42 protein-coding genes and 2 pseudogenes are annotated in these 54,014 nt (G+C 73.1%); 30 read left to right on the top strand and 14 right to left on the bottom strand.

The features are described from left to right. The 3 genes from FF041_RS09840 to FF041_RS09850 form a co-directional block, all read right to left on the bottom strand. Positions 1–2,358 (bottom strand): amino acid adenylation domain-containing protein (locus tag FF041_RS09840; protein WP_153522106.1); only part of this gene is annotated, 2,358 nt, incomplete at its 3' end. 17 nt (positions 2,359–2,375) lie between these two features. Continuing rightward, positions 2,376–5,489: a type I polyketide synthase gene (locus FF041_RS09845; protein WP_153522108.1), complete on the bottom strand. Its 3,114-nt coding sequence runs from the start codon at positions 5,487–5,489 to the stop codon at positions 2,376–2,378. Position 5,490: 1 nt separating this feature from the next. Further along, on the bottom strand, positions 5,491–6,777 hold the full coding sequence (locus FF041_RS09850) for an MFS transporter (protein ID WP_228388118.1): 1,287 nt from the start codon (positions 6,775–6,777) through the stop codon (positions 5,491–5,493). A gap of 386 nt (positions 6,778–7,163) precedes the next feature. Here FF041_RS09850 and FF041_RS09855 point away from each other — a divergent pair, with 386 nt between their 5' ends. Continuing rightward, a complete protein-coding gene (locus FF041_RS09855) occupies positions 7,164–10,319 on the top strand; it encodes an AMP-binding protein (protein WP_153522110.1) in 3,156 nt (1,051 codons plus the stop codon). Beyond that, positions 10,316–11,509 (top strand): cytochrome P450, encoded by a 1,194-nt coding sequence (locus FF041_RS09860; RefSeq protein ID WP_153522112.1) that lies wholly within the window; start codon positions 10,316–10,318, stop codon positions 11,507–11,509. The genes FF041_RS09855 and FF041_RS09860 overlap by 4 nt, the downstream gene beginning before the upstream one ends. A 199-nt stretch (positions 11,510–11,708) precedes the next feature. On the opposite strand, the gene FF041_RS09865 is transcribed toward FF041_RS09860, so the two are convergent. Both FF041_RS09865 and FF041_RS09870 read right to left on the bottom strand, forming a co-directional pair. Next, complete coding sequence (locus tag FF041_RS09865; RefSeq protein ID WP_153522114.1) at positions 11,709–13,145, bottom strand: polysaccharide pyruvyl transferase family protein; 1,437 nt, start codon at positions 13,143–13,145, stop codon at positions 11,709–11,711. A gap of 256 nt (positions 13,146–13,401) precedes the next feature. Next, complete coding sequence (locus tag FF041_RS09870; protein ID WP_323391545.1) at positions 13,402–14,058, bottom strand: NADPH-dependent FMN reductase; 657 nt, start codon at positions 14,056–14,058, stop codon at positions 13,402–13,404. 266 nt (positions 14,059–14,324) lie between these two features. Here FF041_RS09870 and FF041_RS09875 point away from each other — a divergent pair, with 266 nt between their 5' ends. Both FF041_RS09875 and FF041_RS09880 read left to right on the top strand, forming a co-directional pair. Then, positions 14,325–15,455, top strand: coding sequence for a DUF4037 domain-containing protein (locus FF041_RS09875; protein WP_153522117.1), 1,131 nt, complete (start codon positions 14,325–14,327; stop codon positions 15,453–15,455). 219 nt (positions 15,456–15,674) lie between these two features. Then, on the top strand, positions 15,675–16,739 hold the full coding sequence (locus FF041_RS09880; RefSeq protein WP_153522119.1) for a cobalamin-independent methionine synthase II family protein: 1,065 nt from the start codon (positions 15,675–15,677) through the stop codon (positions 16,737–16,739). 73 nt (positions 16,740–16,812) lie between these two features. On the opposite strand, the gene FF041_RS09885 is transcribed toward FF041_RS09880, so the two are convergent. From FF041_RS09885 to FF041_RS09905, 5 genes and pseudogenes are all read right to left on the bottom strand, one after another. Further along, positions 16,813–17,709: a transketolase family protein gene (locus tag FF041_RS09885; RefSeq protein WP_153522121.1), complete on the bottom strand. Its 897-nt coding sequence runs from the start codon at positions 17,707–17,709 to the stop codon at positions 16,813–16,815. 35 nt (positions 17,710–17,744) lie between these two features. Continuing rightward, positions 17,745–18,500, bottom strand: a complete 756-nt coding sequence (locus FF041_RS09890) for a thiamine pyrophosphate-dependent enzyme (RefSeq protein WP_153522123.1) — start codon at positions 18,498–18,500, stop codon at positions 17,745–17,747. Between the two features lie 157 nt (positions 18,501–18,657). Then, positions 18,658–19,753, bottom strand: a pseudogene (locus FF041_RS09895) (response regulator). Continuing rightward, entirely contained in the window at positions 19,746–19,973 is a 228-nt protein-coding gene (locus FF041_RS09900; RefSeq protein WP_153522167.1) for a hypothetical protein, read from the bottom strand. Before FF041_RS09900 ends, FF041_RS09895 begins: the two are co-directional and overlap by 8 nt. A gap of 240 nt (positions 19,974–20,213) precedes the next feature. Next, positions 20,214–20,768: a DUF3841 domain-containing protein gene (locus FF041_RS09905; RefSeq protein ID WP_194291982.1), complete on the bottom strand. Its 555-nt coding sequence runs from the start codon at positions 20,766–20,768 to the stop codon at positions 20,214–20,216. 290 nt (positions 20,769–21,058) lie between these two features. On the opposite strand from FF041_RS09905, the gene FF041_RS09910 reads away from it, so the two are divergent. After that, entirely contained in the window at positions 21,059–21,511 is a 453-nt protein-coding gene (locus FF041_RS09910) for a VOC family protein (protein ID WP_153522171.1), read from the top strand. 119 nt (positions 21,512–21,630) lie between these two features. After that, positions 21,631–22,173 (top strand): hypothetical protein, encoded by a 543-nt coding sequence (locus FF041_RS09915; protein WP_153522173.1) that lies wholly within the window; start codon positions 21,631–21,633, stop codon positions 22,171–22,173. Positions 22,174–22,200: 27 nt separating this feature from the next. Here the strand turns inward: FF041_RS09915 and FF041_RS09920 are convergent, their stop codons facing one another. Then, a complete protein-coding gene (locus FF041_RS09920) occupies positions 22,201–24,096 on the bottom strand; it encodes an ABC transporter ATP-binding protein (protein ID WP_194291985.1) in 1,896 nt (631 codons plus the stop codon). Between the two features lie 184 nt (positions 24,097–24,280). Next, positions 24,281–27,115, bottom strand: coding sequence for an ABC transporter substrate-binding protein (locus FF041_RS09925; protein WP_153522216.1), 2,835 nt, complete (start codon positions 27,113–27,115; stop codon positions 24,281–24,283). A 401-nt stretch (positions 27,116–27,516) separates the two neighbouring features. On the opposite strand from FF041_RS09925, the gene FF041_RS09930 reads away from it, so the two are divergent. The 4 genes from FF041_RS09930 (at position 27,517) to FF041_RS09945 (ending at position 31,843) form a co-directional block, all read left to right on the top strand. Next, positions 27,517–28,812 (top strand): glycosyl hydrolase family 28-related protein, encoded by a 1,296-nt coding sequence (locus tag FF041_RS09930; protein ID WP_194291983.1) that lies wholly within the window; start codon positions 27,517–27,519, stop codon positions 28,810–28,812. Between the two features lie 204 nt (positions 28,813–29,016). Next, on the top strand, positions 29,017–29,226 hold the full coding sequence (locus tag FF041_RS09935) for a ferredoxin (protein ID WP_153522179.1): 210 nt from the start codon (positions 29,017–29,019) through the stop codon (positions 29,224–29,226). Further along, positions 29,216–30,589, top strand: coding sequence for an NAD(P)/FAD-dependent oxidoreductase (locus tag FF041_RS09940; protein ID WP_153522181.1), 1,374 nt, complete (start codon positions 29,216–29,218; stop codon positions 30,587–30,589). Before FF041_RS09935 ends, FF041_RS09940 begins: the two co-directional genes overlap by 11 nt. A 33-nt stretch (positions 30,590–30,622) precedes the next feature. Next, positions 30,623–31,843 (top strand): cytochrome P450, encoded by a 1,221-nt coding sequence (locus tag FF041_RS09945; protein ID WP_153522183.1) that lies wholly within the window; start codon positions 30,623–30,625, stop codon positions 31,841–31,843. Positions 31,844–31,948: 105 nt separating this feature from the next. Here the strand turns inward: FF041_RS09945 and FF041_RS09950 are convergent, their stop codons facing one another. Then, a complete protein-coding gene (locus FF041_RS09950) occupies positions 31,949–32,866 on the bottom strand; it encodes an AfsR/SARP family transcriptional regulator (RefSeq protein WP_323391548.1) in 918 nt (305 codons plus the stop codon). Further along, positions 32,863–33,060 carry a hypothetical protein gene (locus FF041_RS09955; RefSeq protein WP_153522185.1) on the bottom strand — a complete coding sequence of 66 codons (198 nt, stop codon included), beginning with the start codon at positions 33,058–33,060 and terminating at the stop codon, positions 32,863–32,865. The genes FF041_RS09950 and FF041_RS09955 overlap by 4 nt, the downstream gene beginning before the upstream one ends. Before the next feature lie 182 nt (positions 33,061–33,242). On the opposite strand from FF041_RS09955, the gene FF041_RS09960 reads away from it, so the two are divergent. The 20 genes and pseudogenes from FF041_RS09960 to FF041_RS10055 form a co-directional block, all read left to right on the top strand. After that, entirely contained in the window at positions 33,243–33,821 is a 579-nt protein-coding gene (locus FF041_RS09960) for a DUF4255 domain-containing protein (RefSeq protein WP_153484078.1), read from the top strand. Beyond that, positions 33,818–34,552 (top strand): carboxypeptidase-like regulatory domain-containing protein, encoded by a 735-nt coding sequence (locus tag FF041_RS09965; RefSeq protein ID WP_153522187.1) that lies wholly within the window; start codon positions 33,818–33,820, stop codon positions 34,550–34,552. Before FF041_RS09960 ends, FF041_RS09965 begins: the two co-directional genes overlap by 4 nt. Positions 34,553–34,562: 10 nt before the next feature. Further along, positions 34,563–36,827 (top strand): phage tail sheath C-terminal domain-containing protein, encoded by a 2,265-nt coding sequence (locus tag FF041_RS09970; protein WP_153522189.1) that lies wholly within the window; start codon positions 34,563–34,565, stop codon positions 36,825–36,827. A 20-nt stretch (positions 36,828–36,847) separates the two neighbouring features. Then, positions 36,848–37,303, top strand: a complete 456-nt coding sequence (locus tag FF041_RS09975) for a phage tail protein (RefSeq protein WP_153484082.1) — start codon at positions 36,848–36,850, stop codon at positions 37,301–37,303. Between the two features lies 1 nt (position 37,304). After that, positions 37,305–38,798, top strand: coding sequence for a phage tail sheath family protein (locus tag FF041_RS09980; protein ID WP_153522191.1), 1,494 nt, complete (start codon positions 37,305–37,307; stop codon positions 38,796–38,798). Next, positions 38,795–39,313, top strand: a complete 519-nt coding sequence (locus tag FF041_RS09985) for a phage tail protein (protein WP_153484084.1) — start codon at positions 38,795–38,797, stop codon at positions 39,311–39,313. Before FF041_RS09980 ends, FF041_RS09985 begins: the two co-directional genes overlap by 4 nt. Positions 39,314–39,318: 5 nt before the next feature. Further along, positions 39,319–39,504, top strand: coding sequence for a putative phage tail protein (locus FF041_RS09990; RefSeq protein WP_228388119.1), 186 nt, complete (start codon positions 39,319–39,321; stop codon positions 39,502–39,504). After that, a complete protein-coding gene (locus FF041_RS09995) occupies positions 39,501–40,172 on the top strand; it encodes a CIS tube protein (protein WP_323391550.1) in 672 nt (223 codons plus the stop codon). Before FF041_RS09990 ends, FF041_RS09995 begins: the two co-directional genes overlap by 4 nt. Before the next feature lie 10 nt (positions 40,173–40,182). Next, entirely contained in the window at positions 40,183–41,364 is a 1,182-nt protein-coding gene (locus tag FF041_RS10000; RefSeq protein ID WP_153522193.1) for a phage late control D family protein, read from the top strand. After that, positions 41,361–42,062, top strand: a complete 702-nt coding sequence (locus FF041_RS10005) for a phage baseplate assembly protein V (protein ID WP_323391552.1) — start codon at positions 41,361–41,363, stop codon at positions 42,060–42,062. The genes FF041_RS10000 and FF041_RS10005 overlap by 4 nt, the downstream gene beginning before the upstream one ends. Next, on the top strand, positions 42,059–42,463 hold the full coding sequence (locus FF041_RS10010) for a GPW/gp25 family protein (RefSeq protein ID WP_153522195.1): 405 nt from the start codon (positions 42,059–42,061) through the stop codon (positions 42,461–42,463). The genes FF041_RS10005 and FF041_RS10010 overlap by 4 nt, the downstream gene beginning before the upstream one ends. Then, entirely contained in the window at positions 42,460–44,457 is a 1,998-nt protein-coding gene (locus tag FF041_RS10015) for a baseplate J/gp47 family protein (RefSeq protein ID WP_153522197.1), read from the top strand. Before FF041_RS10010 ends, FF041_RS10015 begins: the two co-directional genes overlap by 4 nt. Continuing rightward, entirely contained in the window at positions 44,454–46,499 is a 2,046-nt protein-coding gene (locus tag FF041_RS10020; RefSeq protein WP_153522199.1) for a putative baseplate assembly protein, read from the top strand. Before FF041_RS10015 ends, FF041_RS10020 begins: the two co-directional genes overlap by 4 nt. Further along, complete coding sequence (locus FF041_RS10025; protein ID WP_153522201.1) at positions 46,496–48,457, top strand: phage tail protein; 1,962 nt, start codon at positions 46,496–46,498, stop codon at positions 48,455–48,457. The genes FF041_RS10020 and FF041_RS10025 overlap by 4 nt, the downstream gene beginning before the upstream one ends. A 12-nt stretch (positions 48,458–48,469) precedes the next feature. Then, positions 48,470–49,717, top strand: a complete 1,248-nt coding sequence (locus tag FF041_RS10030) for a hypothetical protein (protein ID WP_153522203.1) — start codon at positions 48,470–48,472, stop codon at positions 49,715–49,717. A 2-nt stretch (positions 49,718–49,719) separates the two neighbouring features. After that, on the top strand, positions 49,720–51,687 hold the full coding sequence (locus FF041_RS10035) for a hypothetical protein (RefSeq protein ID WP_153522205.1): 1,968 nt from the start codon (positions 49,720–49,722) through the stop codon (positions 51,685–51,687). Further along, entirely contained in the window at positions 51,684–52,823 is a 1,140-nt protein-coding gene (locus FF041_RS10040; RefSeq protein WP_153522207.1) for a hypothetical protein, read from the top strand. Before FF041_RS10035 ends, FF041_RS10040 begins: the two co-directional genes overlap by 4 nt. 2 nt (positions 52,824–52,825) lie before the next feature. Continuing rightward, positions 52,826–53,356, top strand: a complete 531-nt coding sequence (locus FF041_RS10045) for a hypothetical protein (RefSeq protein ID WP_194291984.1) — start codon at positions 52,826–52,828, stop codon at positions 53,354–53,356. Further along, positions 53,353–53,562, top strand: a complete 210-nt coding sequence (locus tag FF041_RS10050; RefSeq protein ID WP_153522210.1) for a hypothetical protein — start codon at positions 53,353–53,355, stop codon at positions 53,560–53,562. The genes FF041_RS10045 and FF041_RS10050 overlap by 4 nt, the downstream gene beginning before the upstream one ends. Beyond that, positions 53,559–54,014 (top strand): annotated as a pseudogene (locus FF041_RS10055) (hypothetical protein); the annotation flags it as partial. The gene FF041_RS10050 and the pseudogene FF041_RS10055, both read left to right, overlap by 4 nt.

Below are 54,014 nucleotides of genomic sequence, written 5' to 3' on the forward strand. Positions count from 1 at the left end.
GTTGACCGCCGTGGGCACCTCGGAGATCTCCAGCACCTCCGCCCACGCGGCGGCGACCTGCGAGAGCGGATCGCCCGGCGCTCCGCCGCGCGCCCCGTCCGGCTCCGGGCGGGCCCGCTCCGCCGCCCCGGTGAGCTCGGCGAGCGCCGCCCGGTCCGCCTTGCCGTTGCTGGTGACGGGGAAGGCGTCCATGACCCGCAGCCGCGCGGGAACCGCAGCCTCGGGCAGCTTGGCGGCGAGCAGCCCCCGGATCAGCACGGGATCGATGTCGCGCTCCGCCCCGTACTCGGCGAGGACGAACCCGAACAGCCGGGTCCGGCCGGCGTCCGGGACCACCACGGCCTCGCGGACCCCCGGGCAGGCGCGCAGCGCCGTCTCGACCGCGCCGAGCTCGATCCGGTGGCCGCGGATCTTGACCTGGTTGTCGCGCCGCCCCAGGAACTCCAGGGCGCCGCCCTCGGTCCAGCGCACCAGATCCCCGGTGCGGTACATCCTGCCGCCGTCGCCGGTGAACGGATCAGGGGAGAACACCCGCCGGGTGGCGTCCGGACGGCGGAAGTAGCCACGGGACACCCCCGCGCCGGCGATGTACAGCTCACCGGTGGCGCCCCTCGGCATCAGCCGCCGCGCCTCGTCGAGGACGTAGAGCCGCGCGCCGGGCACGGGGCGGCCGATGTCCGCCGTGCCGGACGCGTCGCAGTGCTGGTAACTCGCCCACACCGTGGTCTCGGTGGGCCCGTACTCATTGACGAGAACGGCGTCGCAGAGCGCCCGCGTATGCCGGCGCAGCAGGGCCTCGGGCAGCACCTCACCGGCGACGATCACGGTGGTCAGCGACCGCAGCCCGGCCATGCCGTCGCGCTCGGCGGCGGTGAGCACCGTGTCGTAGAGGGAGGGGACGCAGAGCATATGGGTCACCGCGTGCCGCTCGATCAGCCCGACCAGCCGCTCGGGGTCCCGGTACTCGTCCGGGCCGGCCACGATCAGCCGGCCGCCCGCGGTGAGCGTGCCCCACAGCCCGGCCGCCGAGGAGTCGAACGCCAGCGGGGACAGCAGCAGAAAGACCGGCGGGCCCGGATACACCAGCCGGCGGGCCAGGGTGGAGGCGGCGAGCTGGCCGTGCTCGACCAGCACCCCCTTGGGGGCGCCGGTGCTCCCGGAGGTGTAGATCAGATACGCGGCGTCGCCGGGGTCCACGGGCTCCGGCCGGTCCGACCCGTCCCCGCTCTCCTCGCCGTCCCGTATCCCCGGCTCGTCGGCGGTGACGACGGTCAGCCCCCGGCCGGTGAGCCGCTCGCCCAGCGCGCCGGTGACCACCGCCGCGACAGGGCGCGCGTCGGCGAGCACCGAGTCCAGCCGCTCAGCGGGACCGGCCGGGTCGACCGGGACGTAGACGGCGCCGGCCCGCACCGTCGCGAGGACGGCGGCGACCGCGGCGGCGGAGCGCTCGGCGAGGATGGCGACGCGGTCGCCGCGCCCCACGCCCGCCGCGCGGAGACGGGATGCGATCCGGACCGCCCAGCCGTCCAGTTCGCCGCGGCTGAGCCGGGTTTCGCCGCACACCACGGCGAGCCGCCCGGGATCGTCCGCGGCGCCCCGTGCGACCAGGCTGTGGACCGGCTCCGGGCTGCCGACCAGCAGTTCCTCGCCATGGCCGAGCGCCAGCAGCCGACGGGTCTCCTCCTTGCCGACGAGGCAGGCTCCGCCGAGCGGAGCCCCGGGCGCGTCCGTCAGCACGGCCAGCGCGGTCCGCAGATGGCCGGTGAACCGGTGTAACTGCTCCTCGGTGTAGCGGTCGGCGGGGAAGGCCGCGATCAGCTCGGCGGCGTCGTCCTCCACCCGGTCCCGGTACACCAGACGCACATCGTTGTGGGCGGACGGCACCGGCTCCGCGCCCGGGCCCGCGCCGCTGTCATAGCCGAACTCCAGCAGCACCGGCGGAGCGCCGGCCGCCGGGAGGGGATGCTCCAGCGCCTCGTGGACGGCGGTCAGCAGCGCCGCGCCCGACTGCTCCTCCCGTACGCCGAGCAGCAGCGGCCTGGTCTCCCGGCCGCTTGCCGCCAAGCCGACGACCGCGCGCTCGGCACGGGTGTAGCGCGCCAGGGTGAGGGCGAGGGCGGCGAGGGCGACCGCCGGGACGCCGACCTCATGCACCAGGGCCGTGCGGGCGACCGCCGCGCGCAGCGCGTCCGGCAGCGCCAGCCGTACGGTCGCGGCCGGTCCGCCGGTCACCGGGCGATCCGCGCCGAGGCCCAGCGGCCGTTCGGAGCAGGCGGCGCGTTCTTCGTCGCTCCACTGCCGGGGGCCGGCCGGGCCGTCGGCGCGTACGGAGGGTTCGAGGGTGGCGGTGGATTGCATCGGAACTCCTGGTTCGTCTATCGGGGAACGGGGGCGAGGGATCGGGGGGAGCGTCCTTTCGGCGGGGTCCAGGAGCCGCGGGCGGTCAGCAGACCCGCGACCACACCGGTGTGACCGCCGAGCGTCCGGGCCACGAGCATGTCGCGCACCGGGACCTTGACCCCGAGCTCCTGGGAGACCTGGGCGGTGACGCGGGTGATCAGCAGGGAGTCGCCGCCGAGCTCGAAGAAGTCCGCGTCGTCGCTGAGCTCGACCCGGCCCAGGACCTGCCGCCAGGCCCTGGTCACGGCGGTGCGCGCGTCGGCGGGCGCGGTCGCGGGCGCGGCGCTGGTCCCGGTCGCGGTCCCGGACTCGGCCCCGGTGTCCTCCGTCACGGCCGCTGTGACCGGGTCCGCGACCGGCGCTGATGTCGGTGCCGGTGCCGGTGTCCGGGGCCGTGCCGCCCCGGCCCTCGCCTCGGGCGCGATCAGACGGGGCCCGGCGAACGGATAGCCGGGCAGACGGGTGCGCCGCCCGTCCGCGCAGAGCGCGTCCAGATCCACCGGCTGTCCCGCCGTCCACAGCGCCCCCAGCGCCGCCAGCGGCCCCGGAGCGGGCCGCTCCGTGCCCGCCGGGGCCAGCGCGATCGTGGTCAGCCCGGCGGCCTCGGTGAGCGAGGACAGCGCCCTGCCGGGGCCGATCTCGACGACGACGGCGTCCGGGAGGCGCTCGGCGAGGGCCGTGAGCCCGTCGGCGAACCGGACCGTACGGCGTACCTGTTCGGCGAGGAGCCCGGCGTCCACGCTCGTCCCCGGTTCGATGAACCGCCCGGTGACATTGGCGAGATACGGCACGGACGGCCGGTGCGTCCGGATGCCCGACAGCTCCGCGAGCAGCTTCGGCACGGCGGGCGCCATGGCCGCCGAGTGAAACGCGTGGCCCGTCCGCAGCAGCCGTGCCGGGACCCTGTCCCCGAGCCGGGCGGCGAAGGCGCCGACGGCTTCCCGGGGGCCCGCGATCACGCTGCTGTCCGGGCCGTTGGCCGCGGCTGCCGCCACCGGAAGCCCCCACTCGGCGGCCAGCTCCAGCGCCCGGTCCATCCCGCAGCCCACCGCGAGCATCGCCCCGGGCGGGCAGTCCCGCATGGCCCGGCCGCGCGTGACGACGAAGCGGGCGGCGTCGGTGAGTTCCAGCACTCCGGCGAGGCAGGCGGCGGCGACCTCGCCGAGGCTGTGCCCGACCAGCGCGGCGGGCGCGACGCCCAGCCCGCCGAGAGCGGTGGCCGCCGCGTGCTGAAGGGCGAAGAGCGCGGGCTGGGCGAGCTCCGTCGCCGCCAGCTCGGCGGCGGGGAAGGCGGGGTCCAGCAGAGCGCCGCGCAGCGTGGCCGCGAGCTCCGCCGGGAACGCGGCCAGGCAGCAGTCGAGCGCGGCGGGGAAGCCGGGCAGCTCCGCCGCGTACGGCAGTGCCATGCCGGGCCGCTGGACGCCCTGGCCCGGCAGCAGCAGGACGACGGGAGCCGGGCTCCCGGCCGGCCGGGTCCCGCGTTCCACGCCGGGGCCCCCGGCGAGCCGCTGGGCGACCTCGGCGGCCGTGCGGCCGGTCACCGCCAGCCGCCGGGGCAGCTGCGTACGCCCATGGGCCAGGGTGTACGCGGCGTCGGCGAGGCCGCCGTCCGCCGCGGAGAGGTGGGCGCGCAGCCGCGCGGCGGCCCGGTCGAGCCCTTCGTCGTTCATGGCGGAGAGCAGGATCAGCCGTTCCCGGGGCTCCGTCTCCCGGTGTTCCGCTCCGGGGTGTTCCGCCTCCGGGTGCCCTGTCTCCCCGCGCTCCGTCTCCCGTCTCCCGGGGGCGGGCTCCGGCGGCTGCTCCACGATCGCGTGGGCGTTGGTGCCGCCGATGCCGAAAGAGCTGACGCCCGCCCGCCGGGGCCCGGCGCCGGTCCAGGCGCGGGCCTCGGCGGGCACCGACAGCGGTGAACCCTCCGTCTCCAGCAGGGGGTTGAGCGCCGAGAACCCGGCCACCGGCGGTATGACGCCCTCCTTGACCACCAGCAGCGCCTTGACGAGCGAGGCGAGACCCGCCGCCGCGTCCAGATGTCCGATGGCGGCCTTGAGAGCGCCGACGGAGATCTGGCCGGGCCGTGCTCCCGCCCCGGCGAGCGCGGCGCCGGCCGCGGACCACTCGATGGGGTCGCCGACCCGGGTCCCGGTGGCGTGCGCCTCCAGATAGCCGATGGTCGAGGCGTCCACGTCCGCCGCGTGGAGCGCCGCCCGGATGACGGCCTCCTGGCCGATGGCGGACGGGGCGTGGTAACCGGCCTTCGCCGCGCCGTCGTTGTTGACCGCCGTGCCGAGGATCACCCCGTGCGGCGCGGGGCCCTCCGCGAGGGCGTCCGCCAGCGGGCGCAGCACCACACAGATCACCCCGGAGCCCGCGACGGCGCCGTCCGCCCGCTCGTCGAAGGGCCGGCAGACGCCGGAGGCGGACAGGATCCCGCCCGGCACATGGAGATGGCCGGCCTGGGGGAAGCCGACCGCCCCGGCGACCACGACCGCCTGGTCGCAGTCGCCGTTGAGCAGCGCCTGGACCGCCGTGTGCAGGGCGACGAGCGAGGAGGAGCACGCGGTCTGCACGGTCAGCGCGGGGCCCGAGAGCCCGAGCCGGTAGGCGATACGGGTGGCCAGATAGTCCGGTTCCGTACCGCGCAGCGCCTGTTCGAGCGCGGTGGGGGAGAGCGCGCCGCCCGTCAGCATGGCGCGCAGATAGGCGCTGCCGCTCGCGGAGGCGTAGACGCCGGTGACCTCCGGGCCCGAGCCGCCCCGTGGAGCGACTCCGGCGTCCTCCAGCGCGGCCCAGGCGGTCTCCAGCATCAGCCGGGCCTGCGGGTCCATCAGCTCGGCCTCGCGCGGGCTGATGTGGAACAGCTCGTGGTCGAACCGGTCCGCGTCGGGCAGCAGGCCGTGGACGGGCACATAGCCGGGGTCGTCGACCAGCTCCGGGGCCACTCCAGCGCCGAGCGACTCCGAGCGCTCGAAGCGGGTGGTGAGCACCTGCCCGGAGCGGACGGCCGTCCACCACCGGTCGATGTCCCCGCCGCCGGGTAACCGGGCGGCCATGCCGGTGACGGCTATGTCGAGAGAACGGTCGCGCGTCATGTCACCATCTCCTGGCCGGCTCGGCGCCGGGCGTTCGCGGTTGGATTCGAAGAAGCCGCCCCGATCGTCCGGGCTGCCCCGGATGCCCCGGATGCCCCGGATGCCCCGGACGCCTCGGACGCCTCGGCCGGCCCGCGGTGAGCGCCGCCGCGGCCGGCAGGAGGAACCCGCCGCCGACCAGTACGGTCCCGGTCCAGCCATGGGCGCTGTACGCGGCGGCCGAGGCCGTCGACCCGATGGCGCCCCCGCTGAAGGACGACAGCATGAACACGGTGTTGAGCCGTGCCACTCGCGCCTCGCCGAGGACGAAGATCCGCGCCTGATTGGCGATCTGGCCGCTGCTGGTGCCGAGGACCAGCAGATTGCTCCCGACGACGAGCGCGGCCATGGAGCCGCCGAACAGCCCGAAGAGGGCGAAGGCCACGATGACGCAGCCCAGCGCCCAGGCGTTGAGCGCGGTCGGGCCGTACCGGTCGCTCAGCCGTCCGGCGTACGCGGAGAGCAGCGCGGCGGGCAGGCTGTAGAGGCTGAACAGCCCGGCGGCGGCCGGTCCCTGTTCGAAGGGCGGCTCCGCCAGATGGAAGGAGAGCATCGCCCAGAAGGCGCTGAAGGCGGCGAACACGGTGGCCCCCAGCACCGCGGACAGCCGCAGCTCGCGGTGGTCGCGGAGCAGCCCGGGGAGTGTGGCCAGGAGCTTCGGATAGCTCAGCCGCGCCCCGGAGCCGCCGGAACCCGCCGGCAGACAGCGCGGCACCACCAGGAGCAGCGCGCCGGTCATCGCGGCGGCGACGACGTACGCCGACCGCCAGTCGCCGGTCAGATCCGACACCGAACCCGAGAGCGTACGGGAGAGGGTCGAGCCGAGGGTCAGGCCGAGCCCGATCAGGCCGACGACCTGGCCGCGCCGGGGGCCCGCGAGCGAGGCGGCGACGGGCATGATGATCTGCGGCAGCACGGTGGTCGTGGACACCGCGAGCGTCGCGACGGCCAGGGTGGCCAGATTGGGCGCGACCGCGGCGACGAGCAGCCCTCCGCAGGTCAGCGTCAGCAGTACGGAGCTCAGCCGGCGTACGTCGACGGCGTCGGCGAGGGGCACGATGAGCAGGATGCCGACGGCGTAGCCGATCTGCGCGGCCGAGGCGATCAGCCCGGCGGTGTCCTCGGACACCTCCAGGGAGTGGGCGATGGCCTCCAGCAGGGGCTGGGGAAAGTAGATGTTGGCGACGGTGACGGCACCGGCTATCGCCAGGGCCAGCACATTCACTCGCTGAACGGGTGGCCGGGTCAAGGGTGTCCCCTCTCGTCACGGGGGAGACGGTCGGTCCGCGACCGCCCGGGCCACGGTACGGATGAAGCTAATACAACCTTGCCAGGACTGGCAATATACGGTGTTCATTATGCGGTCACTTTGACCTTCACATTTATCGCAACGTGCGGTTTTTTGCCGTCAAAACTAGCTGCGAGCTGCACAGTTATCGATTTTCAGACGGCTTTCGCCGTGAGGCATGTCATTGCCAAACAAGGCAAGTCCATGGCAATCTCGGCTCCCATGCTGTGGCGTCGGCACCGGTGCGCACCGTGCGCATCCGTGCACATCCGTGAGTTTCCGTGAGTGTCCGTTGGTACGCACCGGTGTATGTCGCCACCCGATCCCGCGAGCTCAGGTTGGACGCCATGAGGACCACAAGAGCACGATCCGAGGGCACGGAGACCCTGCACGGGACGGTGCGCCGGCATGCCGTGACCAGGCCCGACGCCGTGGCCCTGATACACGGCGAACGCACCGTCGGCTACGGCGAGCTGGACCGCACGGCCGACGCCTGGGCGCACTCCCTGGCCCGCCACGGCGTCCGGCCGGGCGCACTCGTGCCGGTTCTGCTGCCGCGCGGCGCCGAACTGGTCACCGCGATCCTGGCGATCCTCAAACTGGGCGCGGCCTACGCCCTGCTCGACCCGGTCTGGCCCGACCGCCGGATCCAGGAGGTCACCGGGGAACTCGCCGCCCGGATACTCGTCGGCGACCCGGACGCCCACGGGCGCACCGCGCTGCCCCTCTGGTCCGTCGCCGCCGCGCCGACCGGTCCGACCGCGCCGACCGGTCCGGTCCCCGGCTTCCGCCCCGCCGACGTCGCCGGCACGGACGCCGCGTGCGTCTTCTTCACCTCGGGAACCACCGGACGCCCCAAGGGAGTCCTGACCCCTCACGCCGCGACGGCCCGGCTGACGCGCCCCGGCACCTTCGCCCGGTTCGCCGCGGACACGGTGATTCCGCTGGCCGCCGCGCTGCCCTGGGACGCCTTCTCCCTGGAACTGTGGAGCGCCCTGCTCAGCGGCGGCACCTCGGTCGTCGTCGACGAGCCCTATCTCTCCGCACAGGCGCTCCGGGACTCGGTCGCCGCCCACGCGGTCGACACCGTCTGGCTCACCAGCAGCCTCTTCAACATGATCGTCGATGAGGACCCGGACGCCTTCCGGGGCCTGCGCCAGGTCATGACCGGAGGGGAGCGGCTCTCCGTCCCCCATGTCCGCGGCTTTCTGCGACGGCACCCGGACATCGCGCTCATCAACGGCTACGGCCCGGTGGAGAGCACCGTCTTCGCCACCGCCCACCGCGTCACCGAGGCCGACTGCGACCGGCCCGGCGGCATCCCCATCGGCCGGCCCGTCCCCGGAACGGCCGTCCACCTCATCGACGGCGAGATCTGCGTCGCGGGCGAGGGGCTGGCGCTGCGCTATCTCAACGACCCCGCGCAGACCGCCGAGCGCTTCCCCGAGCGGGAGATCGACGGCGTGACCGTACGCGTCTACCGCACCGGCGACCTCGGACACGCCGACGACGACGGGCTGCTCCACTACCGGGGCCGCGCCGACCGCCAGGTGAAGATCCGCGGGCACCGCGTGGAACCGGCCGAGGTCGAGGCACAGATCGAGCGGCTGCTGCCGGCGGTCCGGCGCTGCCGGGTGGTGGCCCGCCGCACCCCGGCGGGGGCCGTGGACGGTCTGCTGGCCTTCTGCGTACCGGTCGCTCCGGGCGACCCGCTGGCGGACGCCGCGACGTTGCTGCGGACCGAACTCGTGCACTACCAGCGCCCGGACGCCGTGGTCGCCGTCCCCGCGTTCCCGGTGACGGCGAACGGGAAGCTCGACGAGAACGCGCTGCTCGCACTGACCCCCCGAGCCCAGGCCCCGACCCCGGCGTCGATCGGTTCGCCTGCCGCTGGTTCGACACCGGCCGGTTCGGCACCAGCCGCGACACCGGCCGACGAGACAGCCCATCTCGCCCTCGTACGACGGGTCTTCGCCGCCGTGCTCGGCAGGGACGGCGTCCCCCCGGACCTGTCCTTCGTCGACCTCGGCGGCGCCTCGCTCGCCGCGGGCCGGGTCTGCGCCCGGCTCGCCTCCGAACTCGGCAGGCCGGTACCCCTGTCCCGGCTGTACGAACACCCCACCGCCCGCACGCTCGCCGCATGGCTGAGCCGGTCACAGCCGACCCCAGCGGCCGAGAGCGGCGCCCCCTCGCCCGCCGCCCCCTCGGCCGGCGTACCGCTCACCCCCATGCAGCGCGTCTACCTCACCCGCCACCTCCTCTTCCCGGACGACCGGTCCGCCCACTGCGCCGTGCTCTGGTCCATCGACGGCGATCTGGACCTCGACGCACTCGACTCCGCGATCGCCGACGTCCACCAGCGGCACCAGGTGCTGCGCGCCTCCTATGTGCCCGCCCCGGGACCGACGGCTCTCGGCGACGCGTCCCCCGCCCCCGTACTGGAAGTGCTCCCGGCGGCCCGGGACGCCGAGGCGGCGGCCGACGTGCTGCGCGACATCCTCATGGAGCCGCTCGACATCACCGAAGGGGACGTGTGGCGCACCGTACTCGTACCGCTGGAATCCGGCCGCTCCGCCGTACTCGGCTGCGTGGTCCACCACATCGCCTTCGACGGATGGTCCGAATCCGTCCTCGCCGCGGACCTCGCCACGGCCTACAACGAACGCCGCCGCACCGGCCGCGCCCCCGACCGGCCCGCCGCCCCCACGGCCGCCGAGACCCACCGGTCCCGCACCGCCCGTCTCGCGCTGGCCGACCTCGACCGCCAGCGCGCCTGGCTCGCCGATGAGCTGACGGGCGTGCCCGAGCTCGACTGGCCCGGTGCCCCGGCGCGTATGGACCCCGGACCGCCCGGCCGCCGCGAGACGCTCCTCGACTCCGGCGTCACCGCACGTCTCGACGCCGCAGCCGCACACGCCGGAACCACCCGGTTCACCCTGCTGCTCGCCCGCTACGGCCGGCTGCTCGCCGATCTGACCGGCTGCCGCGACTTCGCCGTGGGCACCCCGGTGGCGCAGCGCCATGACAGCGCTCTGGAGACCGCCGTCGGCTGCCATATCGACATGGCCTGCGTCCGGCTGCGCGGCGCCGCGCTCGCGGACGGCCCCGGCGCGGCAGCGGCGACGGGCCGCATCGTCGAGCGGGTCTTCGCCGCCCAGGACATCGCCTTCGACGAGATGGTGCGCCTCGCGAAGGCGCCCCGCACCAGCAGGCCGCCGCTCTTCCAGACGCTCTTCGTCCTCCAGGACAACGCCGAGCCCACGCTGGCGCTGGACGGGCTGCGCACCGAGTTCCTGCGCCTTCCCTATCCGCAACTCCCCTTGGAGGTCCAGACCGAGGTCTGGCCGCTGGCCGACGGGGGACTGCGCCTGGTGGTCAACTACCGCCCCGACGCCGTCTCGCACACCGTGGCCCAGGAACTGCTCAAGGGGTTCGCCGACGCTCTCCGTACTTTCGACACCTTCGACACCTTCGACGCCCTTCGATCAGGAAGCCGGTCATGACCATCGCCGCCCTTGAGACGAGCGCCCTCGTCGATCCCCGGTTCCACGCGACCGACGGCCCTCACGCCATCTGGCGACGGCTGCGCGAGGACGATCCCGTGCACTGGCACGAGCCCGGTCAGTACCCGGGCTTCTGGTCGCTGACCAGATACGACGACGTCCGCGCCGTGTCCATGGACGCCGGGACCTTCAGCTCGGCCCGGGGCATCCTGCTCCGCCCCTCCGCCCAGGGCGAGGACATCGGCGGCGGCAGGACCCTGGCCCTCACCGACCCGCCCCGCCACAAGGCGCTGCGCGCGCTCGTGTCCGACTGGTTCACCACCCGCTCGGTGCGCGACCTGGAGGAGTTCATGCGCGGTGCGGTACGCGACGTCGTCGCCCGCGCCCTGGAACGTCGCGAGTGCGACTTCGTCACGGACATCGCGGCACGCCTTCCGCTCTATGTGATCTGCCGGCTCATGGGGGTGCCCCCGGCCGAGCAGGAGCTGCTCTTCTCCCTCACCAGACAGGCGTTCGCCGCTGGAGCCCCCGAGGCCCGCAGCGCCGCGCACCAGCAGATCATGCAGTACTTCATCGAGCTCATGTACCGCAGGATGGACGAGCCCGCCGACGACTTGGTCAGCGCTCTGGTGTCGGGCACCGTCGACGGCGAGCTGCTGACCGAGGAGGAGATTCTGCTCAACTGCGACAATCTTCTCGTCGGCGGTACGGAGAACGTACGGCTCGCGGTGTCGAGCGGGATGAGCGCCTTCCTCGACCACCCCGGCGCGTGGGAGGCGGTGCGCGCCGACCGGGAGCTGCTGCCGGGCGCGGTCGAGGAGGTGCTGCGCTGGACGTCGAGCGCGACCCATCTCCTGCGGACGGCCACCCGGTCCGTGGTCCTCCGCGGCCGTGAGATCCGGGAGGGCGACCGCGTCGTCCTGTGGATCCCGTCCGCCAACCGCGATGAGCGCGTCTTCGACCAGCCCGACCGCTTCGACGTCGCCCGCCGCCCCAATCGCCATCTCGCCCTGGGCATCGGCGAACACTTCTGCCTGGGCGGCATGCTGGCCCGGGTGGAGATGCGGCTGATGTTCGACGAACTCCTGGACTCGGTGCGGCGCGTCGAACGGACCGGTCCGCCGGTGCCGGTCGAGTCCATCGTGGTGAGCGGTGTGGAGCGGCTGCCGGTCCGGCTGGTGGCCGTGTGACGGCGTACGACTCGGGGTGAACTATCCCGCTATGCCCCGCTATGTGCCCGCTCTGTCTCCGCAGCGTACCGGCGATCGACCGGCCCGGCCCGGCCCGCGTCCACAGCGTCCCGCGCCGGTGCGGCGGCCGGACGGCGGGTCGGGCCGCTTGGCCGAGCCGCCCCCCCGCCGGGCCGCCCCCCGCCGGGTCGGCTACCGCTCAGGAGCCGTTCTTCTTGGTGCTGCGCACCCGGCGGCGGATCGCCGGACCCAGCCGTACGAGAACGCGCTTCTCGACGCCCGACACCCGCTTCTCCGTGGCGGTGAACTGCTTCTGCAGCGCATCCAACTGCTTCTCCAGCTCCTTGGTCTTCTTGGCGAGCGCGGCGATACGGCTCTCGGCCTCGGTCTGGTTCTCCGCGACCATCTCCCGCAGCCGGCTGACGCGATAGCGCACGGCCTCGCCGTCGGTGGGGTCCCATCGCCTGATCGAGGGCGGCAGATCGAGGGCGGCCAGCCGGGCTTCGTACCCGGCTCCGCCGTCGCCGTGCTCGAAGGTGTTGTCCAGGCCGTTCCTGCTGAGGAAGGCCATCATGCGCCCGAAGCGCTCCTTGTGGCCGTTGACCATGCCGCTGAAATCGGCCTGCTCGAACAACTCCTGGGGGTGTATGTCCCCGGGCGTCTCGCTGAGCGCGCGGTACGGCAGCTCGAAGTAGCGGCAGAGCTCCAGCGTGCGGGAGTCATGGGTCAGCACGACGGCGGGGATTCCCGCGAGCAGCGCCGCGATGTTGCCGTGGATCCGGGTGCCGTAGGAGAAATCGTGCCCGGAGAGTTCATCGAGCCAGGTCTTGGGGTCGATCGGGACCCTGACCTTGTCCTCCTGGAACAGCGGGTGCGTCAGCTGCCGGGGGAAGGGGGAGTGATGGCCCGCGGCCTCGGAGGTGTCACCCCAGAAAAGGAGTTCCGCGTCGACGAGGTTCTGCGCGTAGTACGACAGGCGCGGGAAACGCTCATGGGCGTTGCGGATGAGGTCGGGCACATTGCCGATCTTCACCGCGCCGGGCGAGAGGTTGATGGCGATACGCGAGTTCTCGTCCAGCACTCCCGGATCGCGGGGGGCCGGGAAGGTGTCGCCGTGCAGGAACATCGACGGGCAGCCGATGATGTCGACCTCGTGGAAACCCAGGCTGTGGAGGTAGGAGGCGGTCAGCTCGCCCCGTACTCCGATCGAGGCCGACTTGTTCAGCACGGCGCGGACGAAGCGCTGGACGGATTCGTTGATGGGGCGCAGCCGGTCGGTTCCGTAGTCGGTGCCGACCTGTGCGCCGACGCCCACGACCACCACCGGGATGGTGAGCCGCTCGATGAGCGAGGTCAGCCGGTCCAGCGAGGCGCGGAACGACGGGCGGAAGGCATTGGCGAGAGGAACGACGAAGACATCGTGCTCCTCGTTGATCTGCCGTATTCGCTCTTCCGTGAGAACCGTGCTGATTCCATTGGACGTGACTTCGGTGTTCTCCGTCAGCAGCAGCTTATGGGCGGCGTCGCTGAAAAGGAGATTACCGGCGTTCGTCCCCATCAGATCCTGCTGGAGATACTCCTCGCGCGTTGCGGCATGGAACGGGCTCTTACCCGAGCGTATGAGAATTCGCTTCATATTCTTCGTCTCAGAGTGCGTTGCTCATGGCCGGAGCCGACGAGCGGGAGCGGCGGTCGATGACGAGAGTCCGGTGTGGAGGCGACTCTCGGCCCAGAGTCAAGCGCTGGCATGCTAAAGGTATGATCGTAGTCAATTACGGCGTGAAGCTTACACGTCACCCCTGTGCAGACCCTTCCGTGCGGTGAGAGCCGCCCGTTCCGGACGGGCGGGTCCGGTCGAGCCCGACCCGCCCGGAGCGCCCCCGTCCGGTCGGCTATCCGGTCTGGATGCGGTCGAAGCTGCTGTCCGGGTGTTCGCCGAGATACTCGACCCATGCCTTCTTCGCGCACGGGTAGCGCTTGGCGGCCTCGGTGAGGCTCATGAAATCCGCGAGGTTGGTCTCGAAACGCGCCTGGAGCGTGCTGTCGGCCAGCCGGCCCTCCGGCGTGAACGCGGTATGGGCCTGGGCCAGAGAGAACATATCGGGATAGACCCGGGCGCCGAGATGTTCGAGCGGGATCCTCAGCGCCCAGAGCCCCCGGTTGCCCCCGGTCATGGAGGGGGAGGCGGACATGAGCAGTCCGTGCAGCGCGTTGAAGGGCTGCGGCCGGAAGCGGGACGTCCAGTCGATGAGGTTCTTCACGACACCGGGGACCGAGGCGTTGTACTCGGGCGAGGCGATCACCAGGGCGTCGACCTCGTCGAGCCGATCCTTGAACCTCCGCGCCCCGGCCGGGACGCCCTCGGCCGCCTCCAGATCGCCGTCGTAGTCCGGGACCTCGAAGTCCTTGACGGTGGCCAGCGTCGCGGTGCCGCCGTTGGCGAAGACGGTCTCGGCGGCCAGGGCGGCCAAGGAGGTGTTGAGCGCGTCGGCGCGCCGGGAGGCGGACAGGACGAGAAACCTCAGGGGTCCCTGTTCTCGTGTACTCACGGTCGTACCTCTGTTCTGCTGCGACGGAATGATCGGGTGCGACGGAATGATCGGACCGTGGCCCGGACAGACGCTCCGGCCCCCCCGGGGATCATGGCCGCGAGCACGGCGCTCAGCCCGCCGACACGCGGAGCCGCCCGTCGACCCGCGCGGCGCCCTCCGCGCAGGGCCGGTGCGCGAGGCCGGTGCGCGCCACACGACTCCGGCCGCGCCGCGTCACCCGAAAATCGCTGGCCCCCGGAGCGCTCGCTCAGCAGAGTGATCGCATGACGAAGCCCGGTCCCGCCTTCCTTCCCGGACTCACGCTGTCACGGATCCTCTACGAGGAGGCGGTACGGCCGATCCTCGACGGGGCGTACCCGGGACTGCGGTACGCCGCCGCGCGGGTCGGTCCGGGCTCCGAGGTGCTCGGCTTCGACACGGAGCGGTCGGCGGATCACGAGTGGGGGCCGCGACTGGATCTGTTCCTCGCGCCGGACGACGTCGCCGCGCACGGAGCCGATCTGCGCCGGCTGCTGTCGGACCGGCTGCCGAAGCAGGTGCGCGGCTGGCCCACGCACTTCCGGCACCACGACCCCGCGGACCCGGTCGGGTATATGGAGCTGACGGACGGCCCGGTCGACCACCGGATCTCGGTGGACCATGTCGGCGGCTGGCTGAGCGCCCGGCCCGGCCTCGCTCCCCTCGTACCCGAGTCGGCCGAAGTGACGGTCGCCGACTGGCTGGCGATGCCCCAGCAGACCCTCGCCGAGGTCACCGGCGGCGCGGTCTTCCACGACGGGCCCGGCACGCTCACCGCGGCACGCCGGCGGCTCGCGTGGTACCCCGACCAGCTCTGGCGCCATCTGCTGGCCTGCCAGTGGCAGCGGATCTCCCAGGAGGAGGCGTTCGCGGGCCGGTGCGCGGAGGTCGGCGACGACCTCGGATCCGCGGTCGTCACCGGGCGGCTGGTACGCGATCTGATGCGGATCTGCCTGCTCCTCGGCCGGCGGTACGCCCCGTACGGCAAATGGCTCGGCAGCGCCTTCGGCCGGCTGGCGGTGGCCGAGCGGCTGACGCCGTCGCTGCGGGGCGCGCTGGCGGCGGAGGCGTACCCGGAACGGGAACGCCATCTGTGCGACGCCTACGAGACCGTGGCCGCCCTGCAGAACGGGACGGGGCTCGCCGAACCGGTGGACCCCACGCGCCGGCGGTACCACAGCCGGCCGTACCAGGTGCTGCGCGCCGACCGGTTCGTCCAGGCGCTGCGAGAGACGATCACCGACCCGGAGGTGAGGGCCCTGCCGCTCTCCGGGAGCGTGGACCAGTGGGCCGACAACACGGACTTCCTCGGGCGGCGAGGGCCCCGGCGTGCCGCGGTCGACGCCCTTGTCGGGCCGAGTCAAGGCAAACTCTGAATTGATCAACCGATCGAGTGAATTCCTCGCTCTCTCCACCGCCGGGATCCGTCCCCGGTCCAACGGGCCGGATCGTGTCCCTCGCCCGGTCGCCCGGCGGTGACCTGCGGCGATCCTGGTTCTGCCGCCGCCCCGGCCGTATCGCCCGGCAGATCCGGACCGACGGGCACTCCTGTCACAGCCTTGCCGTTGGGGAGAGCCGTTTTCTATCGTCCGGCCATGACCATCCCCACCGAACCCATAGGCAGCATCCCCCGGCCTCCCGCGCTGCAAGCCGCCCTCGCCGAACACGCCCAGGGCCGGTTGAGCGACGCCGATCTGACCAGGCTTCAGGAGGAGGCCACGGCGGAGACACTGGCCCGGCTGGCCGAACTGGGCAGCCCTCTGGTGGTGGACGGAGAGCAGGCCAAGCCCAGCTTCGTCACCTATCCCCTCTCCGGTCTCGGCGCCCTCGACCCGCACGGCGCCGTCATCCCCTTCGAAGACGGCCACACCCGGCAGCTGCCGTGTCTGACCGGAGGCCCCTTCCGCTATCAGGTCAACGCCGCCGAATATCTGCGCACCGCCCGGCGCCACACCGACCGCCCCATCAAGCAGGCGGTCATCGCGCCCTCCGCGCTCAGCCTGCTCTACCCCGCCGAACCCATCGACGGCTATCCTCGCGAGACCTTTCTGAGCGACCTCGCCCATGAGGCCGAGGCCGATATCCGGGGCTGTCTGGACGCGGGCGCGGACCGGGTCCAACTGGACTTCACCGAAGGCAGGCTCTCGCTCAAGCTGGACCCGAGCGGCGCTCTGCTCGACGATTTCATCGCCCTCAACAATGAAGTGCTCGGCCGGTTCTCGGAGACGGAGCGAGCCCGCCTCGGCGTGCACACCTGTCCGGGCGGGGACCAGGACTCCACCCACAGTCTGGACGTCGACTACGCCGGTCTGCTGCCCAAGCTCTTCCAGCTGAAGGCCGGCAACTTCTATATCCAGCTCGCCGGCGAGGCGGAGCCCGAGCGGGTGCTCCGTATCATCGCCGATCAGCTGCGGCCGGGCATCCGGGTGTTCATCGGAGTGACCGATCCGATCGACCCCGCCGTGGAGACCCCGGAACAGGTACGCGACCGGGTGCTGCTGGCGGCCCGTCATATCCCGGTGGAGCAGCTCGGCACCTGCGACGACTGCGGGTTCTCGCCGTTCGCCGACGACACCTCCACCTCACGCGAGCTCGCCTTCGCCAAGATCGACGCCCGCCTCCGGGGAACCGCTCTGGCCGCCGAGGCGCTCGGACTCTGACCCCCGCCCGCCGTTCCCCCTGCCACCCGGTCCGCAGGGGGACACGGCGATGGTCACTTCACCCCGGGTCGGCTCAGACGGGCGCGGGGAGCCAGGCGGTGATGCGGTCCCGCAGTGAACGGGGGTCCAGGCCGTGTGCGGCGATGTGCTCGTGCTGCTCGCCGTAGTTGCGGAGCTCCTCGCGCGCCACGCCCAGTCCCAGGATCCGGTGCGGGACATCGTGCAGTGCCTCGCTCACGAAGGGGGCCGAGGTGTTCGCGAGATACGGCTCCACCAGGACGACATCGGCCGCTGCCCGGCCGGTGAGGGCGGCACGCAGCGCGGGGGTGTCGAAGGGGCGCACGGTGGCCGCGTACAGCACGGTGACGTCCAGGCCCTCGACGGCCTTGAGCGTATCGTCCAGCACCGGTCCGACCGCTATCACCACCGGTCCGGCGCCCTCGCGGACCGTGAGAAAGCGTCCCGGGCGGATCGGGCGGGCCGCGCCGTTGCTCTGGGCCGAGAGCCGGAGGTAGACCAGGTCGTCGCCCGCCATCGCGTCGCGCAGCAGCGGTTCGACCTCGTCGGGGTGGCCGGGGATATGGACCGTCCAGCCCGGCAGTGTGTCCAGCAGCGCCACATCGCCGGGGGCCATATGCGTACGGCCGCCGGCCGGCCAGTCGTAGGACGCGTTCGCGCTGACCAGGACCGCTCCCACGGCCTGATGGCCCAGGTCGAGCTTCACCTGCTCGAAGGGCCGCTCGATCAGGAAGCTGGCGAACGTGTGGGCGATCGGGCGCAGACCGGCCAGGGCCAGGCCCCCGGTCGCCCCGACCAGCAGCTGCTCCCGGATGCCCACATTGATCACGCGGTCGGGATGGGCGCGGCTCGCGTCCTGGAATCCGTCGGAGGAGATGTCGGCGAGCACGACGACGGCGCGGGGGTCCTCGTCGAGCAGTGCGGAGGCGGTGGCGATGAAACGGTCACGCATGGCGGTGGCTCCTGGGCGGTTCGGTGCTGGACGGGTCAGTTCTTGGGTTCGACGACGGCGACGACCGCGTGCGGCCGTCCGGGGTGAGGCTGGGTGAAGGCCCGGTGCAGGGCCTCGTGGTCCCGCCCGTCGACGGTGACGGCGGACCAGCCGGCGGCGCTGAAGCGGGAGGCGATCCCGCCGCTCCAGCCGTGGGTTGCGGACTGGTTGTCGATCACCACGGTGTGCAGCCGGTCCAGGCGGGCGGCGCCCGCGTAGGCGAGGGCCTCGTGGTTGCTCCCCTCGTCCAGTTCGGCGTCGCCGATGAGCACCCACACGGCCGGGTCGGACAGCCCTCGGGCGCGCAGCCCCAGTGCGGTGCCCACCCCCATCGGCAGTCCGTGGCCCAGCGAACCGCTGCCGATCTCCACCCCCGGGATCAGGGTGCGGTCCGGATGGTGGCCCAGGGGGGAGTGGAAGCGCCCGAAGGTGGGAAGCACGGCAGGATCGATGAAGCCCTTCGCGGCGAGGATGGCGTAGTAGGCCATCGGGCCGTGGCCCTTCGAGAGCAGAAAGCGGTCGCGGTCGGGGGCCTCGGCGGTGTCCGGGGAGACCCGCAGCACCCGGTCGTACAGCACCCACAGCGTGTCGAGGGTGGAGGTCGCGGCGGGGCCGTGCTTCTCGGCGCCGTCCATCAGGCTCATCAGCGCGGGCAGTTCGGCCCAGCCGATCGTGCTGTCAGGGGAAGGGGAAGGGGAGGGGGAAGGGGAGGGGGAGCGGAGGGAGATGAGGTCTTCACTGGTCGAGGTCATGAGGAACAGCTTTCAACCTCAAGTGCACTTGAAGTCAAGTGGGTTTCTGATCGGGTGGGGACGGCGCTCGGTACGGGGGTATCCGCGGAGGGCTGTCAGCCGCCCGGCTCCGGCTCCGGCCGACCGGGCCCCGCGGAGCCGCCCCGGTCCCCGGAGCTCACCGGTCGGCCCAGCGGCGTTCGAGATGGATCCCGGTGAACACGGCGACCTTGGCACGCAGCACCCATGGATCGAAGGGCTTGCCGATGTAGTCGACCGCGCCCGCCGCGTACCCACGGGCGGAATGCTCCGGGTCCGCCCCCATCGCGGTGAGGAAGATGATCGGCACATCGCGGGTGCGAGGCCGGCGTTTGATGTGCGCGGCGGTCTCGTAGCCGTCCATGTCGGGCATCTGGACATCCATGATGATCACCGCGAAATCGTTGTCGTCCAGCAGTGCCTTGAGCGCCTCCCGCCCCGAGGAGACCGCCACCAGCTCCTGATCGAGCGTCGACAGCACCGCACTCATGGCGAGCAGGTTGTCCGACTGGTCGTCCACCACAAGGATCTTGGGCAGGCGCTGCGCGTTCCGGGGAGCGACCGGCAGCGCGGCCGGTCTGCTGCACCCGCTCGATGGCCTCCAATTGGCGTTCGAGGAGCTCACACCGCGCTTCGGCCTGATCGCGCCGCTGCTCCGCCGTGACCAGGTCCGCGGCGAGCCGGGCCGCCTCGTCCCGCAGAGCGTCGCGTTCCCGCAGCAGCTCGGAGACGTCGGGGCGGGCCGCCGCCAGCAGATCCGCTCGTTCGCGCTCGGCGCTCCACTCCGCTTCCAGCTGGCTCAGACGCACCTCCAGATCGGCGATGCGGTGCTTGCGGTCCAACAGCGCGTCTCCCAGCACGTCGCCGCGCGCGGTGGAGCGGCGTGAGACCCGGTCGGCGTCGGCGAGTTGCCGCTCCAGCACCTCCACGGCGTGCTTGGGCGAGGCCCCCGTCGCGACGGCGGCGCGGTGCAGACCGCGCAGCAGCTCGATGGCCTCGGGGGTGGCGACGGTGCCACGGTGTTCGGCGAGATCGGTGAAGAGATCCATCACCACCTCCCAGGGAGGTACCCGGGTGCCGCTCAGATAGCGTGAGAAGGTCCCGGGATCCCGGATACGCCGCGCCGCGTACCGCCGCACCGACACATCCAGCCCGTCGAACAGCTCGCGCAGCGCCTGCGCCAGCGCCCGGGACTCCTGCGTCAGATCCTGGGCCAGCGGCCGGAGCTCACCCACGGGCGTCCCCGTCCTCCGCCCCGGCCCGCTCCCGCGGCCGATCGCCCGCGACCAGCCGGTCGAAGAACGGCACGGCGAGCCCGGCCGCCGCCAGACCTGCCAGCACGCTCCGGGCGGCTCCGTCACCCGCGAGCGTGCTCAGCACGCCTGCCGTCACCCCGGCCAGGGCGGAGAGCAACAGCACGAGGGTCGCTCTCAGCGACAGCAGTGAACGGTCCATCACGTCCCCTTCCATTCCCCGCCGCCAGGCGTCGGCGGGACGCCGGGCCACCCGGCGTATCCCGCGGGCGGTGAGCCCCAGCATGGAGCCCGGGGGAGCCGTTGCGCTCGGCGACCGCCGGATCGGCAACGTTGGCCGCGTTGCCACGGGACGGGGCTCGTCCCGCAACGCCTGCGCCGCGACGCGGACGGACCGTGCCGAGCAGCGGCCGGCCGACGGACCGCTTCCGCCGTGGCGCGGTCAGCGGCCGGGGTTCGCGGTGGGGCGGGGCCGGCAGCGGGTGACGGTGAGGACGTCGTTCGCCGTGAGCTCGGGGAGACACGCCTGCACCCAGTCCCGTCCCAGGGTGAATACGCCCTCCCAGGTGGACTCCGTCTCCTCGCGCATCAGGGCGGGAATCGAGCCGTCCGGGCCGGCGCCGCAGTGGTCGGGCCAGCGCCGCTCCCATGCCGACTGGCGGGCTTCCCACTCCTCGTCCGGCCACAGCGGGTGCATGTTGAGGACGGCGTGCCAGGCGTCGTACGAGGAGAGCACGGCCCGGTCGGCCCGGACGCGGGCCGTCAGCACCGCCGTCTCGGTGGGCTCGTCCGCCAACATGGAGACCAGGCCCCGGCGGGAGACACGGGCCCACGCCCACACCGGCGAGGCGTCCGGAGGCATGGGGAGACCGAACCGCTGTGCCATGCGGTGGGCCATCCACGCGTACGACCGGGTGAATTCGGGCGTCGCGGTGGCGGTGCTGCCACGCAGGACGCCGGTGCGGCGCAGCTCCTCGTAGGCGGCCGGTGACTGCACGGTACGCAGCGTCAACTCCCCGCCGCTCAGGCGGCGGTCGAGGCGGCCGGGGGGAACAGCCTCGGCGGGAGGCGCGCACGGGAGGTCGTCCCAGGGCGGGAGCGGGGAACACGCCGGCGGGTGGGGTGTGCGGGGGAGGGGCAAGGGCATCCGTTCTCGGTGTGCGACGGCGCTGGGCCGTCCGTCCCTCCAGGAAACCAGATGCACCCGGAGTGCGGCTCCATCGGCCCGGGGCACGGCGCTGGACGACGGGTTGCGGCTGCGTCCAGGTAACCCGTACAACCGTTTGCATGGCACTGAACTGGAAGCTCGTCATCGACAGCGACAACGCGGCCGTGCTCGCGGATTTCTGGGCCGCCGCGCTGGATTACACGGTGGAGGACCCCGACGCCCTCATCGGGCAGCTCCTCGCCGCGGGTCACATCGGCGAGGACGCGGTCACCGAACACGGAGGCCGCCGGAGGTTCCGGGGCTACGCCGCGATCCGGCACCCCGAGGACCCGTTCGACGAGACGAGCGGCATCGGCCGTGGCCGCCGGCTCCTCTTCCAGGACGTGCCCGAGAGCAAGACCGTCAAGAACCGTCTGCACATCGACGTCCACGCCGAATCCGAGGGGCTCGACCATCTGGTGGCGAGACTGGAGTCCCTGGGCGCCACCCGGGTACGGGAGGTGGACAGGGGCCCGGCCGGACACTGGTGGATCATGCTGGACCCCGAGGGCAACGAGTTCTGCGCCGCATAGCCCGGGGCGGCCCTCCGGCGGCCCAGCGACCTCCCACGGCCCAGTGACCTTGATCATGACAAACTGCGTCCTCCGGCCCGGCGTTCGACGCCGGGTGAGTCTGTCGCAAGGGTGGGGTCATGAGAGGGCTGAGAAGTTCGATGACGGCGAGCGTCGTCGCGGGGACGCTGCTGCTCGCGGGGTGCGGGGGCACCGCCGACAGCGCTGAGCGGCCGTCCGCGGGCGAATCGTCGGCGTCCGCTTCGGCGAAGCCGTCGCCGAAGCGGATGCCGTCCAGGGACAAGGCGCAGAAGCGGGAGAAGTCCAGCGAGGAGGTGCTGAGCGACTTCCGCGCCGCCGCGGAGGGCATCGGGGAAGAGGTGATCGTGCACGACTTTCCCAAGGAACGCGAGGGCTGCCAAGTCATGGTCACGGTGCTGTCCCGGAACCGCCTGGGCCGGGCCGAGGTGAAGCGTGTCGGCGACCGGCTCCAGCAGCGAGGGTGGCAGGGAGAGGGTCTGGTAGACGGGATGGGGGACGAGCTGGCGGGTCTCATCACGGAGTCCGGTGTGTGGTACGGCACGCTGACGGCGAGCCGGTTGCCGGAGAAGGCCAAGGCCCAGGCGGGCCCGAACGAGTGGGGGTTCCTCCTCGATGCGATCGGGCGGTGCGGCAAGCCCTGATCGCGCCCCGCTGAGCACCGGCCCCGTTCAGACCCGCACCCTCTCCCCGGAGTCCGCTCCCTCGGATTCGGCCGCCGTGAACTGGGTGCGGTACAGCTCCGCGTACCGCCCGTTCTCCGCCAGCAGCCCCTCGTGCGTGCCGCGTTCCACGATCTGCCCGCCCTCCACCACCAGGATCTGATCGGCGGCGCGCACCGTCGACAGCCGGTGGGCGATCACCACGGCCGTACGCCCCGACAGCGCCTCGGTGAGCGCCGCCTGTACCGCGGCCTCCGAGGTGTTGTCGAGATGAGCGGTCGCCTCGTCGAGGATGACGACCCGCTGACGGGCCAGCAGCAGCCGGGCGATGGTCATACGCTGCCGCTCGCCGCCCGACAGCCGGTATCCGCGCTCGCCGACGACCGTGTCGAGCCCGTCCGGCAGCGATCGCACCAGCTCCTCCAGCCGCGCCCGGCGCAGCACGCCCCACAGCTCGTCCTCCGTCGCCTCCGGCCGCGCGAGCAGCAGGTTCTCGCGTACGGACTCATGGAAGAGGTGCCCGTCCTGGGTGACCATCCCCAGCGTGCCGCGCAGCGACGCCGCGGAGAGATCCCGTACATCGACGCCGCCGATCCGCACGGCGCCCTCGTCCACGTCGTACAGGCGCGGAAGCAGGGAGGCGATGGTCGACTTGCCCGCGCCCGACGATCCCACGAGCGCCACGGTCTGCCCGGCCTCGGCGCGGAAGGAGATGCCGCGCAGGACCTCGTCACCGCCCCGGGGGTCGAGCGCGGCGACCTCCTCCAGCGAGGCGAGCGACACCTTGTCCGCGGAGGGGTAGGCGAAGCGGACGCCCTCGAACTCGACGGCGACCGGCCCCTCCGGCAGTTCCACCGGGTCCGGCCGCTCCTCGATGAGCGGCTTGAGATCGAGTACCTCGAAGACGCGCTCGAAGCTCACCAGGGCGCTCATCACCTCCACCCGGGCCCCCGCGAGCGCGGTCAGCGGTGCGTACAGCCGGGTCAGCAGAAGAGCCAGGGCGACGACCGCGCCGGGCTCCAGGGCGCCGCGCAGGGCGTAGTAACCGCCGAGACCGTAGACCAGCGCGAGCGCGAGCGCGGAGACCAGGGTGAGAGCGGTCATGAAGGTGTGCTGCGCCATCGCGGTCCGGACGCCGATGTCCCGGACCCTGGCGGCCCGCGCCGCGAACTCCGACGACTCGCTCCCCGGCCGTCCGAACAGCTTGATCAGGGTGGCCCCGGGTGCGGAGAAACGCTCGGTCATACGGGTCCCCATCGCCGCGTTCAACTGCGCGGCCTCACGGTGGAGCAGAGCCATCCGCTTCCCCATCCGCCGTGCGGGCACGATGAACACCGGCAGCAGCACCAACGCCAGCAGGGTGATCTGCCACGACAGGGTGAGCATCACGGCAAGGGTGAGCAGCAGGGTGACGGTGTCCCCGACGACCCGGGAGAGGGTGCTGCTGAAGGCATGCTGAGCGCCGATCACATCGTTGTTGAGACGGCTGACGAGCGCGCCGGTCCGGGTGCGGGTGAAGAACGCCACCGGCATCCGCTGCACATGGTCGAAGACCGCCCGCCGCAGGTCGAGGATCAGATCCTCGCCGAGGGCGGAGGAGAGCCGGCGTTCGAGGAGGCCGAGTCCGGCTTCGGCGACCGCGATCAGTGCGATGAGCGCGGCGAGCCGGATGACGATCCCCTGCTCGCCGTGGGACACGATCGTGTCGACGACCTGTCCGGCGAGCACGGGCGTGGCCACCGCGAGCAGCGCGGTGAGGATGCTGAGCAGGACGAACTGGAGGATACGGCGGCGGTGGGGCCGTGCGAAGCCCACGATCCTCCGCAGGGTGGCGCGGGCGAAGGGCCGCCGTCCCTGTTCGGCGTTCTTCATGTGGTAGAGCTGGGTCCAGGCTGTGGTCTCCATGGTCATGGGGGAGACGGTAGGACCTCAAGCTCCCTTGAGGTCAAGGGTGCGGGACGCGCCGCCTATCACCGGGCGATCTCGTCTCCTGGCCGGAAGCAGCCGGGGTCCCGTGACGCCCGGAGCGTCCCCGCGACCCGGCGAGCCCTGCCCGCGAACGGCAGAACGGCAAGGCCCGCCCCGGCCGTCAGTCCTCGGGCTTCACCGCGCACTCCTTCACCGACAGCGGGCGCGCGTCCCCGGCGATCCTGCTGCACAGCACACGGGACGTGGGCTTCCCGTCCGGTGTCCCCTTCACCTCCTTCAGCGCGATGCTGTGCCCGCTCCGGTCGGCGTACGGCTTGGCTCCGGTGAGATCGATCGTGCCGGTGGCCATGCCCCCGAGCTTGACCGTTCTGAGGTGCACCCAGGTCGCGGCGCGGCTCTGGGGGGCGCCGTCGCGGCTGGCGGCCCGGTAGAGGGTCTGCGTCGCGTCGTGCGCCAGCGCGGTCTGGCCGCTCGCCAGGGCGTGGGTGTCGTACGACACCTCGCCCGAGCCCAGCTTCGGAAGGTATTTCGCGGCGTTCTTGTAGAACATCGTCCGAGGCGCCGCCAGCCGCAGCTCGGCCAGGGTCGAGTGGTACAGCGTCACCGACGGGGCCACGCCCTCCCCGCCGGGCGAGAAGTCCGCCTTGGACAGATCGTCGCCGGTGAGGATCGAGATCCGCTGGCGTGCGCAGCCCGGCTCCGTGTTGAGCTGGGTCATCAGGGGCGCCACATCCTCGGCCCGGCCGGCGAAGTAGATCACCGACGGCACGCTCTCGCCCTGGCAGAACTTCTCCGTGTGCACCTGGAGTTCGGGCCGGCCCGCCCGCACGGCGTACTCGAGCTGGGGCAGCATGGCGTATCCCTGCTTCCGCAGCATCCGGCCCCCGTACTCCGCCTGCTCCTGGGTGTACCGGTCGTCGGTCTTGCGGGTGTCGCGGGCGAGGACCAGCGCATGCTGCCGGGTGCCCGGTTCGCGTAGCTGGGCCGCGATCAGCCCCAGCTGGGCGACCTGCCACTCATCGGTCGCGGCCAGGCTGAACCAGTTGGCGAACCTGCGCGGCAGATCGGTGGCCGAGTTCGTCCCGGACACCACGGGCAGCCACCCGTTCCCCAGCTTCCGCGCGATGTCATCGCTGGTGGTGAGGTTGCGCCCCGCGCCGAGGACGCCGACGACGGTCGGATCGTCCTTCGCGTACGCGGCGATGGCGTCGGCCATCCGCACCTGGTGTCTCATGTCGACCCCGCCGTTGGCGATCAGGACACGGAGCTGGACGGGGCTGCTGTCGTTGATGGCGGCCTGGGCCAGATAGACGCCCGCCAGTTCCTCTATGCCCTTGACGGGGGAGCGGCTGTCGGAGGGGGAGCTGAGCGGCCCGGCGTAGACCACGGTGACATGGTTGTCGGGGTGTTCGGCGAGGATGCTCTCGTTCTCCTCGCGGATGCGCTCCTCCAGCCAGGCCACGCTCCAGGGCGTCTGGTCCCGGGCCGGGGATGTGCCGTCCGAGGTGAGCCAGTCGGCGAAACGCACATCGCCCGTGGCGATCCCTATGCACTCGGTCCCGCCGGGGTCCCCCGGAAGGCGCGCGCTGTCCTGGTTGGCCGTCAGCAGGGACGCCGAGCAGTGCCGTTCGTGCAGCTCCTGGGCGCGCAGCCCGACACCGGTGGCGAGCAGGGCGATCACCAGGAGAAGGGTGTGCAGGGACCACACCAGCCGGGCGGCGGTGGGTTTGGCGGCGGCCTTCACACAGTGCCGCTGCCCGTCGGCGGGCGGCACCAGCCGGTCGCCCGGCAGCGGGACCTTGATCACCCAGGGCAGTTCGGCCAGCGCGCGGCTCGGCGACTGTCCGGCGCGCAGATTCCGGCCCCACTCCTGGTACCAGGTCCACGGGGCCGTGCCGGGCCCCTGGATCACACTGCGCTGGAGCCGCCCCACATCGGCGCCCCGTACGGCGGCGACGATGACCAGCGGGTCGAGTTCGCTGCGCCGGCTCCGTACATCGCTGACCGCCTTGATCAGCTCGATGCCGCCGTTCTCCGCGCTCGCCCGGGGCAGGAACAGCGCGGGCGGGCGCGGCCGTTTGAAGCCGCGCAGATCCCAGCTCCAGCGGCGGTGGTTGTCGCGCAGATCCTCGAAGAGCGCCAGGACGTAGAGCTGGAGCTGGAAGTCGTCGCCGGTCTTCAGCGCCTCCGCCACATCGTGGGCGCGCGCCGCGATGGCGTTCCAGGAACGGGCCGGCCGCAGCAGCGAGAAATCGGTCGGCCGGCCGGGCGAGGGGGCACGGAGGAAGGTCGTGGTCATGAACCAGCGGCTCTCCCGGCGCAGCCAGAGGAATATCGGCGCCCGGCCGGGCAGGATGTTGTCGAGGAGGGTGAGCAGCAGCAGAATGCCGAGGCCGGAGCCCAGCGCCACGGCCCAGTGGCTGCGCGCGAGCAGGGCCGCGAGCACCGCGACCAGGCTGGCGGGGAGGATGTGCGCCATGTCGAACAGGTTCAGCCGGGCGTTCCACCGGACGGAGTCCTTGGGGCGCCAGCGCTGCCGGGCCAGCTGATCGAGCAGACGCTGGGCGGGGTCGGGCGCGCCCCGGGCGACGCCGGAGGCGGAGGGGAGCCGGGGCCAGTCGGCGTCCAGCTCGCCGACCGCGTCCTCGATGGCCCGCACCAGCCGGAGCCGGGGAAAGGAGTAGCGCCGGTAGAGGGACCGGCGTCCGTCCCACCGCTTCGGGTCGCTCAGATCGCGCACGAGCCCCGCGGCCCGCCGCAGCTCCGTCGGGCCCTCCCGTACGTCGGGGGCGACGGCGCAGCGCGTGCCGTGCGCGTCGTGTCCCGCGTACAGCTCCTCGACGAGCTCCACGACCCTGTCCTCATCGGAGCCGTCCGCGCCGGAGACGTCCTCGGCGTGCAGCACCACGACGGGCATGGGCGGACGGCTGGTGCGGAAGTCCCGCACCAGGAATTCGAGCCGACGCTGGACGTCGACGCCCGCCCCCGTCGACATTCCATGCAGCGCCCCCGGACACTGCGGCAGCTCACGATCCTCATTGCGCACGGCCGACCCCCGTTCTTCCGAGCAGGGTTACGACGCTAGCGGGCAGCGGCCCGAGGGGGGAGCTTTCAGGCACTTTCGAACCCACGGGTGTCGTACGTTGAACGACGCGCAGCCGCGCAGGCATACGGGCGTACGGGCCTACGCCGCGACGGCACCGCCGGCCGCCGGTCCGCACGGCCGCGAGGAGCCGTCAAGTGCGGTGATGGCCTCCGTTTCCCGGACAAAAGACGCAGGGGGCTGCCCTGGGGCCGAGGGCGGCATGCATGATCGCATCTGGTCTCCCCGACCCGGTTCCCAGCTGGTCGGGGAGGCCGTCCATCAGCCGTCCCGTAGAAGGAGAGACCCCGCGGGTGTCCCGAGCCGAGAGATCCACGCACCGGAGCGACGAGGGCGGGCTCACCCGCCGGGCGGCCTTCCTGGCGGGCGCCGCCACCGCGGCGCCCGCCGCCCTGGCCCTGAGCGGGGGCAGTGCCCATGCCGCCGAGCCCGTGCCCCCGGCCCGTGGCTGGATCGACGTCACCGACGCCGCGTACGGAGCCAAGGGCGACGATGTCGCCGACGACGGCCCCGCTCTGCAGAAGGCGTTCGACGCCTGCAAGGAAGGCGGAACGGTCTATCTCCCGGCCGGGGAGTACCGCACGGCGCAGATGCTGCACATCAACAAACGGAACATCACCATCCGGGGATCGCACGCCGCGCGCTGGCCGTACCGGGCGGGCGCCCCCTCCTGCATCAAGCCCCATGGCTCCTTCACCGGCAAGGCCCTGCTGCGCATCCAGGACAAGGAGGAGGTCCCCGGCCGCACCGAGGACATCGACGGGGTCCGGCTGGTCGATCTGGCCTTCAACGGCACACGGCACGAGGGCGGCGGAGTGGCCGGCGGCGTCAACGGGCTCTACAGCACCGGCCAGGTCCGGGACCTGCGGATAGAGGGCTGCACCTTCTGGACGTTCACCGGGCACTGCGTCAACGTCGCCCCGTACACCCGGCAGGACGGCCGGAAGAGCTTCGCCAAGGGATGGCGGCTCACCGAGGTGACCTGCTGGAACACCCGGGGCGAAGACGTCAACGGCTTCCATCTGGACAGCCTCACCGACGCACAGCTCACCGACTGCCTCGCCGGGGACACCGCCACCGGCTTCTACCATGTGGCCCCTGGGGACGTCACCTACACCTCCTGCCGCAGCGTCTTCAACCGGAAGTACGGCTACCACGTCGACCGCTACTGCGACGGCGTCATCTACAACGGCTGCTCGACGGACCGCAACGGCTCCGACGGCTGGCTGCTGACCGCACGCGGCGGGAACAACCGGCCCGTGCTGCTCTCCGGCTGCTACGCCCGCCGGGACGGCCACTCCCCCGTCGCTCCCGACACCGGCGCGGGGCTGCGGGTCAAGGGCGCCAGCGCCACCGCACTGCACCCCCCGGTGGTGCTGAGCGGTTTCGTCGCCACCACGGGCGTCAGCGACGAGAACGACGGCCCCCGCTCCCCCGTGCACGGGGTCCACTACACCCAGGGCCGGTTCCTGGGCATCGGCGGGGGCTTCCTGGAAGGCACGGAGGCCGGGCTCTACGACGTACCGGAGCGGCGCGCGAAGGTCGACGCCTCGGTCCAGGTCCAGCGGTACACCGCGCCCCTGCCGTAGGCCCGCTGACCCACCGGGGACCCGAGCCGGGACCGGACCCGGTCCCGGACGGGCCTTTCCCAGCCGCCCGCCGCGCCCGGACACCGGCCTCCTTTCCGCCTGACGGGGGTCCGTCCGCCCCCTCTGGCCCATCCCGGGCCGCGCGGGCCGCCCAGGGGCGGTAGGACGGAGACGACGGAGGGGGGAGGCGAGGAGTGGTTCCGGATGCAGATCGTGGTCGACCTCAATCGCTGTCAGGGCTATGCCCAGTGCGTGTTTCTGGCCCCGGAGGTCTTCGAACTCCATGGCGAGGAGGCCCTGATGTACGAGCCGACCGTCCCCGCCGACCAGCGGGAACGTGTGCGCCGGGCGGTGGCGGCCTGCCCCGTCCAGGCCATTCTCAGCGGCGAGCAGGCGGTCGCCGATGTCCGGTGAGCCGCGCGGCGGCCGGATCGTCGTCGTCGGGGCGTCGCTGGCGGGGCTGCGGGCGGCCGAGACCCTGCGCGAGAAGGGGTTCGCCGGTGAGCTGACCATCGTCGGGGACGAGGCCCTGCCCCCGTACGACAGACCGCCCCTGTCCAAGCAGGTGCTGCTCGGCCGGGTACGCGCGCGGGACGTCGGCCTGCCGCGCCGCCGGGCGGTGGACGCGCGGTGGCGGCTCGGCACGCCGGCCGCCGGGCTCGACACGGCCGGGAAACGGGTGCTGCTCGCCGGGGGCGAGAAGCTGCCCTACGACCGGCTGCTGATCGCCACCGGAACGCGGGCACGCCCCTGGCCGAACCCCGGGGAGGCCGCTCTGGACGGGGTGCTCACCCTGCGCACCGCCGACGATGCGAGCCGGCTGGCCGGGCTGCTGGACGCCGGGCCGCGCCGGGTCCTGGTGATCGGCGCCGGATTCACCGGCTCGGAGATCGCCTCCGCGTGCCGGGAGCGCGGCCTTGAGGTCACGGTCGCCGAACGCGGGCCCGCGCCCCTGGTCGGCGCGCTCGGCGGGACCCTCGGCGCGCTCGCCGCCGCCCAGCAGCGCGCACACGGGGTCGACCTGCGCTGCGGGGTCACGGTCACCTCGCTCAGAGGCGACGGCGGCCGGTTCGCCGGGGCCGAGCTCTCCGACGGCAGCCGGGTCGACGCCGAGGTCGCCGTCGTCGCCCTCGGGGCGGTCCGCAACACGGAATGGCTGGCCGGTTCGGGGCTCGCCGCGGGCCCCCGGGGCGTCGCCTGCGATGCGGGGTGCCGTGCCTTCGACATGTACGGGATCGTCACCGACGACATCTTCGTCGCGGGCGATGTGGCCCGGTTCCCGCACCCGCTGTTCGAGTATCAGATGCTGTCCCTCGAACACTGGGGCAACGCGGTCGCGCAGGCCGAGGTGGCGGCCCACAACATGGTCAGCGCGGGGCCCGACCGGCGCCCCCATCTGGCGGTGCCGGCGTTCTGGTCGAGCCAGTTCGGCCTGAACATCAAGTCCGTCGGCGTGCCGACCTTCTCCGATCAGGTGGTGATCGTCCAGGGCTCCCCGCAGGAGCGGCGGCTGGTCGCGGTCTACGGCTACCGCGGACGCGTCACGGCGGCGGTCAGCGTCAACCGGGCCAAATGGCTGGAGCACTACCAGAGCCTGATCGAGTCGGGGGCGCCCTTCCCGCCCGGGCCCGGCGCGGCGGACGGACCCGGGCCCCCGCTGTCCCCCGTACCCTCCGCCGTCCCGGACCCGGCGGTGCTCTCGCACGGCCCCAGCGTCGCCCTCACCGGCCATCTGCCCGACCGGCGCCTCGCGGTCGTCCACCACCAGGACGGCTGAGCACACAGAGCCCCTTCTCCGACGAGGAGCCCCATGGCCCAGGACACCCTGTTCCGCCGCATCACCGACTACGCGCACCGCGCCGACCCCTACCCCCTCTACGCCGAACTGCGCCGGGCCAAGGTCGCCCGGCAGGAGGACGGCAGCTATCTGGTCGGCGCCTACCACGAGATCACCGCCCTGCTCCATGATCCGCGGATCAGCTCGGACACACGCGAACGCACGGACCCGGAGGGGCCCTTTCCCCAGGACAGCAGCCTGCCGCCGTCCTTCATCGGCCTCGACGACCCCGAACACGACCGGCTCCGCCGCCTCGCCATGCGCCCCTTCGGACCGCCCCACACCCCCGGCCGCGTCGACGCCCTGCACGGCGACATCACCGCCATCGCCCGGGAACTCGTCGCCGGACTCCGGCACAAGGACCGGATCGATCTCGTCGACGACTTCGCCTACCCGCTCCCCGTCACCGTCATCTGCCGGCTCCTGGGCGTGCCCCACGAGGACGTCCCCCGCATCCACGCCTGGACCACCACGGTCATCACCAGCCTCGACATCTCCCCCGGCGAAGACCCGGCCCGGCGCCGGGAAGCGGCCCTGGCGGCCCGCGCGGAGATGGCGCACTACCTCGGGGAACTCGCCGGGAAACGGCGCGGTCACCCCACCGGCGACATGCTCTCCGCACTGGTGAACGACCCCGGCCCCGAAGGCGCTCTCACCCCACTGGAGCTGATGATCAGCTCCGTACTGCTCCTCATCGCCGGGCACGAGACCACCGTCAACCTGATCACCAACGGCATGCTCACCCTGCTGCGCCACCCGGAAGCACTGGCGCTCCTGCGCGACCGGCCCGAACTGATGCCCGCGGCGGTGGAGGAACTGCTGCGCTACGAACCTCCGGTCCACATGCTTCCGCAGCGCACCCCGCTCGTCGACATCGAGATCGCGGGCGCCGTCATCCCCCGGGGCGTCCCCCTGATCCTGGTCCTCGCCTCCGGCAACCGCGATCCGCTGCGATTCGAGGACCCCGACCGTTTCGACCCGGAACGCCCGGACAACCGGCATCTCGGCTTCGGCAGCGGAATCCACAGCTGCTTCGGCGCCCCCCTCGCCCGTATCGAGACGCAGATCGCGCTGACCGAGCTCCTCCACGGGCTCGGCCCGCTCCGCCTGGCCGAGGATCCGCCTCCCTACCGGAGCAGCCCCGTGCTCCGCGGCCCCCGGCATCTGCTGATCGAGCGGGTGGACGGGGGGTGACGGCGGGCCGCGCCGGGCGCACACCGCCGGCGGAGGCCGGCCGCCGCCAGAGGACGGGGGCCGGGGCCGGGCGGGCTCCGGCACCCGGCCCCCGGCGGCGTCACGTCAGCGGGCCGGGACGGAGCCCGCGGACGGGGGAGGGCGCCGCCCACCGTGCGGTGCGGGCAGCGGCAGAAGGTTTTTGAGCGCGAGAGAGGGTTCCAGTCCCAGCTCTTCTCTGAGGATGCGACGGTACAGTTCGTACTGCCGTATTGCCGCGCCTCTGTTGCCGGCCGCGAGATGCGCTTTCATCAGGACGCGATGGGCGCTTTCCCGCAGCGGTTCGGCGCGTACGGCGGCCAGTCCGGCGGCGACGGCTTCACCATGGCGTCGCGTCGCGGTCAGCCGTTCGGCCATCGCCTCCAAGGCGTAGAGCCGGAGTTGATGGAATTGCTCTTGTTCGATCACCATCCATTCGTTCTCCGGCCATTCGGGCAACAGATCGGCCGAAAGGTCCACCCGGGTCTGAGTGGTGAGGATGTCGTCGCAGGGGCGGGAGGCGTCGAGCAGCCGGTGTGCGCGGGTCACCGCGTCGTGCAGGTCGACGGTGATGCGCTCGGTGACCGCCAGCTCCTGAGTGGAGGTGTCGATGATGTGGTGTCCGGTCCGGGCGGCACGCCACAGGGACGATCTGAGGTTGGCGTGGGCGCGTGATGCGGTGACATCCGGCCAGAGCGTGCCGGCGACATAAGTCCGTGTGCGCGGCATGCCCTGAAGCGCGAGAAACGCGATGAGCCGTTGAGCGCTGGAGCATATCGGAACACGTGTGTGATCCACCGACAGAGAGAATCCTTTGAGCAGCCTCAACGTCATCGTGTGAGCTTGTTCGTTCACCGGCTCCCCCCGGGCGATGTCGGCTCGAATGATCTTTTTTGCTCTCGGGGTGCTGGAAGCCATATTACGAACAAAAAGCAAGATCGTGTAGGTCGGGTTTTCTCCGAAGCGCGTCGCAAAGGCGTCACCGGGGCGTCGCGGGAAAGTCACTCGCCCGGTTCGAGCAACTCATCGAGAAAAGCCCGTACGGCCGTGAGGACGTCGTCGGCGGCGCACGCCGCGGAGGGGGCCGCACGGCCCCCGTCGACCGTGCGGATGATGCGCGCGCGCAATCCGTCCCGCCTGCCGCCTTCCACCCACACCCGGAGGATCAGGATGCCGGCGCGCTCCGAGGGGATCTCCATAAAAGGGCAAGGATGCCGCACCGCTGTCACCCGGGCGTTGTCGGCGCGTGTCCCGCGCCGTCGCCCGCGGCGGCGGGAACGGGCCGGTGACGCCGGTGTGACGCACGGGTCGCGGCCCCGCCACGTAGGGATCAGCACCCTGGCGGGCACGGCGTCGTCAGCGAGCCCGGAGGTGGACGCGTATGGGGGACTTCGGTGTCATCGCCGACGTGTCGACGGTCATGGTGGAGACCCTGACGCAGGCGCTGCGCGGGCTGAGCCAGGTGGATCCGCCGGTCGCGGAGCTCAACGACCTCTCCGAGACGGTGCAGACGCCGCCGCCCAAACTCACGGTGTTCCTCTACGACATCGCCGAGCACCCGACCTCGCGCAACCGGCCGCCGGTGCGTTCGCAGCCGCCGGACCCGCCGACCGTCCGCAAGGCCCCGATGGCGCTGCTGCTGCGCTATCTGGTCACCCCCTGGGGCGGTGACCAGGAGACCCAGCACCGGATGCTCGGCCGCGCCCTCCAGACGTTCTACGACGACGCGATCCTGGACGGCGTACAGCTCTCCGGCTCTCTGGCGGCGAGCACCGACGCGCTCCACCTCGGTCTGACCTCGCTCACCCTGGATCAGAAGTCCTGGGTCTGGTACGCGATCCAGAAGCCGTACCGGCTGTCGCTGAACTACGAGGTCCGTGTCGTCAATCTGGACTCGGCCGTCGAGACGGCGGTCAGGCCGGTGCGGAGCCGGATCTTCGGCGGGGCGTCCGCGTCATGAGCCGATTCCTCTCCTCCGAGCTGCCCGCGCTCTACAGCCCGGTCTGGTTCGTGCCCTTCGACGAGCACGCCAGGAGGGTGCGTGCGGCGGGTGTGACCGTCCGGCTGGACCGGTTCGACGACGGCGAGTGGCTGCCCCTGGACGACGCGGCGGTCCGTACGCCCAGTGCGGCCATCGTCTTCCCGGGGCTGGGCAGACGCCGTGAACCGTGGGCGGCCCGGCCGGAGCTCCACCGGGCCCGGTTCGCCGCCGCCGGCTACCAGCCGCTGTACCCGGCCGACGGCCGGCCGTTCTCGGCCGGGCTCATCGGCGTCGAGTTCCTGGTGCGGCCTTACGACGACGCCTGGCCTCCGGGCGGACCGGCCGGGGAGGTCGCGCCCCGGCTGGTCCGGCTGCTGCCCGGCACGGCCTTCCCCTACCCGCCGGGCACCCGCACGGTGCACGGCGTCGTCCGCGCCGCGGACACCGCGGCGCCGGTCGCGAACGCGCTCGTCGAGGCGGCGGGGGAGACGGGCGGGGACCGGACGCCCTGGCGGGAGCGCACCCTGTCCGACGCCACGGGAGCCTTCCGGCTCTCCCTGCGGTGGGAGGGGGCCAGGGACGCCCCCCACACGGTCGACGAGAGGTTCACCCTGCGAGCCGTCGAACGGCCCGGCCGGACCGGGTCGCTGACCGTGCGGCTGCCCCAGGAAGCAGAGCGCCGGCACGTCATCGAGATCCGCGAGCAGTGAGGAGCCGTCCATGGCGGAGTATCTGAGTCCCGGGGTCTACATCGAGGAGACCGACGCCGGGCCACGGCCGATCGCGGGGGTGAGCACCAGCACGGCCGGCATGGTCGGGGTCACCGCCCGCGGGCCGTACACGGGCAAGCCCAAGCTCGTCACGAACTTCCTGGAGTTCCAGAACACATTCGGCGGATTCCTGCCCGAACCGGCCGCGCCCGTCCGCGACGCCTGGGCGAACAACCCGGCCGAAGGCGGCCGGTGGTGGCTGTTCCCGCTCGCGGTCAAGGGCTTCTTCGACAACGGCGGCCAGCGCCTGTACATCAAGCGGGTCGCGAGCGCCCAGGCGGAGCCCGCGTCGGGCGTCCTCGGCCACGGCCTGGTCAGCCCGGTCGCCGCCGACGCGGCGAAGGGCGCGAAGACCCTGGAACTCGGCCACCTCATCGGCTTCGCCGGCGTCGGCCAGCAGATCCAGCTCTTCCGCGGCGACGACCAGCAGGCGATCCACACCGCCGAAGTCGCCGCCTACGACCGGACCGCCCGCCGGATCGAGCTGGACACCGCGCTGCCCGCCGAGGTCAGAGCCGCCCGTGGCGACTACGCCCAGGTCGGCACGCGCGATACGGAGCAGACCCTGAGCTTCTCCGCCGTCAGCCCCGGCTCATGGGGCGGCGCGGTCCAGGTCCGGGTCCGGCCGGTGGTCGGCGCGGCCCTGCCGATCCTGCCCGACCCCCAGGAGGGCGGCCTCTTCATCACCGGGCTGGCCGCCGACGCCGCCGAGGACAGCGGGACCGTCGAGGTCGCCACGGCGAGCGGACTCGACCCCGGCGAGCTGCCCGCCGAGGTCTGGGTGCAGATCGGCGCCGGCCGGTTCACGGTCCAGGTGAGCCCGCCCGCGGACGGAAAGGTCACCCTGACCTTCCCCCCGGGGACCACGCATCCGGCCTGGCGGACCGGCCTCTCGGTGCGCCGGGTGCGCCGGGCCGCCGCGGCAGCGGGCCGGACGCTGCGGATCGGCGGTGCGAGCAGGCTGTACGAGGGCGCGGTCGTCCAGCTCGACGACGGCGCCCGGCTGAGCGTGCTGAACGTCGACACGGTCGCCGCCGACGTCGTCACCTTCGACCGGGACGTACCGGGCACGTACTTCGAGACCGACCGGCTCCATCTGATCGAGGCGGAGGTGGACACCCGGTTCGCCGACCCGGCGGGCGCCGGGGTGACCGAGACCTTCGGCAATCTCCGCCTCACCGGCGACTCCTCCGCGAGTCTCACGGCTGCCCTTCAGGCCCGCTCGCAGCTGGTCCGCGCGACGGCGCTGACCGGTCTGTCCGCCGACCCCGCGAAGTTCCCCGCGCCCGCGACCGGGTCCTGGCTGACCCTGGCGGACGGGGACGACGCCTACGGAAGCCTGAGCGTGGCCGACTTCGCCGGCGCCGACGGCGGCAGCGGCCGGCGCACCGGCATCGTCGCCCTGGAGGACATCGACGAGGTCGCCGTCTGCGCGGTGCCGGGAGTCTGGTCCGGCACCGTCGCATCGGCCCTGATCACCCACTGCGAACTGCTCAAGGACCGGTTCGCGGTCCTCGACCCGCCCGACGGCCTGGACATCGAGGGGATCCAGGCGTTCCGCGAGCCGTTCGACACCAAGTACGCGGCGCTCTACTACCCCTGGCTGGTCACCCGCGACCCCTCGGTCAACCGGGACGTCGACGTACCGCCCTCGGGGCATCTGGCCGGCATCTACGCCCGGGTGGACACGGAGCGGGGAGTGCACAAGGCGCCCGCCAACACCGTGATCCGGGGCATCCGGCTGACCGACGGCTTCGCCCAGGACGTGACCAAACGACACCAGGACCTGCTCAACCCCAAGGGCATCAACGCGCTCCGCTTCTTCCCCGGGCTCGGCCACCGCGTCTGGGGCGCGCGCACCCTGTCCTCGGACAGCTCGTGGAAGTACATCAACGTCCGGCGGCTCTTCCTCTACCTGGAGGAGTCGATCGACGAGGGCACCCAGTGGGTGGTGTTCGAGCCCAACGACGAGTCGCTGTGGGCCCTGGTCCGCCAGACGATCACCAACTTCCTCACCACGGTCTGGCGCAGCGGCGCACTCGCCGGCACCACCGCCGACGAGGCGTTCTTCGTCGCCTGCGACCGCACCACGATGACCGAGGACGACCTGGCGAACGGCCGGCTCATCTGCGTCATCGGCGTCGCACCGGTCTTCCCGGCCGAGTTCGTGATCTTCCGGATTCAGCAGAAGACCCGAGAGTCCCAGCTCGCCTGACCCTCTGAGGAGAGGCCACCATGCCGCCAGTGACCAGGGACGATCCCTACGCCGCGTATAACTTCCAGATCATCGTGACCAATGTCAGCGACGACGGGGTAGCGGTCAGCGGGTCCTTCACCGAAGCCAGCGGTCTCGAACTGGAAGTCCAGCCGATCGAGTACCGCAACGGCAGCGAGGACATCACGGTCCGCAAGCTCCCGGGACTGAAGAAATTCAGCAACCTCACCTTCAAACGCGGCGTCACCGGCCATGTCGGCTTCTGGAACTGGGTGGTCGAGGCGCTCAACGGCCAGGTCCGGCGCACCTCCGGCTCGATCGTGCTGCTGGACGAGAACCGACAGGAGGTCATGCGCTGGAACTTCGACCGCGCCTGGCCGCTCAAGTACACCGGCCCGACGCTGAACGCGACCAAGAACGAGATCGCCATGGAGACGCTGGTGCTGGCGGTCGAGAAGCTGGAGATCGACGCCTGACATGGCCGCTGACGCGCTCCCCGGAGTAACCCTGATCACGGCGCCGCGCGGCTCCGCCGAGGAGCCGCTGCGCACGGATGTGGCCGCGTTCCTCGGCCGCCTCCGCCGCGGCCCCGTGGGCACCCCCGTGCGGGTGGAGAGCTGGAACGACGTGGTGGGCGCGTTCGGCCCGCCGGACGGCTCGTCCGCCACACCGTACGCGCTGCGCGGCTTCTTCGAGAACGGCGGTCGCACCGCCTGGGTGCTGCGGGTCTGCGGACCGGCCGGGACCGCGCGGGCGCCGTGGACCCCCGGGAAGGTGGGCGGCCTCGCCGGCGAGCGCTACCACGCGGTCGCCACCAGCCCGGGAACCTGGGCGAACGGCGGGCGCGTCAGCATCCGCCTCCGGCGCAGCACGGTCGCCGGGCCGCCCACGGTGAGCGTCCGGGTGACCGTGCCCGGCGAGCCGGCCGAGACCTTTCCCGCCCTGCCGCCCGCCGAGGTGGCCGACCGGCTGGCCGCCTCCCGGCTGATCCGTCTCGTCCCGGAGGGCCCCGCGCCGCCCCCGGATTCGCCCGGACCCATCTCCCGGTCCTGGGAGCTGACGCTCACCGGCGGCACCGACGCGGCCCCGGGACGGAGCCAGTACTCCGACGCCGTCGCCGCCCAGGCCGAGCTGCCCGAACCGGCCCTGGTGGCGCTCCCGGACCTCGGCGCGGATCTGTCCGGCGGCGCGCACACGGACCTGGTGCTGGAACTGATGCGGACCGTGCTGCCGCTCCTCGACCGCCTCGTCGTCCTGGACGTCCCCCCGAGCCGGTCCTCCGTGGACGACACGGTGGCCTGGGTGGAGGAGCTGACCTCGGCGGGCGACAGCGCGCTGCTGAGCACGGCGGCCGTCTACCACCCGCCGCTGCGCACGCCCGACGCGTCGGGGCTGCGGACCGTCCCCGCGTCCGGCCACGTCCTCGGCGTGATCGCCCGGCTCGACGGCGAACGCGGCGCCCACCACACCCCGGCGAACGCCCTGGTCCTGGAGGCGGTCGACCTGGCGGCCCAGCTGCCCGAGCCCCAGCAGGTCCGGCTGTTCGACGCAGGCGTCGACCTCGTGCGGTGCACCCGCGGCCGGGGGCTGCTGGTGTGGGGCGGACGCACCCTCTCCGCCGAGCCCGGCACCCGCTGGATCGCCCACCGCCGGCTGGTGCATCTGCTGGTCCGCGCGATCCGGCGGGCGGCGAGCCCGCTGGTGTTCGACGTCAACTCGCCCGAACTGCGGCTGACCCTGGTGCGCGCGCTCACCTCGGTGCTGCTGGCCGCCTTCCGGGCCGGCGCGCTCGCCGGGGCCCGGCCCGAGCAGGCGTTCCGGGTGGTGTGCGACGACACCGTCAACCCGCCGGAGCAGGACCCGGGGCAGGTGGTCTGCGAGGTCGAGGTCGCTCCGGCCGTCCCGATGGAGTTCATCCGGCTGCGCCTCGTGCTCGGCCAGGACCGGGGTCTGGAGGTGATCGAGGCATGACCCCCGATCCGCTGCCCAAGTACCGCTTCCTGGTCACGCTCGACCCGGGGGACGCCTATCTGCCGCCCGCCCAGGCGCTGCTGCTCCCGCTGGCCGCCTCCGGCGCGTTCCAGGAGGTCACCGGACTGGGCGGACAGCTGGAGGTGACGAGCTACCCGGAGGGCGGCCGTAACGACTCGGTGCACCAGCTGCCGCTGCGCCACACCTGGAACCGGATCACCCTCAAACGCGGGGTGGTGCGCGATCCGGGCCTGTGGGCCTGGTACCGGGCCGGGCTGGCCGACTCGCTCGGGGCCCGCCGCGACGGCGCCGTGATCGTGCTCGGCCCGGACGGGTCTCCCGGCGCGGCCTGGGCCTTCCACGGCGGGCTCGCCGCCAAGTGGAGCGGCCCGGATCTGCACGCCGAACAGAACGCGGTCGCCATCGAGTCCCTGGAGATCGCCCATGAAGGACTGAGCAAGGTCCTCCAGGACACCGTGCCCGACGCACTGTCGCGGCTGAACCGAGGGAGGTGACCGATGTGCCGAAGGTGACCATTCACCACCTCGAAGTCCGCTTCCAGGTGGACGGCGACGACGGAGCCGTGTTCACCCGCCTGTTCAACCAGCACATCCAGGCCTGGTCGAGACTGTACGAGGACGTACGCGCCAGGGCCGGACACACCGATTCCGAACGCCGGTTCGGCGACGAGGAGGGCCGGCCGTGAGCGTGACGCCCGTGTCCTTCGCCCGCCAGGGCGCCGCACAGGCCCGGCTGGAGATCGTCCGCCCGGTGATCGCCGACGAACGGCGGCGGCGCATCCCCCTGCGGTTCAACCCCACCGACTACAAGCTCAGCAAGAGCAACACCTTCGCGGAGATCACCATCCCCGGGCTGGAGACCCCGCCCCTCCAGTACATCCGCGGCGGTACGGAGACGCTCACCGTGCAGGCGCTCGTCGACACCTCCGACACCCTGGAGAACGTCCGGACCGCCTATGTCGACGCGCTGCGCGACCTGATGCGCCCCGACAGCCGTGAACACGCCCCGCCCATCGTCCGGTTCGTCTGGGACGAAGCCGTCTTCACCGGCGTCGTGGAGAAGCTGGACGTGGCCTACCAGCTGTTCCGGCCGGACGGGGTGCCGCTGCGCGCGACGCTGGACCTCTCCCTCAAGGAGTACCGCCCGGCCGCCGCGCAGGCCGCGGAGATACCGCTCTCCTCGCCCACGGTGGAGAAGAGCTATGTGGTGCGCCGCGGGGACACCCTCAGCAGCATCTCCGCCGCGGTCTACCGGCGGCCCGACGCCTGGCGGGAACTGGCCCGCGCCAATGGGATCGGCGACCCCCGCGACCTTCGGCCCGGCCGGGTGCTGACCGTGCCCCGGCTGCCGTGAGGAGCGCCCGATGAGCGCCCCCGCACCGGAGGTCGCCTCCCCCGACCGGTACGCGCCCGAGTTCGAGGTGCGCATCGAGGGCCTGGAGATGGACCCCGCCACCAAGAACGACGTCATCGACATCAAGGTGAACCGGGACATCGACCAGATGTCCGGCTTCGACCTCACCCTCAACAACTGGGACGACACCCGGCTGACGTTCAAACACAGCGATTCGCCCGCCTTCCGGCTCGGCGGCCGGGTCTCGGTCCGGCTCGGCTACGCCGATCAGCTGCTCACCGTCGCCACCGGGACGATCAGCACGCTCAGCCCGAGGTTCAGCGACGGCGGGCCCCCCACGGTCGCGGTCAGCGGCGTGGACGGGCTGCTGCGGCTCAAGGACCGCAAGCCCGCCGAGAACGAGACCAAGATCTACCGCAATCTGCCCGACTGGCGGATCGCGGAGCAGATCGCCCAGCGCAACCAGCTGCGGATCCAGGTCACCCGGGAGGGCCCGACCCACGACCAGGTGGTGCAGAAGAACCAGGACGACGCGAGCTTCCTCATGGAACGGGCCAAGCGGCTGGACTTCGACTGCTACATCCTGCCGGACGCCTCCTCCGGCGAGGACACGCTGTACTTCATCAGGCCGACCGACGGCCGGGACGGCCGCCCGATCCGGGTGTACCGGCTGGCCTACGCGCCCGGCCTCGCCACCGGCCCGGCCGCACAGCCCGCGGGCCTGATCCCCAACCTGCTCGACTTCACCCCGACCCTGACACTGTCCCAGCAGGTCAGCAAGGTCACCGTACGCGGCTGGGACCCCCGCACCAAGCAGCCGATCGCCTTCACCGCGACCGCCGAGAACCTCCCGGCGGGCTCGAACACCGCCGATGGACAGAGCGGACCGCAGGCCGCCGAGAGCACGCTGGGAGGCCGCCAGGACGTCCTGGTCGACGCGCCCGTCACCAGCGACCAGGAGGCCCGCGAGCTGGCCGTCAGCCTGCTCCGGGAGCGGGCGTACGAGTTCATCACCGCGACCGGCCGGGTGGCGGGCCTCCCCGAACTGCGGCCGGGCGACAACCTGGAGATTTACGGCCTCGGCCGGCGCTTCTCCGGCACGTACTTCGTCAAACGGGTCGAGCACACCCTCAACACCAGCGGATTCTTCACCCAGTTCACCGGCCGGCGGATCCATCAGGGGGACCAGTGACGGGCAGGACCGCGCCACGCGCCCGCACCACCGACAAGCGGTACTACGGAGTCATCGAAGCGCTCGTCGTGGAGAACGACGGCGACGACGAAGGCCGGGTCAGACTGCGGTTCCCCTGGTTCGACCAGACCACCGTCACCGACTGGTGCCGGGTCGGCCAGCTGTACGCGGGCAACGGCTACGGCTCGCTGTTCGTCCCGGAGAAGGGCGACGAGGTGCTCGTCGCCTTCGTCCACGGCGACATGCGCTTCCCGATCGTCCTGGGCGGTCTCTACAACGGCGCGGACAAACCGCCCGCCGCCCGCACCGGCGGACGCGACCAGAAGATCATCCGGACCCGGCACGGCCACGAGGTGGTGCTGGACGACACCGCGGCGCAAGCCGCCGTACGGATCACCTCGGCGGCCGGACACACGGTGGAGCTGGACGACCAGGGCAGGACCGTCCGCATCACCGCCGCCGAGGGCGGCAGCGTCACCGTCACCGCACAGGGCGACATCACCCTCACCGCGCCGAAGGTGACCATCGACTCGCCCGGCATCGACCTCGGCGGCGGCGCCACCGAACCCCTGGTCCTCGGCAACGCGCTCCTCACCGCCTTCAACGCGCACACCCACCCCTCAGCCGCCGGGCCCACCGGCCCGCCGACGCCCCCGCTCACCCCCGCCGTGCTGGCCAAGAAGGCGAGAACGGCATGAGCGAGGACTTCCTCGGCACCGGCTGGCGCTTCCCGATCCTGCCCGACGAAGCAGGCCGGCTCGGCTACGCCGTAGGCGAGCAGAGCATCGAGCACTGTCTGCGGGCGCTGCTGCTCACCGGCCTGGGCGAGCGGGTCATGCGGCCCGGATTCGGCACCCGCGCGCCCGAGTCGGTGTTCGCGCCCGGCAGCGTACAGAACCTGCGCGACCTGGAGAACTCGATCGCCGAAGCGGTGCGCGACCACGAGCCCAGGGTGGCGCTGGAGGAGGTCCGGGCGGAGACCGACCCCGCCGACGAGTCCCGGGTCACCGTCTCCGTCGTCTACCGGATCCGGCGCAGCAACACCAAGGCCAACCTGGTGTTCCCCTACTACACGGGCCTCACGGGGAGCTCCTCATGACCCTGCCCCCGCCGAAACTGGACGACCTCGCCTGGGACGGGATGACCGCGGCGATCCGCCGCCGGATCCCCGCCGAGTCCGGCGGCGTCTGGACGCTGCACGCGCCCGCCGACCCCGGCGTCACCCTGCTGGAACTCTTCGCCTATCTGCTGGAGCAGCGGCTCTACTGGCTCGACCAGACGCCGGACACCCTGGTGACCGCCGTACTGCGGCTCCTCGGCCTCGACCCGCCGCGCCCCGCCGTCCCCGCGGCCACCGTGCTGCGGCTCGCCGCCGAACAGCCGGGCCACCCGGTCCCGCTCGTCCCCGCCGGGACGGCCCTGACCCGGGACCCGCGGGGGAGCCTCCCCTTCACCCTCGACCACGACACGGCCGTGTTCCCCCTCGACCCCGGCGGCGAGGTCACCGTCTGCGGCGACCGCGACCGCACGGCCGATCTGCGGGCCCGCCGCGGCGTACCGCTGCTCGCGAGCCACGGGGGGCCGGCGACGGCCCGGTTCACCCTGCCGCTCACCGGCGCGCACCCCGCGCCCGGCGCCCTCTCCCTCCTCGTCGAGCTGGACACACCGGCCGCGCCCGTGCCGTCCTGGCTGCCCGGCGCGGTCGACTCGGTGCCCCCGCCCGCCGAGCTGACCTGGTCCTGGTTCCGGCCCGGCTCCGACCTCGCGGGCCCCTTCGAGGAGGTCGAGGACGGCACCGCCGGGCTCCGCCGGTCCGGCGTCGTCCGGCTGCGCCCGCCGGCCGGCTGGTCCACCCGGGACCGCGGACTGCTGGTGTCCACCGGGGCGGCGACCTTCACCGCCCCGCCGCGGCTGCTGCGCCTGGCCGTCAACGCCGCCGCCGCGCGCAACCGGCAGCGGCGCACCGCGACCGGAGCCGAACTCCAGGACCAGATCGACGCCTGGCTGAAACTGCCCGGCCAGCGCCTCGTGCTGCCCGGCGCCGCCGGGCGGCTGCTGGACGCGGCCCTGGAACTGGCGGGCCACACGTGGCTGCCCGCGCCCGACTTCGCCTTCGGCACGCCCGGCGACCGGATCTTCGCCGTCGACCGGGCGGAGGGCGCGCTGCTCTTCGGCGACGGGCTCACCGGCCGTATCCCCCACCCCGAACCGGGGGTGAGCGTCGCCTATACGACCGGCGGCGGCCGGGCCGGCAACGGCGGGCTGACCGACAACTGGCTCCCCGTCGAGGACTTCGCCGAGGACTCCTTCGGGGATTCCTTCGGGAACTTCGTCGTGAACTCCGTCGCCGAATACGGAGCGCTGACGGCGGCCAACATCGTCCAGGCGTCCGGCGGCGAGGACCCGGAGACGATCGCCGACGCGCGCCGCCGCGCCGCCGGGGCCCTCGGGGAGGTGACCCGCGCCGTCACCGCCGGGGACTTCGCCGCGCTCGCCCGGACGACACCGGGAGTCGCCGTCGCCCGCGCCTACCCCGCCGTCGGCGAACACCCCGGGCACCCCTGCTCCTCGGTGCCCGGCGCGGTGACCGTCCACATCGTCCCGGCGGCGCCCCGGGACGACTTCGCCCGCGAGGACTTCGTCGCAGCGCCGCGCCCCGACCCCGGCATGGTGCGCGCGGTCGCCGCCCGCCTGGGCGAGGCCCGGCTGCTCACCTCCGAGGTCTTCGTCCGAGCGCCGGAGTACCGCGATGTGACGCTGCGCGTCGATCTGTCGGGCGACCCGGCCGACCGCGCCCGGGTGTCCGCCGCGGCCACCCTGGCACTGCGCCGCTATCTCGACCCGCTGACCGGCGGCGAAGAGGGCGACGGCTGGCCGTTCGGACAGCCGCTGCGGCCGTCCGCCCTGCTGCGCGCCGTCCAGCGGGCCCTGGGGGATCTGGCGGACGTCGCCGGAGTCGCGATCGGCCTCGACGGCGCCGAGGCGGACGAGGACTGCCGCGAGGTGCGGCTGCGCGCCGGTGACCTTCCCGCCCTGCGGGTGGTCCGGACCCGGGTGGTGCCTGCCGTCGAGCCGGGGGAGGGGCTGACATGAGCGGTGCGGTGTGGTGGGAGCGGGACGCCCGGACCGAGGAGGGCCGGATCGTTCCGGGCCCCGGGCCGTCCGGCGTCCAGCCGGAGCTGACCGACGCGACCCGGGAGGCGGTCCGCGCCGCCGTGCGCGGCCGGATCGCCGGATACACCCCTGACTGGACCAACCCCGACCGCCAGGACGCGGGCGTCGCGCTCGTACGCCTCTTCGGCACCCAGGCCGAACCCGTGCTCACCCGCGCCAACCGGCTGCCGGAGAAGGCGCTGGCCGAGCATCTCGCGACGGCGGGGGTGCGCCGCCGCCCGGCCGGCGCCGCGGCCGTGCTGCTGGAGTTCACGGTGAACCCGCCGGACGGCGCGTCCGTCCTGATCCCGGCGGGCTTCCAGGCGTCGGCCGCGGGCCCCGACGGCCAGGTGGTCTACGAGACGGACGAGGACCTGTACGCGACCCCGGCCACCCTCGGCGCGCTGGCCGTACGGGAGGACGGGACGCTGCAACCGCTTCCGCTGGGGGCGTCCGGGCCGGGCCGCCCCTTCGCGCCGTTCGGCCGCGACCCCCGGCCCGGCGACGGCCTGTGGATCGGACTGGCCGGGACGGCGGGCCCCCACCCGAGGCTCTCCCTGGGATTCGAGGTCGTCGCCGCCCCGCCCGCGCCCGTGAGCTCCGGCGGCCCGACGGCCACGCCGCCGTCCCCCGCGCCGCTGCTGCGCTGGGATGTGCTGGACGGCGCCGGGTTCACGCCCGTCGAGGTGGAACGGGACGAGACCGGCGGACTGCGCACCAGCGGGACCGTCGAACTGCGCGTCCCGCGCTCCTGGGCGCCCGGGAACCCGCCGGGGGCGCCCGCCCGCCCCCCGCTGCGGTGGCTCCGGCTCCAGATCGCCCACGGGTCCTTCACCGGCCCCCCGCCGGTGCTCTCCGGGCTGCGGCTGAACACGGCCGCGGCCACCGCCGCCCGCACGATCAGGGACGAACCCCTGCTGCCGGTCCAGGACGGCACGGCGGCCGGCGGCCGGCGGCTGACCCTGAGCCAGGTTCCGGTCCTCCCCGGCACGCTGGTCATCGAGGTCGACGACGACCCGGGGGCCGATGTGTTCGGCACCACGGCGGCCACCGCGTCGCGGTGGCATGAGGCGGAGAGCCTGGCCGCGTACGGCGCCGACGACCGGGTGTTCACCGTGGACCACGAGACGGGCGAGGTGACCTTCGGGGACGGCGTCCACGGCGCGGCCGTCCCGGCGGGGTTCCGCAACGTCCGCGCCGTGCGCTACCGCGTCGGCGGCGGCGACGACGGCGCCGTACGGGCCGGCGCCGTCAACGGAGTGGTCACCGCGCTGCCGTACGTCACCGGCGTCGCCAACCCGTTCCCCGCCCCCGGGGGATCGGACGCCGAACCGGACGAGGAGGCCATGCGCCGGGGCGTCGGCGAACTGCGCGCCAGAGGCCGGGCCGTGGCCCCGTCCGACTACGGCCTGATGGCCGTGCGCGCGCCCGGGGCGTCGGTGGCGCGCGCCCACGGCGTGCCCGGACTGCACCCCGACTATCCCGGAGCGCCGATCCCCGGCGTCGTCGGAGTCCTGGTCGTGCCCCCCGCCGGCAACGACTCCGCCGACGATCCGCCCGTCCCCACCGCCGCGACGCTGCGGGCGGTGGCCGACTACCTCACCCGCGAGGTCGCCCCCGTCGCGGTCACGGTCGTCGCCGCCCCCGCCCGCTACCGGCGCGTCGCCGTGGAGGCATGGGTCACCCTCGACCCGGACCAGGACCGCGCCGCCGTGCTGGCTCGCGCGGGCGACGCCGTGACGACCTATCTGGACCCCCTGCGCGGCGGGGAGAACGGCGCGGGCTGGCCGTTCGGCGGCGCACTGCGGCACACCCCGCTGGTCCGGCGGCTGCTGGCGGTCGACGGAGTCCTCGCCGTGTCCCAGCTCGCCCTGGTGGTCGACGGAGTGCGCCGCACGCCCTGCACCGACCACGAGATCGAGCCGAACACCCTGGTCTGGCCGGAGCGCCCGCTGCTCATCCCGGTAGGAGACCGACCATGACCTGCGCATCCCAGCCGCCGACCTTCCGGCTGCTCGACGCCCGCACCGGATGGGAGCAGTACACCGGAGCGGACGGACCGGGGACGGAGAACGTCGTCGGCTTCGACGACGAGACCGGCATCCGGCTGGCCCACCAGGGCTCCGCGCCCCAAGGCCCCGCCCGCGGCGAGCTGCTGCCGTGGTTCCCCGACCGCCGGCTGACACCGGGCTGCCGCCCGTGCGCCTGGTATCTCCTCGCGCCCGGCCCGCCACGGCTGCTGCGCCGGGACGTCTGCGCCGGCGACTGGCCGCCCCTGTGGCCCGCCGACTGCGCCCCCGATCCGCTCCGTGAGCCGGTGTCCGTCGCCGCACGGGGACACCGGGTGGCCGTCGTGGAGAGCGACCGGGTGCTGGTGTGGCGCCGCGAGGGCGCGCAGCTCGCCGGGGTGATCCGGGCCGAACGGCCGAGGTGGGCCGCCCTCGGCCCCGGGGACGAGGTCCTGGTGGCCTGCGCGGGCAGCACCGTCCTGAGGCGCTTCGGCTCGGCGGGGCGGCCCCGCGGAGTGCTCCGCACCGGTGTGCCCGGCGAGATCGTCGGGCTGCGCACCGGACCGGGCCGTACGATCTGGCTGCTCACCGACGACGGCGCCCGGCTGCGGATCCACCAGGGCGGCCCGGGCCGCCCCTTCCGGACCGCCTCGCCGGCCGAACTGGCCGCGGCCCTGCCGCCGAGCACACTCCTCTCCGCCGACGAGAACGGGTTCTGTCTGCGGGAGGACGGCCCGGACTCCACGGTGACCGCCTGCTTCACCTGGCAGGGTCGGGCCCGGGACGCCGTACCCCCGGCGACCGTCGCGTACGCGCCCACCGGTTCGTATCTCACCGGCCTGATCGACAGCGGCCTCTCCCGGTGCCGCTGGCACCGCGTCCGCGTGGACGCGGACATCCCGCCGGGCACGGCGGTCGCCGTCGCGATCGTGGTGTCCGAGGACGGCCGGTACGAGGACAGCGACTGGCAGACGGCGGCCCACGGATCCACCGACTTCCTCGTCGACCAGCCGCCGGGCCGCTTTCTGCGGCTGCGGCTGCGGCTGTCGGGCGACGGCGGCACGACCCCGGTCGTACGCCGTGTCCGGCTCGACTTCCCGCGGACCACCAGCGCCGACCTGCTGCCGCCCGCGTTCCGCCAGGACCCCGCCGCGGACGACTTCACCGAACGGTTCCTGTCGCTGTTCGACGCCTCACTGGCCGAACTCGACCGGATGATCGAACGGTATCCCGCGCTGCTGGACCCGGCGGGCGTCCCGGACCGGGTGCTGCCCTGGCTGGCCGGGCTGCTGGGCCTGTCGTTCGAAGCCGGCTGGGACGCGGACACCCGGCGCGCGCTGCTCGCCGCCGCCCCGGCGCTGTACCGGCGCCGGGGCACCCCGTGGGCGCTGCGGGAGGCGGTGCGCATCGTGTTCGGGGTGGCTCCGGTGATCGACGAACTGGCCGCGGACCGCCGCTGGGCGCGGATCGGCGAGAGCGCCGGCGGCGCCGGCCCGGGACTGGGCGCGGTACGGCTGTCCGGCCGGTCGACGAGCCGGTTCCGGATCGGCGGCTCGGCCCTGGGCGCGGCGCCGCTGCGCGCGTTCGGCGACCCGGACGCCGACCCGCTCACCGCGCACGCGCACCGGTTCCGGGTGCTGCTGCCCGCCGGCTCGGCGGACGAGGACGCGCTGCGGAGGCTGGTGGAACGGCAGGCGCCCGCGCACACCGTCGGGTCGGTCCGGACCGGCGGCGCGGGGTTCGTGGTCGGCTCCCGGTCCGCGGTCGGCGTGGACACCGCGTTCGTCCCGCTGCCGCCGCCGGTGCTGGGCGGCGAACGCCCGCTGCGGCTCAACCGCGACGGGGTGCTGAGACCGGGACCGCAAGGAGCGCGCCACGGAGTGAGCGTCGGAGTCGCCTCCGCCGTCGGCGTGCATACGGAGCTGTCGTGAGAGGACGGGGCGATGACCGAGGCTGAGACGGAACGGACGACGGGGTTCGACGCGCCGCCGCTGCGCAGACTGCGGTACTTCCACGGCCAGATGCTGGGAGCCAGGGACTTCCAGCGGGAACAGGACTACTTCCGCGAGAAACTGCGGCTGCACCTGCGCAGCCTGCTCGGCTACGGAGTGGTCTGCGGCCTCTTCGTGGAACCCGTGCCACCGGACGACGACTGTCCACCGGCCGGAACCGGGAACCCCCCAGAGCCCGCGGCACCCGCGGCACCCGCGGCGTCCGCCGGGGAGAGCGCGGAGCACGGGCGGCGCAGAGCCCTGGTACGCGTCACCCCCGGGCTCGCCGTGGACTGCGACGGCGACGAGGTCGTGGTCCGCGGCGGCTGCGTGGTCGACCTGTGGAAGGCCCTGCCCCCGGACGAACGCGACACGGACACCGTCTGGGTGGGCGTCCAGTACGCCGAGCGGCCCGTCGAACCCACCCGCGCCGTCTACAACGACGGCTGCGCGGATACCTCCGACTGCGAATTCGGCTGGACGGAGGAGTGCTACACGATCCGCGTCACCGGCTGCGAACCGCCCGCGGACGAACGCTGCGACACCTGCTGCTCCCGGTGCCGCCACCAAGTCCTCTGGCTGGCCAGGATCGAGGGCGTCGACTGGTACGAGCCGGTGTGCGCGGACCGCGTCCATATGAACGTCCGCCGCCCCTTCGGCCGCCATGTCCCCACGGTGATCACCGGCGTCAACTGGATCCATGGGCACACCTACACCATCGACGAGGCCAAGACGCTGCTCGGCACCCAGGACGAGGAGGGCGGGCTCGTCGTCCGGTTCTCCGACGGCGTCCGGGCCGACACCCTCGCGCCCGGAGTGGCAGAGATCCAGGTGATCGAGGGCGGCGCCGGACGCAGCGCCTCCACCTGGTACATGGGCGGTGAGTTCGCCGAACCCGCCGGGACGGCGGAGTTCATCCGGTGCTTCCGCTACCGGCAGACGACCCGCGAGACGCTTCAGGACGGCGACCGGGTGCTGATCACCGTGCGCACGGCGTTCCTCCTCGACCGCTGCTGCCGCCCGGTCGACGGCACCCATGTCGGCGGGCGCGTGCCGGTGATCGACGACACCGCGCATCCCGAGTCCGGACCGGACGGCGGCTGCGTCCTGCCCCCGTCCGGCGTCGGGCCGTGGACCTCGGGCACCGGCACGGGCGGCGGGGACGTCTTCGAGAGCTGGTTCTTTGTGAAGGAGCGCTGACCATGGGAACAGGATGCGGATGCGGCTGCGGGGGCGCCGACACCCGGCAGCCCGCCTTCGTCCGGCCCCGCTTCTTCGCCGGACAACTGCTGACCGAGGACGATCTCGGTCTGCTGGTCGACTACATGACGGCGAAGAGCCGACTGCACAACCGCTCGCTCTCCGGACCGGGAGTGGTCTGCGGCCTCGACGTCGCCTGCGACCCCTGCGGCGGCGGGACCGTGGTGGTGCACCCCGGTCACGCGCTGGACTGCGCCGGCCACGACATCGTGGTGACCTGCGCCGAACAGGTCGACGTACGGGCGCTCGTACGGGAACTGCGCGTCAGCTCCCTCGGCGCGGACTGCGGCGACCCCTGCGAGGCGGACGGCTCGCGCGGCTACGGCCTCTTCGTACGGTACGAGGAGAGCCAGATCGAGCCCGTCGCACCGTACGCCACCGAGGAGCCCTGCGGATCGACGGGATGTGTGCCGTCCCGGATCCAGGAGGGGTTCCGGTTCGTCGTCCGGCACGGTGCCGACGCCGAGGACCACCGCCACAACCCCGGCGCCCGGCTGCTGGCGATCCTCGGCGACCTGGACCGCGCGGACCGGGCCCGCGCCCGCGACCGCCGGCTCGGACTCCACACCGACGCCGTGTTCGCCGCGCTGCTCGCACCGGAACGGGCCTTCCGGTTCGACGCCGCCGACGCACGGCGGTACACCGACGCTCTCGCCTGGCTCCGTGCGAACAGCGGCGGCGACGGCGCCCTGCCCGCCACGACGGCCCGCCGGATGACCGAGTACGTACGGGCCCTGGCCGCCGCCGTCGCCCGGTTCGACACCTACGACCGGGCCGGCCAGTCGGGCCTCATCCGGGACTACCCGGACCTCGGCTCCGTCCAGGACGCCCGCGGGACGCTCGGGGCGGCCTGCGACCGGCTCGCCGGAACCGACATGGAAGCGGTGTGGCCGGACCCGCTGCACCGGTCGATCGCCCGCGCGGTCGTCACCGAGACCAAGGCCCGCCTCATGACCGGGCAGGGCGAGAAGGACACACCGCTCGAAGTGCGCCTGCTCGCCCAGGGCACCCCGCTCAGCCATGCGCTGCGGGTGGAGTTCCGTGCGGATCTCACCCTCATCAGGGACTGGCTGCTGGCCCGCCTCGACCAGACCGACGCGCTCGCCGACTGCGCCCTCCGCGCGGAGATCGCCGCCATCGGGACGCCGCTGCCGCTGCCGCCGCCCGAGCCGCTCAGCGTGGAGCCGACGACCGCCGTCGAGCTGCGGCAGATCGCGGAGGCAGCCGCCGCGCTGACGGCGGCGGTGCGCCGGTTCGTCACCGACGCGGCCTGCTCGACGCTCAGCCCGCCCTGCGTCGACTGCTCGGACACCGACGTCCTGCTCGCCCATGTCCGGTTCGACGGCTGCGACGTCGTACGGATCTGCTCCGCCACCCGGGAACAGGTGCTGCCCGGCGGCTCGGCCTACGGCGAATGGCTGCCCAAGCTCTACCAGCTGCGCGAACTCGCCGAACGGCTGTGCTGCCAACCGGTGCCGCGCTACCAGCAGCCCGCGATCCCGGCCGAGGGCCCGGTCCCCCGACCGTACGCCGAAGGACTGCTCGACGACTGGCCGCGCACCGGGGACCTGGAGGAGATGCTCTCCCTGCTGCTCACCCCCGCACCCGGGGAGACCCCGCCGGAGGCGCTGCGGGAAGAGACCCGCACCGCACCCGCCGACGTGACCGACAGCCTCGAAGAACTGGCCGAGCTCAGGACGCGGCTGAGCGATCTGACCGCCGCCGTGGAGGGACTGCGGGCCCAGCTGGGCAGCGCACCGGGGGAGCGGCCCCCGGAAGGCGGGAACCCTCCGGCGCAGCAGCGGCCCCCGGAAGGCGAGGACCCGCCGGCGCAGCAGCGGCCCACGCCCGCCAAGCCCCCCGCCAGACGGCCTCGCTCCCGCGCTCCGAAACCCGGTGAGACGACATGACGGGCCCGCAGCGACCCGCGTTCCACGAAGGCCAGATCCTGGCCGCCGCGGATCTGTCGGCCACGGTTCAGTACGCGCGCGGCGCGGCGGTGCGCCACGCCCTGCATCTGCACGAATGGGGAATCGCCGAAGGGCTCGCGCTGGTCACCGAGGCCCGCACCGACCCCCTGACCAACGCCCGCTACGCCGAGGTGAGCGTGGAAGCGGGGATCGCGGTCGACGGAACGGGCCGCGAGATCGTCGTCGTCGATCCGGTCGTGCTGCGGGAGAGCGACTTCGAAGAGGTCAACGGCGCGGACCAGCCCACCGACGAGCCCTACCCGGTGTTCCTCACCGCCGCCGACCAGGAAAGCGCCGCCGCGCCCCGGGCGGACGCGTGCGGGGCCGTCGCCGGGCGGACCCGGGTGGAGGAGTCGTACCGGATCCTCTTCGGCCGCCTCGGGGACGAGCGGCTGGTCGGCGAACAGGAACCGCCCGCGGTCGGCGCCGCACCGGCCGACCCGCCGGTCCGCTGGCTCGTTCTGCTCGGCTATGTCCGCTGGACGGAAGGCCACTTCACCGGGGTGGAGACCGCGGCGCGCGGAGTGGCGCCGCGGTACGCGGGCGTCCGCGCGGACGCTGTGACGGCCCGGTCCGGCGCGCTGACCCTGCGGACGCACCGGAACGCCGAGGAGGGCGAACCCGCGGTCGTGCTGTCCGGCGGCGACGCGCCGAGCCTGGTCTTCGGCCTCTACCAGGGCGGCGGCTCCGTCGCCCCCCTGATGACGGTGGCGGCCAATGGCAACCTGACCATCGAGGGCAGCTTCACCGGCCGGATGCCGGCCGGCAGCACCCTGGTGACCTCCGGGACGGCCACCGACGGAATGCTGCTGCCGCTGCCCCCCGGGGTCACCCCGGAGCAGATCGCGGACGGCCGGGTCGTCCTCCACACCCACCTCACCCCGCGCACACCGCCCACCGCGACCGCCTCCACGCTCCACAGCGTCGTGGAGTCCGCCGTGGACGGCGACCGCCGGGTGCGCTGCCGGGTCCGCCTCTACGACCCGCTGGCGACGGGCGGCGAGGTCGTGGAAGCGCCCGGGGCGGTGGACTTCCTGGTCCTGGCGGCGGTCGCCGCGACGAACGGCGGTGGCTGACGATGAGTGTGACCGTGGTGTACGTGGCCGACACCGGCCACGCGGTGGGCGCGCTGGCCCTCACCGGCGCCGAAGCCGCCACCGATGTGGAGCCGCTCATCGGCCGCGCGCTCCCGCTGCGGGTCGCCGTCGGCGAGGGCGGGACCGTGTCCCTCCCGCTCTCCAGCCGACGCCTCGCCGTGCTGAACGCGGACGACGAACCGGGCGTCCTCGCCGAGCCGCTGGCCTTCGGCGTCGAGCTGACGGCCGACGGCAAACCCCGGCCCACCCTGCTGCGCCTGGCGTCGTGGCGCGACGGGGTGACCCTGGCGACGAACGGACTCACCGTGGAACTGCCCCTCGCCGCCGGTCGCGCCACCCCGGTGGTGGCGCTGGTCTCCGGCGGTCAGGAGACCCATGTGCTCGCCGGTGAGATCCCGGCTCAGCAGACCCGGGTCACCCTCCCGCTGACTCTGGAGTCGGCGGGTGGGCATGGTGTGCTGGTGCTGGCTGCGGGTTGGGCGGGTCGGTTGATGAAGGCGGTGGTGGGGTGAGCGCACCGGGCTCCCTGGTCGCCGGCGGGGTCAGCGTGGGGCTGCCGTTCGCCGCCGGTCGCGCCACCTCGGTGGTGGCGCTGGTCTCCGGCGGCCAGGAGACGTATGTGCTCGCGGGTGGGGTTCCGGTTCAGCGGGCTCGGGTCATCCTTCCGCTGCCGGCCGCGGGTTGGGCGGGTCGGTTGATGAAGGCGGTGGTGCGGTGAGCGCACCGGGCTCCCCGACCACCGGGGAGATCACCGTGAACCGCTGCACGGTGACGGTGGTCCGGCACGGCGGCTGGAGCTGGGGACCCGCCCCGGGGGCCCTGGTGCAGCAGATCGTCGACGCCCTGCCGGACCTGCTCGCGGAGCGCTTCGCCGACTGCTTGACAGGCGAAGGCCCGGACCTGGAGATCACCGAGCCGGTGACCGTGACGATCCGGCCCGCCGCTATGGGCCCGGGGCCCGGCAGCAGCGCCCCGCCCTTCGGCTTCAGCGTCGAACCGGCGGGGACGGCCGGGACCACGGCCCCCGAGCCCGCCCACCGGACCGCCTCGTTCGAGGACTCCTTCGCACCGGCGCGGCAGCCGTGGTCCCCGCCGCCGGTCACCGCGCTCTTCGGCGAACTCGCCGAACGGGACGAGCTGGACGCGCTGCTGGCGCTCCTGCCCGACGAC

The sequence above is a fragment of the Streptomyces jumonjinensis genome (assembly GCF_009600885.1).
In the GTDB taxonomy this organism is placed as follows: domain Bacteria; phylum Actinomycetota; class Actinomycetes; order Streptomycetales; family Streptomycetaceae; genus Streptomyces; species Streptomyces jumonjinensis.

What these genes read in the sequence shown, in the direction of transcription:
- FF041_RS10010 (WP_153522195.1), top strand. Translation starts at nt 42,059, where the DNA reads ATGAGCGAGGACTTCCTCGGCACCGGCTGGCGCTTCCCGATCCTGCCC.
- FF041_RS09900 (WP_153522167.1), bottom strand. Translation starts at nt 19,973, where the DNA reads ATGGACCGTTCACTGCTGTCGCTGAGAGCGACCCTCGTGCTGTTGCTC.
- FF041_RS10000 (WP_153522193.1), top strand. Translation starts at nt 40,183, where the DNA reads ATGAGCGCCCCCGCACCGGAGGTCGCCTCCCCCGACCGGTACGCGCCC.
- FF041_RS09885 (WP_153522121.1), bottom strand. Translation starts at nt 17,709, where the DNA reads ATGCGTGACCGTTTCATCGCCACCGCCTCCGCACTGCTCGACGAGGAC.
- FF041_RS09965 (WP_153522187.1), top strand. Translation starts at nt 33,818, where the DNA reads ATGAGCCGATTCCTCTCCTCCGAGCTGCCCGCGCTCTACAGCCCGGTC.
- FF041_RS09955 (WP_153522185.1), bottom strand. Translation starts at nt 33,060, where the DNA reads ATGGAGATCCCCTCGGAGCGCGCCGGCATCCTGATCCTCCGGGTGTGG.
- FF041_RS09865 (WP_153522114.1), bottom strand. Translation starts at nt 13,145, where the DNA reads ATGAAGCGAATTCTCATACGCTCGGGTAAGAGCCCGTTCCATGCCGCA.
- FF041_RS09925 (WP_153522216.1), bottom strand. Translation starts at nt 27,115, where the DNA reads ATGTCGACGGGGGCGGGCGTCGACGTCCAGCGTCGGCTCGAATTCCTG.
- FF041_RS10025 (WP_153522201.1), top strand. Translation starts at nt 46,496, where the DNA reads ATGACCTGCGCATCCCAGCCGCCGACCTTCCGGCTGCTCGACGCCCGC.
- FF041_RS10035 (WP_153522205.1), top strand. Translation starts at nt 49,720, where the DNA reads ATGGGAACAGGATGCGGATGCGGCTGCGGGGGCGCCGACACCCGGCAG.
- FF041_RS09940 (WP_153522181.1), top strand. Translation starts at nt 29,216, where the DNA reads ATGTCCGGTGAGCCGCGCGGCGGCCGGATCGTCGTCGTCGGGGCGTCG.
- FF041_RS10045 (WP_194291984.1), top strand. Translation starts at nt 52,826, where the DNA reads ATGAGTGTGACCGTGGTGTACGTGGCCGACACCGGCCACGCGGTGGGC.
- FF041_RS09975 (WP_153484082.1), top strand. Translation starts at nt 36,848, where the DNA reads ATGCCGCCAGTGACCAGGGACGATCCCTACGCCGCGTATAACTTCCAG.
- FF041_RS09935 (WP_153522179.1), top strand. Translation starts at nt 29,017, where the DNA reads ATGCAGATCGTGGTCGACCTCAATCGCTGTCAGGGCTATGCCCAGTGC.
- FF041_RS10040 (WP_153522207.1), top strand. Translation starts at nt 51,684, where the DNA reads ATGACGGGCCCGCAGCGACCCGCGTTCCACGAAGGCCAGATCCTGGCC.
- FF041_RS09890 (WP_153522123.1), bottom strand. Translation starts at nt 18,500, where the DNA reads ATGACCTCGACCAGTGAAGACCTCATCTCCCTCCGCTCCCCCTCCCCT.
- FF041_RS09910 (WP_153522171.1), top strand. Translation starts at nt 21,059, where the DNA reads ATGGCACTGAACTGGAAGCTCGTCATCGACAGCGACAACGCGGCCGTG.
- FF041_RS09875 (WP_153522117.1), top strand. Translation starts at nt 14,325, where the DNA reads ATGACGAAGCCCGGTCCCGCCTTCCTTCCCGGACTCACGCTGTCACGG.
- FF041_RS09880 (WP_153522119.1), top strand. Translation starts at nt 15,675, where the DNA reads ATGACCATCCCCACCGAACCCATAGGCAGCATCCCCCGGCCTCCCGCG.
- FF041_RS09845 (WP_153522108.1), bottom strand. Translation starts at nt 5,489, where the DNA reads ATGACGCGCGACCGTTCTCTCGACATAGCCGTCACCGGCATGGCCGCC.
- FF041_RS09985 (WP_153484084.1), top strand. Translation starts at nt 38,795, where the DNA reads ATGACCCCCGATCCGCTGCCCAAGTACCGCTTCCTGGTCACGCTCGAC.
- FF041_RS09855 (WP_153522110.1), top strand. Translation starts at nt 7,164, where the DNA reads ATGAGGACCACAAGAGCACGATCCGAGGGCACGGAGACCCTGCACGGG.
- FF041_RS09960 (WP_153484078.1), top strand. Translation starts at nt 33,243, where the DNA reads ATGGGGGACTTCGGTGTCATCGCCGACGTGTCGACGGTCATGGTGGAG.
- FF041_RS09970 (WP_153522189.1), top strand. Translation starts at nt 34,563, where the DNA reads ATGGCGGAGTATCTGAGTCCCGGGGTCTACATCGAGGAGACCGACGCC.
- FF041_RS09860 (WP_153522112.1), top strand. Translation starts at nt 10,316, where the DNA reads ATGACCATCGCCGCCCTTGAGACGAGCGCCCTCGTCGATCCCCGGTTC.
- FF041_RS10015 (WP_153522197.1), top strand. Translation starts at nt 42,460, where the DNA reads ATGACCCTGCCCCCGCCGAAACTGGACGACCTCGCCTGGGACGGGATG.
- FF041_RS10030 (WP_153522203.1), top strand. Translation starts at nt 48,470, where the DNA reads ATGACCGAGGCTGAGACGGAACGGACGACGGGGTTCGACGCGCCGCCG.
- FF041_RS09945 (WP_153522183.1), top strand. Translation starts at nt 30,623, where the DNA reads ATGGCCCAGGACACCCTGTTCCGCCGCATCACCGACTACGCGCACCGC.
- FF041_RS09915 (WP_153522173.1), top strand. Translation starts at nt 21,631, where the DNA reads ATGAGAGGGCTGAGAAGTTCGATGACGGCGAGCGTCGTCGCGGGGACG.
- FF041_RS10020 (WP_153522199.1), top strand. Translation starts at nt 44,454, where the DNA reads ATGAGCGGTGCGGTGTGGTGGGAGCGGGACGCCCGGACCGAGGAGGGC.
- FF041_RS09980 (WP_153522191.1), top strand. Translation starts at nt 37,305, where the DNA reads ATGGCCGCTGACGCGCTCCCCGGAGTAACCCTGATCACGGCGCCGCGC.
- FF041_RS09920 (WP_194291985.1), bottom strand. Translation starts at nt 24,096, where the DNA reads ATGGAGACCACAGCCTGGACCCAGCTCTACCACATGAAGAACGCCGAA.